Here is a 56,713-nt window from a genome sequence, read left to right as displayed (position 1 = left end):
GGACGCCACGTACAGCGGGAGCGCCCTGCCGCCCGCCGCCTCGATCGCGTCGCACAGCGCCGCGGCGAACGCCGTGTTCCCGCTCATGTGATGGGCGCGGTAGTAGAGCACCGCCACGGTCGGCGCGTCGGCGGGCAGCGCCGCCGCGTGCGGTCCCGGATCCCGCCGCAGCGCGCCCCACGAGGGCGCCGGGGCGGGGGGCTCGAAGCCGTGCCCGGTCAGCAGGACCGTGTCCGAGAGGAACCCGGCCAGCTGCGTGAGGTTCGCGGGACCGCCGTGTGCCAGGTAGGCGTGCGCCTCGGCGGCCACACCGATCGGCACCGTCGACGCGGCCATCAGCTGGGCGTCCGGTGCCTGTTCGCCCGTCAGGACGACGAGCGGACGGCCGCTCTCGCGCAGCAGGTCGACGCCCTGCTGCCAGGCACGGATCCCGCCCAGCAGGCGGACGACGACGAGGTCGGCACCGTCGAGAAGCGCGCCGAGCTCCTCCTGGAGCGCCCCTTCGGACAGCCGGGAGGGGTTGGCGTACCGGTACGAGAGGGGGGTCGCGGCCGGGGAGGAGGCCGCCGCCCCGTTCGCGGCGCGCGCGCTCTCGTTCGCCGCGCGGGCGCTGAGGAGGTCCGTGTCGGAGGTCGAGAGGAGAAGGATCACCCGCGGGGTGACGTCCCCCTGAGCGGCGTCGCGTGACGAGAGCAGCATGCTGCGGTCGGCCCTTCCTCGGGGTGTCCACGCCCCGGGTGTCGGTATGGGTCTCCCTGCCCCTGGACACCCCGCCGGCCGGAGACCGGGCAGGAGCCGAGAGCTCGGGGAAGGGAGTTCCTGACTCACCCGGCCGTGGCCGGGCTCACAGTGGCGGGACCGCGCCGGATTTCCACCGGCTTCCTCCCCAGTCGCCGTCGCCGGCGATGAGCGCGGACCGGGTGGTACGCGCTCAGCAGGCATCGTACGGGGGTTCGGCTCCGTGCGGGAGGGCGCCCTTGCCGGTGGGTATGCTCGCGGCCATGGCCGTGACCCCCTCGCCCTCGTCCGCTCAGGACGCCGCGACAGTTGCTGATGCAACACGTTGCGCGGCGCCCCGTGCGCGCGGGGACGCGTGCCCGGGAGCGCTGCGGCTGCACCACGCGGACGACGGGGCGCTGGCACGTGTCCGGGTGCCGGGCGGGGTACTGGACGCCGCACAGGCGGAGGCGCTGGCCGCTGCCGCGCTGCACCTCGGCGACGGCGCACTGCACCTGACCTCCCGCGGAAACCTGCAACTCCGCGGCCTGGAGGCGCGGTCAGCCGAAGAGTTGGGGCGCCTGCTGGAGGCCGCGCGGCTGCTGCCCTCCGCCTCGCACGAGCGGGTACGCAACATCGTGGCCTCGCCACTGTCGGGACTGGACGGCGGCGGACATCGCGACGTGCGCTCCTGGCTCGTCGAGTTGGACCGGCTTCTGTGCGCGAGCGAAGAGGCGAGCGAACTGTCGGGGCGGTTCTTGTTCGCCCTGGACGACGGGCGCGGGGACGTCTTGGCGCTGGGTGCGGACGTGACGTTGCTCGCGCTGGGCGACGGGGGCGCGCTGCTGCGCCTGGGCAGTGGTGAGGGCGAACGCGCGGACGGCGAGACGGGCGTGCTGCACGTTCCCGACGCTCTCGCCCCTCGCGCCGCACTCGCCGCCGCCGAGGCGTTCGTCGAGGTCGTGCGCGCGTACGGAGATGGGGCTTGGCGGATCGACGATCTGCCGCCGGAGGCCCACGGCAGCGTCCTGCGCCGCACGGCGGAGCGGGCCGGACCGGACGCTCTCACCTGCCCCCTTCCGCCGTCCCCCGCGCGTGCGGCGGCCGCGCCGCCGGAGGGCCCCGTGCCGGGCCTCGTCAGGGCCCTCGGCGGCTCCGGTGCCCCCGGCGGCCACGGCGTCGCGCTGTCCGTCCTTGCACCGCTGGGACGCCTGAGCGCTGGCCAGTGGCGGCTGTTGGCGCGTACGGCCCGCCACGCGGGCACCGGAGAACTGCGGGTGACGCCGTGGCGCGGCGTCGTCGTCCCCGGGGTCGGGGACGAGGCGGCGGAGGGCGCGCTGGCGGCACTCGGCGACGCCGGGCTGGTGACGCGGCCCGCCTCCCCGTGGCGCGGGGTGGGGGCGTGCACCGGGCGGCCGGGATGCGGCAAGGCGCTGGCGGATGTCCGCATGGACGCGGCCGCCTGTGTGACGGCGGCGGCAGCCCCGGCGCCGCGGGCGGCCGCGCGCCCCGCGGACGCTTCCCCGGCAGGCCGGCACGAGCTGCCCGTCCACTGGTCGGGCTGCGCGCGACGGTGCGGCCGTCCGCGAGGTGACCACGTGGACGTGGTCGCGGAGGCCGAGGGGTACCGCGTGACGGCCGTCCGCGCGAGCCGCACACCGGAACCGGCGTCCGCCTCGTCCGCGCCTGTGGTCCCCTGCGACGACGCGCACACGGAACTCGCCGCCGCCGTGGCAGCGGCCCGTGGCCACACCTGTGGACGACCCGCCCCGACGAACCGATGAGCGAGAGCAGACCAACAGTGTTCGAGTACGAGAAGGACGGCGCTGCCATCTACCGGCAGTCCTTTGCCACCATCCGCGCCGAGGCGGATCTGGCGGGGCTGCCCCCCGATGTCGCTCAGGTCGCGGTGCGGATGATCCACGCCTGCGGCATGGTCGACCTCGTACGCGACCTCGCCCACACGCCCGAAGCCGTCGCGCGGGCCCGCGCCGCGCTGCGCGCGGGAGCGCCCATCCTGTGCGACGTCGCCATGATCGCCAGTGGTGTCACCCGCAGGCGGCTGCCGGCCGACAACGAGGTGGTCTGCACCCTCGCCGACCCGCGCGTCCCCGCTCTCGCGGCCGAGTCGGGCACGACACGCACCGCCGCGGCCCTCGAACTGTGGCGGGACCGGCTGAAGGGCGCCGTCGTCGCCGTCGGCAACGCGCCCACCGCGCTCTTCAGGCTCCTGGAGATGGTCGCGGAGGGCGCACCGCGGCCCGCCGCGGTGATCGGGGTGCCCGTCGGCTTCGTCGGCGCGGTCGAGTCGAAGCAGGCACTGGCCGAGCACCCCTCGGGGCTCGACCACTTGATCGTGCACGGACGGCGGGGCGGCAGCGCGCTGGCCGTGGCCGCGCTCAACGCCATCGCCAGCGAGGAGGAGTGAGCCCGGTGACGAGCCCGGACGACCCCCGCCAGGAGCCCACCCCGCCACGGCAGGCCCCGCCGCCAGGCCCGCCGCAAGCCCCGCCGGCAGGCGAGAGCGGCGGAACCAGCGGCGCACGCGCCGGTGGCACCGGGCGGTTGCTCGGCGTCGGACTCGGCCCCGGCGACCCGTCGTTGATGACCGTACGGGCCGTGGAGGCGATCACCGAGGCGGACGTCGTCGCCTACCACAGTGCCCGGCACGGGCGTTCGATCGCCCGGTCCATCGCCTCCCGTCACCTGCGCGCCGACCACGTCGAGGAGGCGCTGGTCTACCCGGTCACGACCGAGTCCACCGACCACCCGGGCGGATACCGGGGCGCGCTGGAGGAGTTCTACGCGGAAGCCTCGGCACGGCTGGCCGCGCACCTGGAGGCGGGCCGGACCGTCGCCGTGCTGGCCGAGGGCGATCCCCTCTTCTACGGCTCCTACATGCACATGCACAAGCGCCTGGCCCACCGCTTCCCGACGGAGGTCGTTCCCGGCGTGACCTCCGTCAGCGCGGCGGCGGCCCGCCTCGGTACGCCCCTGTCGGAGGCCGAGGAGGCGCTGACCGTCCTGCCGGGCACACTGCCCGAGGAGGAACTGGCCGCACGGCTCGCCTCCAGCGACGCGGTGGCCGTGATGAAACTGGGCCGTACCTTCCCCAAGGTGCGGCGGGCGCTGGAGCGTTCGGGTCGGCTGGCAGAGGCCCGCTACGTCGAGCGCGCCACCATGGAGGGGGAGCGCACCGGGCTGGTCGCTGACGTGGACGCCGACTCGGTGCCGTACTTCTCGGTGGCGGTCCTGCCCAGCAAGGTGGGCGCCCACGACCCCCGTGCCGCCGCAGCCGAACCCGGAACCGGAGCCCCAACCGCGTCCGAGGCCGAAACCGGAGGCGCCGGCGCGGCCGGTGAGGTCGTGGTCGTCGGGACCGGGCCCGCCGGGCCGCTGTGGCTGACGCCCGAGACGCGGGGCGCGCTGGCCGCCGCCACCGACCTCGTCGGCTACACCACCTACCTCGACCGGATCCCCCGCCACGACGGCCAGCGCCGCCACGGCTCCGACAACCGGGTGGAGGCCGAGCGCGCCGAGTTCGCGCTGGAGATGGCACGGCGCGGGCGCCGGGTGGCGGTCGTCTCGGGCGGTGACCCGGGCGTGTTCGCCATGGCGACGGCGGTGGTGGAGGCGGCCTCCGAGGCGCCGTACACCGACGTTCCCGTACGCGTACTGCCGGGGGTGACGGCCGCCAACGCGGCGGCGGCCCGCGTGGGGGCCCCGCTGGGCCACGACTACGCCGTCCTCTCCCTCTCGGACCGCCTCAAGCCGTGGGAGGTCATCGCGGAGCGCCTGCGGGCCGCCGCCGCGGCCGACCTGGCGGTCGCCCTCTACAACCCGGGCTCCCAGAGCCGTACCTGGCAGGTCGGCAAGGCGCGCGAGGTCCTGCTGGAGCACCGCGCCCCGGACACGCCGGTCGTCGTCGCCCGCGACGTGGGCGGCGAGGGGGAGCGGGTGCACATCGTGCGCCTGGCGGAACTCGACCCCGCGCAGGTCGACATGCGCACCCTGCTGATCGTCGGGTCCTCGCAGACGAGGGCGCGGACGGACGGGGAGCGGACGAGCGTGTGGACTCCGCGCCGCTACCCGGAGCCCGGGCAGCACGCGGAGCCCGGGCAGCACGCGGAAACCTGAGCGCCTCGCGCCCCGGGGTGCGGTGTCGGCAATGGTGAGGCCCCGTACGTTGCCGCACACCGCACAAGCGCTCGGGCCCCGGTGGCGGGATGATGCCGGGTATGAGTGAGACGCGGGAGGTGTTCTGCCGCCCTCCCCACGAGCGCGCCCTGTGGTTCTTCGCCGGCCTGGGCGCGGCGGGAGCGGCGTTGTTCGTCGTGTGCCTGGGGTTCCACGGCACGCTCCTGGACGGGGACGTGGACGTGTGGCTCGGCGCCGCCGGCCTGCTGCCGGCGCTGCTGGGCATCCCGGCGCTCCACGGGGCCACCGCCCGGCTGCGCGCCGACGCGTACGGCCTGCACTCCCGCACGCTGCTGCGGCGCCGCAGCGTGCCGTGGAGCGACATCGCCGACCTGCACGTACGGCTGAAGTACCAGGGCAACCACCGGTACCGGGACATCCGCCGGGTCGGCCTGGTCCTGCACAACGGGCACAAGCGGCTCCTTCCGCTGCCATACGACGGCGGCCCCGGCAGCACCAGCGGCTCCGTCAGCACCAGCGGCTCCGCCAGCCCCGGTGCCGGCGGCTCCGTCAGCACCGGCGACACCGCGGACTTCGACGCGACGCTGGAAGCACTGCGCGCGCTGCACCGCCGTTTCGGCGCCCCCGCGACGAGCCACCTCCCCGTCGTCTCGCAGCGCACCGCGGGGCACGGGGTGGCCGGATCGGTGGCGCTGTGCGCGGTACTGCTCGCGTGCGCGGGCGTGGCCGCGTGGTGGGTGCCGGCGACCGCCTCGCACGAACAGGACTGGACGTCGGCCGTCCCGTGCACCTCCACGACGCCCGCAGCCGAGCGCGCCGCGTGCCTGACCACCCTGACGGGCGTCATCGACAAGACCGAGGCACACCGGCCCCGGCAGAGCAGTTGGCTCTACTTCGCCGACGACCGCCCCGTGGAGCGGCTGGCCGTCTCCCGGGAGGCCGCCGCGGGCTTCGAACCGGGCGACGAGGTCGAACTCACCCTCTGGCACCGCGAGATACGGGAGGTCGCGGGAGAGCACCAGGTGTGGCGCGAGCACGTCACGCCCGCCGGGGACGTGGCCGTCGTCGCCGCCGCGTTCGCCCTGGCCGCGGGCTGGCCCGCCGCCCGGGTGCTGCTGCGCCTGCGCTCGCGCCGGCTGCCCGACGACGACGTCCTGCCCTCGGTCGCACCGTTCGTGGGCGTGCTGTTCGGCACGGCCCTGTGGCTGCTGCCGCTCTGCTACTTCCACCCCACGCCACCGTTCGCTCCCGTGGCGCCGGCGTGGGCGGCGGCGGGCTGCCTGGTCACGCTGGCCCTGTTCGCCTGGGCCTGGCGCGTGACCCGCGCCCGTACACCAAAGGAGACAGGTGCAGCGGACCAAGGCAACAGGCGCAGCGGGGCGGGCGACGTGTTCCTGGCCGCGCGGTTTCTGGAGCACACCGACTACAACCCGCACCGCTTCGGCACCCACATCGCCCTCGGGGACGGCGGCCCGCCCGCGGTGGTCCCGGGCCCCGGCCGGTTCGCGGCGAAGGACATCCCCGTCGAGCGGCTCACCGTCACGAGGGTGCGGCGGGCGCGGGGCGACGACGGCGACACGGTGCCCCGCGGCTGGCACGTCGCCGAGCTGGACGACGCGGGCACACCCGTGCGCCTCGCCGCCGCCCCGTCCGACCTCGCGCGCCTCGTCCGCGAACTGACGGCGGCCCGGGGCCGGGTGGCCGGAACGGGGGCGCCCGGGGCCGACTAGGTCCACGCACACGCGACCCCCGCCCCTCCACGCCTCGTACGCGCCGTTCGCGCGCTCTCACGTCCGTCCCACCGGATCGACTGATTTCGGCCCGTCGGCCTTTTCGCGACACCCCCTTCGGAGAACAAAGCGGACAAGAGAGAAGGAGGGGTGACGTGCGATGCGGAAGGTCTCCGTGAACGCCGAGGCGCTGACCAGGGCCGACCGCGCCCGGGACGCCCAGCGCCCCTTCATCTGGTGGTGGTCTCACGCCAGGTGAGCCGGTGCCACAGGGCCGGGCAGCCTCCAGGGCCCGGCCCTGTTCCACGCCGGTCCCCCAGGTCACACCCCCGGCGCGTCACGCCCCGAGGGCACCACCGGCCACCGCCTCCACCGCCTCCTCGGGGCCGGCCACCACGCGCACGCCGTCCGGCACCGGCGGGCGGCGGACCACCACGACGGGGATGCCCCTCTCCCGCGCCGCCGCCAGTTTCGGCGCCGTCGCGGCGCCGCCGCTGTCCTTCGTCACCAGGACGTCGATGCGGTGGCTTCGGAGCACCTCGCGTTCGCCTTCCAGCGTGAAGGGGCCGCGCTCCAGCAGCAGGTGTGTCCGCGCCGGAAGGGGCGTCCCCTGCGCGGGCGGGTCCACGGAACGGGCCAGGAACCACAGCTCCTCGGTGCCGGGCCCGGCGAAGCTGCTCAGGCCCAGCCGTCCGGTCGTCAGGAAGACGCGCCGCCCCAGGCGGGGGAGCGCGGCGGCGGCGGCCTCCAGCGAGGCGACCTCGTGCCAGTCGTCGCCCTCGGTGGGGACCCAGCCGGGGCGGCGGAGGGCGAGCAGGGGAACATGGGCCGCGGCCGCGGCCTCGGCCGCGTGGAAACTGATCGTCTCGGCGAAGGGATGCGTGGCGTCGATGAGGAGGTCCACACCGTGGTCCCGCAGCCACGCCGTCAGCCCCTCGACGCCGCCGAAGCCGCCGATCCGCACCGCGCCGCCGCCCGGCAGCCGGGGCCCCGCCACCCGGCCCGCCAGCGAGCTGGTGACACGGGCCCGCGGCCGCGCGGTGTGCATCAGCTCGGCCAGCCGCCGGCCCTCGGTCGTACCGCCCAGAATCAGTACGTGCACGGGGAAGGGCTCCTCGAGTGGGTGACACGTGGCGCGGGTGGGGGTGGCGTCAGTGCGAGTGGCGCGGGTGCGGGTGACGCCTCGCGTGGCCGGCACCCGCCGCGGCGGTGACCTGAGTGAACGACGACTTCGGTGAGTAGCGAGGCGACATGGGCGAGGCGAAGGGCGGGCGCGGCGCCCAGCTGGAGAGGACCGGGCTGCGGCCCGGCTGGACGACCGGCGCCTGTGCGACGGCGGCGACGACGGCCGCCTGCACCGCGCTGCTCACCGGCGACTTCCCCGACCCGGTGACGATCGTCCTCCCCAAGGGCGAGCGCCCGGCGTTCGCCCTGGCGTACGAACAGCTGGGGCCCGGTGGGGAGTGGGCGACGGCCGCCGTCGTCAAGGACGCGGGCGACGATCCGGACGTCACCCACGGCGCCGTCGTCCGCGCCACCGTCCGCGCGCTGCCCGCCGGGGCCGGCGTCGTCTTCCGGGCGGGCCCCGGGGTGGGCACCGTCACCCGCCCCGGGCTCCCCCTGGAGGTGGGCGAGCCCGCCGTCAACCCCGTGCCGCGCCAGCTGATGCGGGAGCACGCGGCCCGCGTGGCGGCGGAACACGGCGGCAGCGGCGATGTGGAGATCACCCTCGCGGTCGACAACGGCGAGGAGATCGCCCGCTCCACCTGGAACCCGCGGCTGGGCATCCTCGGCGGGCTGTCCATCCTGGGGACCACGGGCATCGTGGTGCCGTACTCGTGCTCGGCGTGGATCGACTCGATCCGGCGCGGGGTGGACGTGGCGCGGGCCGCGGGCCGCACCCATGTGGCCGGATGCACGGGGTCGACGTCGGAGCGCACGGTGGTCGCCGAGTACGGGCTGCCCGACGACGCGCTGCTGGACATGGGCGACTTCGCCGGCGCCGTCCTGAAGTACGTGCGCCGCCACCCGGTGGACCGGCTCACGATCTGCGGCGGCTTCGCCAAACTGTCCAAGCTGGCCGCCGGGCACCTGGATCTGCACTCCCGACGCTCCCAGGTGGACAAGGGCTTCCTCGCCGAGCTGGCCCGGCGGGGCGGTGCGGGCGAGGAACTCGCGCGCGACGTCGCCGAGGCCAACACGGGGCTGGCCGCGCTGCGTTCGTGCGAGGCGGCCGGGGTACCCCTCGGCGACCTGGTGGCGCGGGCCGCACGCGAGGAGGCACTCGCGGTGCTGCGCGGGGCCCCGGTGCGGGTGGACGTCGTCTGCATCGACCGCGCGGGGGCCGTGGTGGGACGCAGCACCGTCCGCTGATCCCCGCGGCGACGCGCACCCCGGCACCCGCACGCGCACCCGTGCCGGCCCCCGTGCCGCCGTCGCCGCCCGGTCGGTCAGCACACGTGCCGGTCCCGCTCGGCCGAGTACAGGTGGCTGTCGCGGAAGTGCGCGGCGGCGAGCGTACGGCCCACGAGGATGACGGCCGTCCTGCTGACGCCCGCCGCCCTCACCTGGCCGGCAATGTCCGCCAGCGTGCCCCGCAGCACCAGCTCGTCGGGGCGGCTGGCGAACGCGACCACGGCCGCCGGGCAGTCGGAGCCGTAGTGCGGCACGAGTTCGGCGACGACCTCGTCGGCGTACCGCACCGCCAGGTGCAGCACGAGCAGCGCCCCACTGCGGCCGAGCGTGGCCAGGTCCTCGCCGTCCGGCATGGGCGTGGCCTGCCGCGCGACGCGGGTGAGCACCACCGTCTGCCCGACGGTCGGCACGGTCAGCTCGCGGCCCAGCGCGGCGGCCGCCGCCGCGAACGCGGGCACCCCGGGCACGACCTGGTAGTCCACTCCGGCCGCGTCCAGCCGGCGCATCTGCTCGGCGACGGCGCTGAAGACGGACGGGTCGCCCGAGTGCAGCCGCGCCACGTCGTGCCCGGCGGCGTGTGCCGCGACCAGTTCGCCGGTGATGGCGTCCAGGTCGAGTTCGGCGGTGTCGACCAGGCGCGCGTCCGGCGGGCACTCGGCGAGCAGTTCGCGGGGCACCAGGCTGCCCGCGTACAGGCACACCCGGCAGGCGGCGAGCGTACGGGCGCCGCGCACCGTGATCAGGTCGGCGGCGCCGGGTCCCGCGCCGATGAAGTACACGGTCATCTCTCGTCTCCCACCACATCGGACACGCGGTCCACCCCATCGGAGGTGTCCTTCGCCGCGGCGGCGGACACGTCGGCACTCGCGGCAGCGGGCGCCGCGCCCGGCCCCTCGCCCCCGGTGGGCTTGCACACCGCCCACTGCGTCACCGGCATCGCCTGCCGCCACCCGGTGAAGCCGCCCACCGGCACCCCGTGCGAGACGCCGAGGCGCACCAGCTCGCCACCGAGCCTGCGGTACCAGTCCACCAGCAGCGCCTCGGATTCGAGGGTGACGGTGTTGGCGACGAGCCGTCCGCCCGGCGGCAACGCGCGCCAGCAGGCGTCCAGCAGCCCCGGCGCGGTCAGACCGCCGCCGATGAACACCGCGTCGGGGGCGGGCAGCGCGGCGAGCGCGGCGGGTGCGGCTCCGGTGACGACCCGCAGCCCGGGCACGCCGAGCCGCTCGGCGTTGCGGACGATGCGGTCCGCGCGCGCGGCGTTCCGCTCGACGGTGACCGCGCGGCACGCCGGATGGGCCCGCATCCACTCCACCGCGATCGAGCCGGCGCCGCCGCCCACGTCCCAGAGCAGTTCACCGGGCGCGGGCGCCAGCGCGGCGAGTGTCGCCGCGCGCACATGGCGCTTGGTGAGCTGCCCGTCGTGCTCGTACGCCTCGTCCGGCAGCCCGGGTACGGCGCCGAGCCTGGGCACGCCCGCGGTGCCGTCGCCGGGGTCGCGGGCGCACTCGACCGCCACGACGTTGAGGGGGTCGCCGGGCGGAGCCGACCAGTGCAGCGCCGTTCCCTCGACCACGCGTTCGCCGTCGCCGCCGAGCTGTTCGAGCACCCGCATGGGGCTGGCGCCGAACCCGCGCTCCCGCAGCAGCGCAGCGACCTCGCCGGGCGTGTGCGCCCCCGCGCTGAGCACCAGCAGGCGCCGCCCGTGGTGCAGTACGGCCGCCAGGCGGGCCGTCGGGCGGCCCACCGCGCTCACGATCTCGCACTCCTCCTGCGCCCAGCCCAGCCGTGCGCACGCGTACGCCACGGAGGAGGGGTGCGGCAGCACCCGGGGAGGCGTGCCGAGAACCTCGCGCAGGGTGCGGGCGATGCCGTAGAAGGTCGGGTCGCCGCTCGCCAGCACCGCGACGCGGCGCCCCGCGTGCGCGGCCAGCAGCCCGGGCACGCCGGTGCGCAGCGGTGACGGCCACGACACGCGCTCCCCCGCGCACGCGGCGGGCAGCAGCGCCAGCTGCCGGGCACCGCCGAGAAGCACCTCGGCCCGGCGCAGCACCTCGCGGGACGGCTCGGGGAGCCCGGCCCACCCGTCGGCACCGATCCCGACGACCGTCAACGCGGAGGGCGCGGCGGCCTCGCGGGGGGCGGTGGGGGACGTCACGACGGCACCTCGGGCTTTCGAACAGGGGACGGCTGGCACCCTACTGTCCGCTCCCCGCACAGCGGCCACAGGGCCCGGTCCACAATGGTGCGCATGGATCGAAACGCATCGCCCGACCAGTCCGCCCAGGACACGCCTGACCAGGCCATGCCCGACTGGGAGAAGCGGTTCCGGGCGCCGCGCGTCTCGCTGCCCGAGTGGGCCGAGGACGCACCGGAACGGTCGCTGTTCATCTCGAACGCGACAGGCACGTTCGAGCTGTACGCCTGGGACCGGGCCACCGGCGAACAGCGGCAGGTCACCGACCGCCCCAACGGGACGACCGACGGCACCCTGACGCCGGACGGCGAGTGGATCTGGTGGTTCTCCGACACCGACGGCGACGAGTTCGGCGTCTGGATGCGCCAGCCCTTCGCCGGTGGCCCCGACACCCGCGCCGTCGAGGGACTCGACCCCTCCTACCCGGCGGGCCTCGCCCTCGGCAGGGACGGCACCGTCGTCGTCGGCCGCTCCACCGACGAGGACGGCTCCACGATCCACCTCCAGCGCCCCGGCTCCCCCGCCCCCGTCGAGATCTACCGGCACAGCGAGTCCGCCGGTGTCGGCGACCTCTCGCACGACGGCACCCTGCTGGTGATCGAGCACACCGAACACGGGGACGCCATGCACTCGGCGCTGCGCGTCGTGCGCCCCGACGGCTCGACCGTCGCCGAACTCGACGACAGCGAGGGCGGTACGAAGGAACTCGGGCTCACCGTGCTCGGGTTCGCCCCCGTGGACGGCGACTCCAGGCTCCTGATCGGCCACCAGCGGCACGGCAGGTGGGAGCCGATGATCTGGGACCCGCAAGCCGGCACCACCCGCGAGCTCGCCATCGACCTGCCCGGAGACCTCTCCGCCGAGTGGTACCCGGACGCCTCGGCGCTGCTGGTCGTGCACAGCCACCAGGCCCGCGACGAGCTGTTCAGGTACGACCTGGCCAGCGGCGAGCGGACCCGCATCGACACCCCGGCGGGCTCCGTGATGGGCGCCACCGCGCGGCCCGACGGCACCGTCGAGTTCCTGTGGTCGTCGGCCGCCCAGCCGCCGCAGGTCCGCTCCACCACCGGCGCGAGGGTGCTCGACCCGCCCGGGATGAAGGCACCGGGGTCCGTCCCCGTCGAGGACGCCTGGGTGGACGGGCCGGGCGGGACCGTCCACGCCCTCATCCAGAAGCCGGCGGGGCAGGGCCCCTTCCCCACCGTCTTCGAGGTGCACGGCGGGCCCACCCACCACGACACCGACTCCTTCGCCGGCCAGCCCGCCGCCTGGGTCGACCACGGCTTCGCCGTCGTACGGGTCAACTACCGCGGCTCCACGGGCTACGGCCGGGCCTGGACCGACGCGCTCAAGCACCGGGTCGGCCTGATCGAGCTGGAGGACGTCGACGCGGTACGGGCCTGGGCCGTCGACTCCGGTCTCGCCGACCCCGACAGGCTCGTGCTGGCCGGCGGCTCCTGGGGCGGCTACCTCACCCTGCTCGGGCTCGGCACCCAGCCCGAGGTGTGGGCGCTGGGCCTGGCCGCCGTCCCCGTGGCCGACTACGTCACCGCCTACCACGACGAGATGGAGGCGCTGAAGTCGATGGACCGCACGCTGCTCGGCGGCACCCCCGAGGAGGTACCCGAGCGGTTCGAGGCGTCCTCGCCCCTGACGTACGTCGAGAAGGTCCGCGCGCCCGTCTACATCTCCGCCGGGGTCAACGATCCCCGCTGCCCCATCCGGCAGGTCGAGAACTACGTGGGAAGGCTGGAGGAGCGCGGCCACCCGTACGAGGTGTACCGCTACGACGCGGGGCACGGCTCGCTCGTCGTCGAGGAGCGGATCAAACAGGTCAGGCTGGAGATCGACTTCGCGACCCGGCACCTTCCGGAGCCGGCGCCGGGTCCGCAGCCCGCGTGACCCCGTCGGCGGGGTCGTCCCGGTCCTCGCCCCCGGCCTGACCGGTCTCCTCGGCCCCGCTTCCCGGGTCGGTCTCCTCCTGGGGGAACTCCCCCTCCGGGAGGAGGCCGAGGGCCGCGTCCTTGGCCATCTCCGCCTCGCGCCGGAAGAAGCGGAACCACATGAAGACCACGAACCCGGCGAAGACGAACCACTGCGCCGTGTACCCCAGGTTCTGGAACGCCTTCATGTCGAGCCCCGTGCCCTCGGGCGCGGCCGGCGGCACCGGCTTCAGCGGCTCCCGCGTCCGCTGCTCGGTGAGCCAGGCCCCCTCCACGCCGTACGGCACGATGTTGACGAGCGCGGAGGCGTTGATGAAACCGAGCTGGTCGCGCGGGAGCGCCCCCGAGGCGTGGTCACCCGCGTCGTTCTGGGACTCGGACGCCTGGAGCGCGCCGCGGACCGTCACCTCGCCCTTCGGCGGCGCCGGCACCCGCGCGGGGTCGGGGTCCCCCGGAAGCCAGCCCCGCACCACCGGAAGCGCCTTGCCGTCCCCGGTGTCGTCGGTACGCAGCAGGGAGAGCACGTAGAAGCCCCGCTCGCCCTTGACGGTGCGGTCCGGGACGAGCAGCGGATGCTCCGCGTCGAACCGCCCGGTCACCTTCGCGGTGCGCCCGACGGTCTCCTCCGTCACCGGCAGCAGGGAGGCGAGCGGGCGCGCCTTGGCGTGCGCGGCGCTGCGCGACTGCTCCTGCTGCTCGTGGTGGCGGTCCACCCGGTCGTCGAACCGGCTCAGCTGCCAGCTGCCCATGAACAGACACACCGGAATCGCCAGAACGGCGAAGATGTTGATCCCCCACCAGCGCGGGGTCAGCAGGAACCGGTACACCCCTTCACGGTACGCCTCGGCAGCGCACCACCCTTCGGGGCACCCCCTCTTCACACCCGACTCGAGCCGGCCGCGCAGACTTCTGCGAAGAGCGGCGACTTCCCTCGAAGAGGGGTGCCGACTCGACGAGGGGTGCCGGACAGGGGAGTGCCCGAAGCAGGGGCGCCCGGAGAAGGGCGCCTCAGCTCTGGGGGATGACGCCCGTGCGGTAGAGCGTGCCGCCCGCACACGTGTCGGCGAGGCGGGTGTTGGCTATGGGGGCGCCGCCCTCGGGCGTGTGGGAGACGACGACGTCGCTGCCGCTCCCGCCGGGGTCACCGCCACCGCCGTCGCCCTCGCCGGGCGTCCCGGTGCCGCCACCGCTGCCGTCACCGCCGCCGTTGGCCTGGCCTCCGTCGCCCGGGCTCGCGTCGGGGCCGCCCGAGGGATCGCCCTCGTACCGCCCGCCCTGCGGTGTGGGGGTGCCGCCCCCGCAGCCGCCGCCGGGCACGAACGCGAACTTCACCACGTACGCCTGCCCTGGCTGGAGCACCACCTCGTCGCGCGCGACAGCGGGATCGCCCAGGCCGGGGGCCGCGTCGCCGCTTGTGTGATCGACGACCGTCACCCGGCCCCGAGCACCGCCCTGCACGGAGGCACCGACGAAGCCCTCGCCCTCCACCGTGCAGGCGCCGCTGGAGACGTTGGACACGCGGAAACTGCCGTAGATGGTGCCCGCGCCGTCGGGCGCCCCCGACCGCGCGGAGCCGCGCCCGAGCTGATCGCTGCCGCACACCGGCGCGCTGGCGCTCAGCGTCTCGTCGGGTCCTGGGCCGCTGCTGCCGGTCCCCGAAGGCGAGGGGTGAGCGCTGCCGCCGCCCTTCTCACCCTCGTCCTCGTCCCGCTCCCTGCCGCCGCCGTGCTCCTCGCCGCCCTTGCCGCCACCCGAGCCCGTGCCGGCCTCGGGGCCGCGCGTCTGGCCGTGGGTACTGGCCGCGGTCACCGGATGGTCGTCGTCACCGCCGCCGGGGACGACGCCGCCGTAGAAGAGCGCGGGCACGCCGACCGCGGCGACCAGCGCCGCCGCCACCCCGCCGACCATCGCCTGACGGCGGTGCGCACGCCGCGCCGGTACGGCGTGACGCAGGTGGTCGAGGGTGCGGTCGAGGCTCTCGGGGGAGGGGTCGAGGCCGCGGACGCTGGCCTGGAGGAGGTGGCGCAGCGCGTCCTCGTCACCCGGCAGCCCGCCCTGACCGGAGCCGCCGGCCCCGGCGGCTCCGTCCTCGGACACCGCCCCCTCGCCGGGGGAGGTCTGCTCCTCGGACACCGCCCCCTCGCCGGGGGGGATCTGCTCCTCGGACTCTCCCGGGAAGGTCTCCGCCTCCCGGGAGGTCTGCTCCCCGGTGGACCTCTCCTCCCGGGGAGACGTCTCCTCCCCGGGCGTTCTCTCCTCGCGGGGCTCCCTGCCCTCACTCATGACGCCGCCTCCATGGCGGTGCGCAGCGCGGCGATACCGCGCGAACCGTACGCCTTCACCGAGCCGAGCGAGAGTCCGAGCACCTCGGCCACCTGAGCCTCGGTCATGTCGGCGAAGTACCGCAGCACCAGCACCTCACGCTGGCGCCGTTGCAAGCCGCGCATCGCCTGTATCAACTGATCCCGTTCGAGCTGTTCGTAAGCCCCCTCCTCGGCGCTCGCCATGTCGGGCATCGGCTTGGAGAGCAGCTTCAGCCCGAGGATGCGGCGGCGCAGCGCGGAGCGGGAGAGGTTCACGACCGTCTGCCTGAGGTAGGCGAGGGTCTTCTCGGGGTCGCGGACGCGCTTGCGCGCGGAGTGGACGCGGATGAACGCCTCCTGGACGACGTCCTCGCAGGAGGCGGTGTCGTCGAGCAGGAGCGCCGCGAGCCCGAGCAGGGACTTGTAGTGGGCGCGGTAGGTCTCGGTCAGATGGTCGACTGTGGTGCCCGGTGCCATCGCCTCGTCAGCGTCCCCACGCTGGGCGAGCGGGCGCGCAGGCCGCGCGGCAGGCCAGGGCGCGATCACCGGCATGCCTCCGGCCACCGGCAGCCCAGCGGTGCGCGGTGCGGGTCCGGGTCGGCCAGGGGCCGTTGCGATTCCGAGTACCTCTGCCACGCCTGTTTGACACGCTTCCCCCCGTCAGGGTTGTACGCGACAGGCACTGTGCCGGAAAACACACCACATGCCGTCATACACACATCTCTCGGTCGTCACATTCGCCCCGTTCGCCTCCGCTTCTCCCGACCGCCCGCCGCACGCCCCCAGTGCGGCCATGAACGCGGCCCGGAGGGGACAAAGACGCTCCCCGCCGCCTGCCGGTTGCAGGGGCGGGGAGCGTCATTCTCCGTCAGCGGGTGCCGCCGTGGCCAGGGGGGCGCCCCGAAGGGGCGCGGGGAACTGCGCGCCAAGCCACGGAACACCCGTAGCCCGCGACGCACAGTCAGGGGCGGCCCCTGCCCGGCAAGCCCCCCGGACAGGCCGCAGCCGTCAGCGTCCCGTGCCGCCGTAGACCACGGCCTCGTCCGTGTCGCTGTCCAGCCCGAAGGCCGAGTGGACGGCGCGGACGGCGTCGCCCACCGACTCCTCGCGCGTCACCACCGAGATCCGGATCTCCGAGGTGGAGATCAGCTCGATGTTCACCCCGGCGTCGGACAGCGCCTCGAAGAACGTGGCCGTCACACCCGGGTTGGTCTTCATGCCCGCGCCGACGAGCGAGATCTTCGCGATCTGGTCGTCGTAGCGCAGCGAGTCGTAGCCGACCTTGCCCTGCGCCTTCTCCAGCGCCGAGATCGCCTTCTTGCCCTCGGCCTTCGGCAGCGTGAAGGAGATGTCCGTCAGCCCGGTGGAGGCCGCGGAGACGTTCTGGACGACCATGTCGAGGTTGATCTCGGCCTCCGCGACGGCGCGGAAGAGCGCCGCGGCCTCGCCCGGCTTGTCCGGCACCCCGACGACCGTGACCTTCGCCTCGGACGTGTCGTGTGCCACACCCGAGATGATCGCCTGCTCCATCGACTCTTCCCCTTGCCCGTCCGGCTGCTCGGTCGTGACCCACGTGCCCTTCAGGCCGGAGAAGGACGACCGCACGTGGATCGGAATGTTGTAGCGGCGCGCGTACTCCACGCAGCGGTGCAGCAGCACCTTGGAGCCGGACGAGGCCAGCTCCAGCATGTCCTCGAAGGAGATCTGGTCGATCTTCTTCGCCTTCTTCACGACCCGCGGGTCGGCGGTGAAGACACCGTCGACGTCCGTGTAGATCTCGCACACCTCGGCGTTCAGCGCCGCCGCCAGCGCCACAGCGGTGGTGTCCGAACCGCCGCGGCCCAGCGTGGTGATGTCCTTGCTGTCCTGGGAGACGCCCTGGAAGCCGGCGACGATGGCGATGTTGCCCTCGTCCACCGAGTCCTTGATGCGGCCCGGGGTGACGTCGATGATCCGCGCCTTGTTGTGCGCGGAGTCGGTGATCAGACCCGCCTGGCTCCCGGTGAACGACTGCGCCTCGTGGCCGGCGGATTTGATCGCCATCGCCAGCAGGGCCATGGAGATCCGCTCTCCTGCGGTCAGCAGCATGTCGAACTCGCGTCCGGAGGCGACCGGAGACACCTCTGAGGCGAGGTCGATCAGCTCGTCCGTCGTGTCACCCATCGCCGATACCACGACGACAACTTGGTTGCCGTTCTTCTTGGCTTCGACGACCCGCTTGGCAACGCGCTTGATGCCTTCGGCATCGGCAACGGAGGAGCCGCCGTACTTCTGCACGACAAGGCCCACGTGTGCTCGCTCCTCGAATCAATTCCCGGGACCCCGGCGCTCCGCGCGACGCTGCCCGGAATGAAGGGATCCACTGATCGGCTCAGTGTAACGACCGGACGGAATCCGCACCCGTCCGCCGAATCCCCTGCCCGCCGCGCCACGGATGACACGGAAACGTGACTCTGTTCACGATCCGCGGCCCGCGTCGTACGAGGACGTTCCCTGTCGTCTCAGGAATGTCCCATCGCCTCAGGCGCGCTCTGCTGTCTCAGGAACGCCCCGTCACCTCAGGCGTTCTTGAGGCCCAGGGGGACGCCGATCTCGGCGGCCATCACCTCGCCCGCCTCCGCCTCGAGGGAGCCGTCTCCGTCCTCGTCGGCGGCGGTGCTGTCGGTGTCGAGGCCGTCGAGCTCGTCCAGCGGCTTGTCCAGCCGTACGTGAGCCACCAGGGACTGGAGCGCACGCAGCGCGGCGGAGGCGGTCGGCCCCCAGTTCGACAGGTAGGAGAACTGCCACCACCACAGGGCCTCGCTCACCCGGCCCGCGCGGTAGTGCGCCATCCCGTGCCGCAGATCGGTGATGATGTCGGCGAGGTCGTCGGAGATCCGGCACGCGACGGGCGCCGAGCGCGGCACGTACGGGTCGAAGACCTCGGAGTAGACGTCCACCGGGTCCAGCAGCGTGGCGAGCCGCTCCCGCAGCTCGTCCACGTCCGCCTCGGGACCCACGTCCGGCTCGTACCGCTCGTCCGGGACGATGTCCTCGTGCGCGCCCAGTCGGCCGCCCGCGAGGAGAAGCTGCGAGACCTCCAGCAGGAGATAGGGCACGGCGCTGTCCGGCTCGTCGCCCTTGGCGACCTCCGCGACCGAGACGATGAAGCTGTGGACCTGGTCGCTGATCTGGACCGCGAAGTCGTCGGGGTCCTGGGTGATGGCGTTCAGCGTCGCATCCGACATCGGGCAACCTCTCCCTGCGCTCGCACTTCGAAAGCTCACACGTCGGAGCTCACACGTCGAGGAGCCGCCTTCCCTCGAAGGCCCTCCCCAGGGTGACCTCGTCCGCGTACTCCAGGTCGCCCCCGACGGGCAGCCCGCTCGCCAGCCGCGTCACCTTCAGTCCCATCGCGGAGACCATCCGCGCCAGGTAGGTGGCCGTCGCCTCGCCCTCCAGGTTCGGGTCCGTCGCCAGGATCAGCTCGGTGACCGTCCCGTCCGCGAGACGGGACAGCAGCTCCCGTATCCGCAGATCGTCGGGCCCGACGCCCTCGATCGGGCTGATCGCCCCGCCCAGCACGTGGTACCGGCCGCGGAACTCGCGGGTCCGCTCGATCGCGACGACGTCCTTGGGCTCCTCGACCACGCAGATGACCGACGGGTCACGGCGCGGATCGAGACAGACCCGGCACTGCTCCTCCTGCGCGACGTTGCCGCACACCGCGCAGAACCTGACCTTCTCCTTGACCTCGGTCAGCGCGCCGGCGAGCCGTCGCACGTCGGCGGGCTCGGCCTGCAGGATGTGGAAAGCGATCCGCTGCGCGCTCTTGGGACCGACGCCGGGCAGCCTGCCCAACTCGTCGATCAGGTCCTGGACCACGCCTTCGTACACGGATGGCTCCCGCCTGCACTCGCCGCCCGGGCTTCTTCTTCCGTCCCGAGCAGGTCTCGTTCTCTGAGTACGTTAGTGGCCCGTACGGGCCACCACTAGCCACTGCCGGCGGGCACCTGGGCCCGGCGGGCCGTTGGCCGGGCCGGCGGGCCGTCGCCCGGGCCGACAGACCGCGGGGCCGGAACCCACAGCGCGCCGTGGGCCCGGCACCGGCCGCGCGCGTCCGGCGTCGAGCCCGGGTCCGGATCCGGGCTCGGGCCCGGGTTCGGGCCCGGGTTCGGATCCGGCTTCGGGCCCGGGGCCGGGACGGGGTCCGTCAGAACGGAAGACCCGGCATCCCGCCCATGCCCTGAGCGAGGGGACCGAGCTTCTGCTGCTGCAACTCGGCAGCCGCGCCGTTCGCGTCGCGGACGGCCGCGAGAACCAGATCGGCGAGGGTCTCCGTGTCCTCGGGGTCCACGGCCTTCGGGTCGATGACCAGGCCCTGGAGCTCACCTGAACCACTGACCGTCGCCTTGACCAGGCCACCGCCCGCCGAACCCTCCACGGCCGTCTCGGCCAGCTCCTGCTGCGCCGAGGCCAGATCCTGCTGCATCTTCTGCGCCTGCTGCAGCAACTGCTGCATGTCGGGCTGCCCACCACCGGGAATCACGATCGGATCGCTCCTGGCTCACTAGACGCCGTACTGAACGTCCCCGAGCCTACGTGCTCCACTCCACCCGGACGCCCCGCCCCGGACAACCGCCGAAGGGGCCGAAGCCCCGTGTCCCGCCGGTCACTCGTGCTGGAACTCCTCTATCACCGTCGCACCGAGCTCGCGGACGATCAGATCGTGACCGGAGAGAGCCGAGTCGTCGAGATCGGGGTCGTCCTCGGCGGGCATGTCCTCCTCCAGCCCGGCACCCGACGAGGGCACGGGAGCGGACGGCGGTGGAGAGGAAGGGCCCGATGCCTCGGGCTCGGGAGCCGGGGCAGGCACCGGAGCCGCCTGCGGCGCGGGAGCCGACGCGGGCCCGGCGGACCTGCCCGCCCCGCCCGGAGCCGACTGCTGCGGCGGGGAAGCCGACCACTGCTGGGGCGGCCCCGCCTGCGCGGGGGCCTCCATCGCGCCGCGGGTGCCCCCTTGGCCGTTCGAGCCGGACCCCGCGCCGTACCCGGAGCCCGGCCCGTTAGGGCCCCCGGGACCACCGCCACTGCCGCCGCCCGCACCGCCGGAGGGGTCGACCAGCGCTTCGACCTGCCACTGCACGCCGAGCGCATCGGCGAGCGCCTGCCGCAACACCTCGTCACTGCCGCCGCCCGCGAAGCTGTCCCGCGCACCGGCGTTCGGGAAGCCGATCTGGAGCGTCTTGCCGTCGAAGCCGACGACCTGCGCGTTCTGGCTGAGCAGGATCCAGGTGAACCTGCGCCGGTTCTTGACCGCCTCCAGGATCTGCGGCCACATCTGACGAATCTGCGCCGGGTCGCCGCCCCCGGTGGCGGCGCCTCCGCCGGCGGGGGCACCTCCGTGTGCGGGGCCGCCACCGCCTGCGGGGCCGCCTCCCGGCCGGGCGCCGGGGTCGGGGGCCGACGCCTGCGCGTGCCCGTGTCCCTGCGCCTGTTCCCGTCCTTGCGCCGGAGCCGTTCCCGTCGGGCCTCCGCTCGTCGTCGCCGGTGCCGACGGCGCACCGCCGCCCGGCACGGCCGCCCCGGGCCATGCTCCCGGACGCCGCGCGGGCTCGCCGGTACCCGCACCTGCGCCGCCGCCGTCCCCGGATCCCGGCCCGCCAGGCCCCGTCCCGCCGGGCCAGGCGCCGGGACGGCGCGGGGGCTCGGCCGCCGGGGTGGAAGCCGGTGCGGCGGCTGCGGCAGCCGCACCGGCGCCGGGGCCCGACGCGGAGCCGTGCCCCGCGTCGGCGGGAGACGAGGTCTCCGCGCCGCCCCCCGGAAAACCGGACTCGTCGTAACCGGAGCCGGGACCGGACGCGGAGCCGGAGCCGGGACCGGACGCGGAACCGGGCCCGGGATGGGGCACCGCGGAGGCGGGGGCCGACGCGGGGGCCGGCGCAGGGTCGGGTGTCGGCGCGGGAGCAGGGGGCGACGCGGGGGCAGGGGGCGACGCGGGGGCAGGGGCCGTCGCGGGGGCGGCGGCCCCCAGCGCGATGCCGCGCTCCAGACGGTCCAGCCGGGCCTGTACGGAGCGCTCGTCCCCGTAGGTCGCGGGCAGCAGCACCCGCGCGCAGATCAGCTCCAACTGGAGGCGGGGCGAGGTGGCGCCCCGCATCTCCGTCAGCCCCGTGTTGACGAGATCCGCGGCACGGCTGAGCTCTGCGGCGCCGAAGACCGAGGCCTGGGCCCGCATCCGCTCGACGACGTCGCCGGGCGCGTCGATCAGCGCCTTCTCGACCGCGTCCGGGACGGCGGCGAGAATCACCAGGTCACGCAGGCGCTCCAGCAGGTCGGTGACGAAGCGGCGCGGATCGTGTCCGCCCTCGATGACCCGGTCGACGATCTCGAAGGCCCGCGCGCCGTCGCCCGCGGCGAAAGCGTCCACGATCTCGTCCAGCAGCGCGCTGTCGGTGTAGCCGAGCAGGGCGGTGGCCATGGCGTACGTCACACCGTCGTCGCCCGCGCCGGCGAGTAGCTGGTCCATCACCGACATCGAGTCCCGAACGGACCCCGCCCCGGCCCGTACGGCCAGGGGCAGAACCGTCTCCTGGACGGGGATCCGCTCGCGCTCGCACACCTCGGCCAGGTAGTCGCGCAGCGTTCCCGGCGGGACGAGGCGGAACGGGTAGTGGTGCGTACGCGAGCGGATGGTCCCGATCACCTTCTCGGGCTCCGTCGTCGCGAAGATGAACTTCAGGTGCTCGGGCGGCTCTTCGACGACCTTGAGCAGCGCGTTGAACCCCGCGGGGGTCACCATGTGCGCCTCGTCGACGATGTAGATCTTGTACCGGCTCGAGGCCGGCCCGAAGAACGCCTTCTCCCTCAGCTCGCGGGCGTCGTCCACACCACCGTGCGAGGCGGCGTCGATCTCGATGACGTCGATCGATCCCGGCCCGTTCCGCGCCAGGTCCACGCAGGACTGGCACTCCCCGCACGGCGTCGGCGTCGGGCCCTGCTCGCAGTTGAGACAGCGGGCCAGGATGCGCGCGCTCGTCGTCTTCCCGCAGCCGCGCGGGCCGCTGAAGAGATACGCGTGGTTGACACGGTTGTTGCGCAGCGCCTGCTGCAGCGGGTCGGTCACATGCTGTTGCCCGATGACCTCCGCGAAGGTCTCGGGGCGGTAGCGGCGGTACAGGGCGAGGGACGACACACCCCCGACGATATAGGCGACCACCGACAAGCGGCGCCAAGTGGCCCACCTCACACGAACACCCCGGCCCCGCCGGGCCTCAGGGTGCGTGCCCCGTGCCCCGCTCCGGTCCCGAACCGACGCCCGGCCCGGGCCCGGGCCCGGCACGCAAACGCCCCTCACGCACCCGCCAGAGCCGACCTACCCTTGCTGCCTTCCGGCCCTGGGGGAGTTCAGTCAGATAGCGCCACGTGAGGGGCTGACGCCAGCCTACCTGATCCCCCGCCCCACCGACGACCTCCCCACCCACCCACCCGACCTCCGGGGACGGGTTCGCGAGCACCCCTCGACGTCTTGTATTGTTTGCGGCGGAGGATTCGCCTAGTGGCCTAGGGCGCACGCTTGGAAAGCGTGTTGGGGGCAACCCCTCACGAGTTCGAATCTCGTATCCTCCGCCCAGCCTTCACCGGGCTGAACGTAGGGCCCCACCGCTGAGGCGGTGGGGCCCTACGTCGTTCGTGGATGCAGTTGGGCTGACCGGCAAGAAGACCACGGCCGGGCCGTAACGGGGCCCGGCGGGGTACGAGGCGGAGGTGGCGGCCCGGCATGTTCTGCGCCGCCTCTTGGATGACGGCCGCCGGGGGCTGCTCACCTCAGAAGCGGCGTTCACCTGTGCCTCGGCTCTGCACATCAGGTGACGCGTCCGACTCGGGCCGACAGTCCATACCCGGAACGCCGTCCGGGCCGCTGGCCGCCTCCTCCGGAGGAGGCGGCCAGCGGCCCGGGTCAGCTGATCTCAGCGGCACTCATCCGGCGAACGTCGCGTACCGGCAGGCGGCGCGGAGGCAACGGGTCACCTCCGCGGGGCGCTCGCTACCCCCTACCACCGCCCTTGCCGCCGCCACGCCTGCGCGTGGTGTTGTTTTCCTGGTTGGTGAAGGCCGACATACCGCTCGTGTTGGAGCGGCGCAGGGTCGGGCGGGTGTCGCTGGTCCGCGGCGGCCCGTCGCCGCCGGGTTGCCGCGAGCGGACGGGCATGCGCGTGGTCGGGTTCGCGACCGGCTCGGGGCGGGACAGCCGGGCCTCGGGACCCCGGCTGGGCTCACGCCGGGAACGCCGCTCCTCCGGTGCACGGCTGGGCTCACGCCGGGAACGCCGCTCCTCCGGCGCACGGCTGGGCTCACGCCGGGAACGCCGCTCCTCCGGCGCACGGCTGGCCTCACGCCGGGAACGCCGCTCCTCGGACGAACTGCTGGAACCGCTCATCGACCGGGGAGCCGCAGACTGCGGAAGAGTACCGTTCCAACTCGGCGGCGGGCGGCGGTCCCGCTCCTCGCGGGGAGGCCGCACCGCACGGGGCAGCCGCTCCTGCGGAGCCGCACTCGAATCCCGCCTGCGCCGCTCGCCCTCGGGAGCCCGGCTTGGCTCCCGCCGGGAACGCGGGTCCGGCGCACGGCTGGAAGTCCGCCTGCGCAACTCGATGTCCTCAGAGCCCCGGCCCCGGTCGGATCCGCTGGCGCGTTCCCGCACAGGCATCTCGAACGGATCACCGAAGCTCGGACGTCCGATCTGCGGCGCCGGCTCCGCCGCACGCTCCTCCGCGCGACGCGCGCGCTCGACCTCCGCCCTACGGGCCTGATCGGCGTTGTAACGGTTCCTGGCGTACTCGCCGAGCGATGCCACGGTCTGCAGCCCGGCACCGGACGACCTGACCCTGGAGTCGTCGGCGAAGCCGTACATCGCAGCGCCGGCGGCCCTTCCGGCACCGAGTGTGGCGGCGAAGATGTTCGGCGGATCGCTGGGGTGAGGTTGCAGCGCCCTGCGGCCCTCCAAGAAGACCGTCCGCGCTCCGGCGGCGCCAGTGAGAGCGACGCCCCAGTTGTAGGTCGAAGCCCAGCCCTGGTCCGCATCGTTTCGGGCGGTGCCGACGGCCTGCAAGGCCAGCCCGGCGTATTCCAGGGAGTCGACGGCCGTGTCCACGACGGCGGGCGTCCTTTCGACCATCCACCGCCCCGCCCGTCCCGCACTGTCGAACGTGGAGGTCAGAAGCTGGGATCCGCGGATTTGGTGCACCGCGTTGGACGCGGCGTTGTACCACGTTTCCGACTGGTATTCCTCGGGTGGGGGTGAGGGCGATCGGGATTCGCCACGTTCGGGGTCGGGCTCACGACGGCGCCGGCCGCGTCGGTCCGGAGGGGTTGTCATGGTGTGCTCTCCGTCCTCTGTATGAGGTTCACCTCCTTACTACGGGGGTTGGACCCCGGTGGTTCACGGTGCTGCCGGTGCCGGCACGCTGTCACTTCATCCCTCTGGACTGGGCCTGCTTCTGCGAGGCCGCCGCCTCCCAGTGCTGCTTAGGGGGCCGGCCGCGTGGGGGGTTGCCGTTGGGCTTCGGTCCTGCCGCGCGGGACTTCCGTGCGGCGGCCGAGACGGCGTTCTGGTCGAAACCCGGCGTGCCGGGTCGGTCGGCCACGAGCGCGCCCGTGCTCGCCAACGAGGTGCGGCGCGCGTTCGGCTCGCTCTCCACGCCGCGCTTCAACGTCGCCTCGTCGGTACGGACGGCCAGGGCGGGTCGCCGCAAGCGCTCCGACGACGCTTCGGCGCTCCGGGCCTCCTGGCCCTGGACAGGCGCTGCGCCAGGGGTCTGAGCAGGTGCGGCGTTACGGGCCTGTACGGGTGCGGCATCCCGGAACAGGGTGGGGTCGGTCTCCCGTCCCAGGCCCGACTGCGCGCCCTGCGCCGGGGCGGCGCGCCGCGCCGCCTCCTCGACCGCCTTCAGATGCCGGGCCTGGGCCTCGCCCGCGATCGCCCCCATCACGGGCAGCTCCCCGCGGTCGTACGCCGCGGCGTACTGCGGGTTCTGGGTGATCATCTGAAGCGCGGCCACCTCGACCAGTTGCCTCTCGAACGCGCCGAGTTGCTGGTACCGCTCGAAGGCGGATGGCTGGTCTGGCTGGTGCGCGGCCTGTTGCGCGTGCCCCTGCTCGGGCGGCCCGGGACGGTGCTCCTCGCCGTCGGCGCCGCGCAGCATGACGCGCAGCTCACGCACGGCGCGGACCATCCGGCTCGCGGCGCCGCTGCGCCGGCGTTCGGTACTGGCCCGCGGCGGGGCGGGGCGGCCCTGCCGTCTGGCCGCCGCCTGGTCCCGTGCGGCCATAGCGCGCGCCCCGTCGCGGTCGGCGCTGATCTGCTGGGCCGCGAGCTGGTCGGCCACGGCGAGCTCATGGGCCAGCTCGTAGGGGTCGAGCCGGTCGGTGGGTTCGGACATGGTCGCGTCCTTCGGTCGGGTGCGGCGTGGACAGCGGTACGGCGGAGGCCGCGGCCGGCTGGGCGATGACCGGCGGAGGGCCCGAACAGGGCTGCGTGGCGGCCCTGTGTCCCGGTGCCCCTGCCCGGGGGCGGGGCGGGGCCGACAGTGAACCGAGCCCCCCGCGCGCACGTGGTGGTGGCGTGGAGACTTCCATGACGACAGCGGCGGGAGAACAGACGATGCTCGAGTCCGAGTCCGAGCCCGAAGAGAACTCCGGTACGGAAGAAGGCGCACCGCCCGCCCCCGAGCCCGAGTTCATCCTGTATCTGGGCGGGCAAGACTACGAGGACGCGCTCTTCCAGCTGGTGGAGTGGACGCACCACGTGCTGCTGCCCGTCTACGGCAGGGAGGTCACCTCCACAGCGGTGTGGTGCTCGCGCTGGTGGGAGCACCCGGAGGCGGTCGCGCAGCTCCACGGCCTGTGGCTGGCGTGGGCGGAACTTTCCAACCCGGCGCGAGACATGACGGGCCCGGCCGCGTGGCACCGCGACTTCCTGGGCCCCGTGATGGCCACCCTGCGCGACCCCATGGGGCCCTTCGCCGGATGCAAGCCAGGCAACCACCGGCCGAAGGAGGTCCCGCAGGTGGAGTCGCCCTTCGTGGCCGTCGGCGCCTGAGCGGCCGTCCGGTTCGTCAGGGCGGGCGCCGGCTGCTCCGCGCGGCCGACGCCGGTGATGACCACCTCGTAGGGGGGAGGACCATCGGGCGATTGACCTGACGACCGTGCTTCTCCGACCTCGCTCATGTGCACCACTTCCTGACGTTCCACTGGTCACAAGAGGCCGGGCACGGCCTCCCCCGATGCGGACGGGTCCGGCGACCTGGGGGTATAGCGGTCCACCCCTGCTACGGAGCGGGCCGCGGGGCGGTTCATCTCACCTGGCACCGCTCACCCGGATCGATAGGACGGAGCGGGCGGCAGGGGCACCTGTTCCAGCGCTTGTTGGCGTTGTTGACGGCCAACTCGCCGGGCGGTCGGTTCCACACGGACCGGGATACCGGGTCTACTGCCGACCTTGATGAGCAAGTTGCCCATGCCAGGCGGATCGGCCTGACGGCTGCGGGCGCTGTCCCACGCCAGGGGCGTCGACCGGTCCACGAGCAGCCGCTTCTCCACCTCCGTCAGCTCCACCACCTGGCCGAGTTGCGGCATCTCCCGGGCGGAAGGCCCGCGCAGACGCCATGCCGGAGCGTTCCACGAAGCCCTTGGCCTTGATCCGGTCCTCCTCGGTGGGCAGCGCGAACAGGTCCCCGATCGTGTGGGTGACCATCGCCAGGCCCACGCCGCGCTGCCGGTCCAGCCGGGTGAGTGCGTTGAGCCGGTCGACCAGTCCTCGCCCGGCCTGGAGCACCCGCCACAGCTCGTCCATCACAAGGAAGTAATTGCACTGCGGCTCCAGTCCGGCGTCCGCGAGCGCCTGCGCGGCCGAGACCGCGCCGAATCCGTACGACCGGCAGGAGAGCAGCGCGGCGGCCTGGAGCAGGGTCTCGCTGTCGTCGACGTTGCTGATGTCGAAGCAGACCGGCCGGTCGGGCTTCACCGGCTCGGTGGTGGACTTGGCGAAGGAGTCGCCCAGCAGCGCGATCAGCGAGGCTTCCAGGTCTCGGTGGAGTCGTGGTGGCGGGTGATGTCGCCGCGGTCGAGGGCGACCGCGCGCGGCGGCTCGGGCGCTTCCTTGATGACCCGTACGGGGTCCGCGAGGACGGGGGCCGCCGTGTTTGCGTCGAGCAGGTCGGGTCGAGGGCCGCGGCGAGCAGCGTCTCCTCACGGTCGGCCGGCGGCTGCCCGCGCAGGATGGTCACCAGCGCCGAGACCATACGGAGGCGTCGGCTGTGGCAAGAGCAGAAGTCGGTGGCGGCCCCCGCCTCCGCTCCGGCTCCGGCGGCGACGACCGAACCCGCCCGCCCCCGAACCCCCCGCACGAACAGTTGGAAAGCGTGTTGGGGGCAACCCCTCACGAGTTCGAATCTCGTATCCTCCGCCCAGCCTTCACCGGGCTGAACGTAGGGCCCCACCGCTGAGGCGGTGGGGCCCTACGTCGTTGGGGGTGTCTCACGTCGTGGGGAGGCTTGGCACCTTCACGTTCACCTCGCCGCAGCCCGCGCGCTTCGCCTCGGTCTTGACGTAGGAGGGGAGCACGGTGAGGCCCAGTGACCGGCGGCCCCCCGCTGTGTCGTCCGCGTCGTCCGCATCGTCCGCGGGGTTCTTCTCCCACGCCACGAACGCGGCGCGGCCTCGCTGGCAGTCCGCCGTGTAGATGGTCAGGCCGCCGGCGTGGGCGCCCTTGCCGTCGCCGCCGAGACGGTCGGCCCGCTCGCCGAGCACCCGGGAGACGACGCCCGCCAGCTTCGGGTCGGCGACGGTCGTCAGCCGGATCCTGTCCAGGGCGAAGGGCCGCCCCACGTCGCACGAGCGGACGCCGCCGGTGACGGGCCCGTCCGCTTCGGTGCCCGGTGTGGTGCGCGCCGCGGACACGTCCTCCCCGCGCGCCCAGCCGGGCAGCTCCACGCCCCGCAGGCCGCACAGCCGGTCGTTGTCGAGTGCCTTGACGCTCTTGCCCTCCGGGGGTCCTGGCAGCTTCGGCGGGTCCGGGTACCGGCCCTCGCAGCCGTACTCGTCCATGACCCCGTTGGCCAGTCGTACGACCGCGCGGGACATCGCGTCGAGGCCCCGCCGCGCGTCGACCTCGTTCACGGAGTCGGGGTCGGACGCGCCCGAGGCGAGCGTGACCACCCGCAACGGCGGCTTCTCGCCCGGCTCGTACGACCGTTCGTGGCAGCTGGTGGGGAGCGCCACCCAGGCACGCTGGGAGGACGCCATGCCGGTGATCCCGTCGCCCAGCGGTGTCATGCGGGAGGAGAGGTACTGCCGCGTCCAGTCCCACGCCTGCGCGCCCCTCAGCTCGCCCAGTGTCCGCACCGAAGCGGTGACCTCCGACTCCAGTTCGTCGTCGCCGAAGCCCTGCATGCTGCACTCCGTGTGCATGCTGTCCTCCGTCGCGCGGCGCAGCGGCAACTCGTCGCTGCGGACGTCCGTGTCGGTGAACAGCGCCTCGGCGACGTCGGGCGAGAGCGATCCCCAGCACATGTCCCGTGCCGCGAAGGGCAGGTCTCCGGCGCGCCAGCTCATGACGCCGGTGCCGAGCAACGCTCCGACGAGCGCGCCGACGACGGCGATGCCGCCCCGGCTGCGGGCCATCCGGCGCAGGCGCCCGGGGGCGCCGGGTGCGGAAGGCGGTGCGGGGGTCCCGGGGTCTTCCGGGTTGTCGTTCATGTCGCTCTTTTCCTTGGGGTCGTCCTCCCCGGTCACTCGCGCGGCCCCACGGCCGGGCAACCGAGGCGTTCGGTTACGGAGTTGGCGGATCGCGCGAACACCTCTCGTGCGCCCGGGGCGGCGGCCCGGGCCAGCGGGTCGTCGAGGTGCAGGAAGAAGACGGTGGGGCGGCCCCGGCACTCGGCGGTGACCAGCCCGACCAGCCCGTCCCGGCCCTCGATCCGGCCCTTGCCCCGCCACCCGGCGCCCGGAGAGCGCGACGAGCCCGCGTCGGGAGACCGCGACGAGTCCTCGCCCGCGGCCCCCGCGAAGAGCGTCACCAGTCTGGGCAGTGACGTCGCCACGAACTGCCCGCGTGCGTCGACTTCCCCGTCCTTGCCGGTCAGTTCGAGGGAGCAGGAGTGGAGGCGGTCGCCGGCGGTGCTCGCGTATCCGCCGAGTCCGCCGCGCCGCGGTGCGAACCGCATTCCGGGGACGCGGCAGGCCGGCCGCTCTTCGGGGTAGGTCTCCTCGCCCGGTGCCGTCCGTACGGGGGCCGTGATCCGCTCGGGCTTCCCGGTGGCGCAGCCCGCCTCGCGCCGGGCCGTCTCGGCCAGGGAGAGGAGCAGTTCGGCGGCCTCCCGTTCCGAGTCGAGGTACGACACGTCCCCCTCCGACCGCACGGTGACCACCGTGGGCACGTCCCCGCTGTCGCACTCCTCGGGCAGCACGAGCGTGCCGCGGCCTGGGCCCACGACTCCGGGGAGCCCGTCGGGCAGCGGCGCGGCGCTTGAGTGCAGCGCCTCGGCCAGCCACGCCTGGCGCGCCCGGTCCGTCGAGCGGGGCGGCGGCCCGACACGGGCCACCAGTCGGTGCCCACCGGCCCCCTCCCCCGCGCGTGGCGTGCGGCCGTGCGCGCTGGTGTCGGGGGACTTCATCTCCTCGGTCCCCGGCACGCCGAACGCCACGACGCAGGTGGCCTGCTCGCCACGCTCCGGTGAGCCGGACTCCTCGGCGGCCCGCGCGAAGTCGTCACCGAGCACCCGCGGGCCGCTGCCCTCGGTCCAGGCGCCCCAGCAGTAGCTCTCGTCGGCGAACGGTCCGGACCGCGTCGCCCACGTAGCCAGCGTCGCGCCGCCGCCCAGTACGGCGAGCGCCAGTACCAGGACCAGCAGCACTCGGCGCCGAGGTGTCCGCGCGCTCCGCGCCACGCCGCTCCCCTTCCCCGTCGTCCCGTCCCCGTCCGGCGTTCTTCGTCCCCGCCCTCGTCCCTTGAGGCCCGCACCGTCCCTGTGAGGAAGGGGCGGCGACGGCGGCCACAGGTGACGGCGACGGTCCGAGGAGACTACCTACCTTGAACGCGTGTTCGGGCAAGTGGGCGGTGTGAAGCCCCGCTGGACGTCGGCGGTTTCCTCCCCCGTGGCCACCTCGCGGTGGTCCCGCAGCATGATTCGGCCCGCGCGCCGTACGACTTGCGGGCCAGGTCCGGCTGAGAGGAGAGAGCGATGTGCCGGGTGTGCCGGCCGGGACATGATCGACGGTGTCGTGCCCGGCCGGGCACGAGCAACGACCACGCACAGGAGGAGAGATGAACAGGCGCGGCAAGGCGGCACTGTGTGCGGCGGCGGTGGCGGGGGCGCTCGGGCTCAGCCTGACTGTCGCGCCGTCGGCGTCGGCGATCATCGGGGGACACGACTCCACCTCGGACTACCCGTTCATGGTGAGCGTGCAGAAGGACGGCCACCACTACTGCGGAGCCTCGCTGATCAAGCGCGACTGGATCGTCACCGCGGGGCACTGCTCGGTGAACGTCAAGCCCGAGCAGCTGTCCGTGCGGGTCGGCGACCAGGACCGTACCAAGGGCGCCCAGGCCAAGGTCACCAAGGTCGTCGCGCACCCGGACTTCTCCTACGAGCCGTTCCGCAACGACGTGGCCGTCATGAAGCTGGACCACCCGGTGGACGCGAAGCCCGTCAAGCTGGCCGCCGAATCCGCGCCGGCGGGGACCGAGGGGCGGATCCTCGGCTGGGGCATGACCTGCGAGGACGGCAGCGAGTGCCCGGACCCGCCGATCCGGTTGCAGGAGCTGGAGACCAAGGTCGTCGCCGACAGCCGGTGCAGCGAGAACTACCACCGGGGCAACGAGCTGTGCACGGACAGCCCCACCGAGAACGCGCAGGCGTGCATGCTCGACTCCGGCGGGCCGCTGGTCAAGGGCCGCCCCGGGCACTGGGAACTGCTCGGGGCGACCAGCCGGGACGGCGACGCCGACCCGAAGTGCGCGACGGGACCCGGCATCTACACCGACCTGACCGCCCACCGCGACTGGATCGAGCAGGCCACCGCGGAGTGAACGACGAGGGCGCCGCCCGCCCGCCAGCCCCCCGGGCGTCTCGGCTGCCGCGTCCGGCGGCCCGGGCCACGCGACGGCGGGCGGTCAGCCGCCGATGTAGTCGGCGAGGTGCGCGCCGGTGAGGGTGGAGCGGTCGGCGACGAGGTCGGCGGGGGTGCCTTCGAAGACGATCCGGCCGCCGTCGTGTCCCGCGCCGGGGCCGAGGTCGATGATCCAGTCGGCGTGGGCCATGACCGCCTGGTGGTGCTCGGTGACGATGACCGACTTGCCGGAGTCGACGAGCCGGTCGAGGAGGCCGAGCAGCTGCTCGACGTCGGCGAGGTGGAGGCCGGTGGTCGGCTCGTCGAGAAGGTAGACGCCGCCCTTCTCCGCCATGTGGGTGGCCAGCTTGAGCCGCTGCCGCTCGCCGCCTGACAGGGTGGTGAGCGGCTGGCCGAGGCCGAGGTAGCCGAGGCCGACGTCGGCGAGCCGGTCGAGGATGCGGTGCGCGGCAGGGGTGCGCGCCTCACCGGTCGAAAAGAACTCGGCGGCCTCGGTCACCGGCATCGCGAGCACTTCGCTGATGTCGCGGCCGCCGAGGCGGTGTTCCAGCACGGAGGCGTGGAAGCGTCTGCCCTCGCACTCCTCGCAGGTGGTGGCGACGCCGGCCATCATCGCCAGGTCGGTGTAGAGGACGCCGGTGCCGTTGCAGTGGGGGCAGGCGCCCTCGGAGTTGGAGCTGAACAGCCCCGGCTTCACGCCGTTGGCCTTGGCGAACGCCTTGCGGACCGGGTCGAGCAGCCCCGTGTAGGTGGCGGGGTTGCTGCGCCGGGAGCCGCGGATGGCGCCCTGGTCGATCGCGACGACACCGGCGTCGGCGGCCTGGTCCGTCTTGACCAGCGAGCCGTGCAGCAGCGAGCTCTTTCCGGAGCCCGCGACGCCGGTGACGACGACGAGCACGCCGAGCGGGATGTCGACGTCGACGTCGCGCAGGTTGTGCGTCGCCGCGCCGCGGACCGGCAGCCGCCCGGTGGGCGTCCGTACCTTCTCCTTGAGGGTGGCACGGTCGTCGAGGTGGCGGCCTGTGAGGGTGTCACCGGCTCGAAGCCCCTCGACGGTTCCCTCGAAGCAGACGGTTCCGCCCGCCGCTCCGGCGCCGGGGCCGAGGTCGACGACGTGGTCGGCGATCGCGATGGTCTCCGGCTTGTGCTCGACGACCAGCACCGTGTTGCCCTTGTCGCGCAGCCGCAGCAGCAGGTTGTTCATCCGCTGGATGTCGTGGGGGTGCAGCCCGATGGTGGGTTCGTCGAAGACGTAGGTGACGTCGGTGAGCGAGGAGCCGAGGTGGCGGATCATCTTGACGCGCTGGGCCTCACCGCCCGACAGCGTCCCCGCGGGGCGGTCGAGCGAGAGGTAGCCGAGCCCGATCTCGACGAACGAGTCGAGCGTCCGGCGCAGCGTGGTGAGCAGCGGCGCGACGGAGGGCTCGGCGCGGTCGCGCACCCAGGCCGCCAGGTCGCTGATCTGCATCGCGCAGGCGTCGGCGATGTTTATTCCGTCGATGCGCGACGACCTGGCCGCCTCGCTGAGCCGGGTGCCCTCGCACGCGGGGCAGTCGGTGAAGGTGACCGCGCGGTCCACGAACTCCCGGATGTGCGGCTGCATCGCTTCCCGGTCCTTGGACAGGAACGACTTGCGGACCCGGGGGAGGAGCCCCTCGTAGGTGAGGTTGACCCCCTCGACCTTCACCTTGACCGGCTCCCGGTGGAGGAAGTCGTGCATCTCCTTGTCGGTGAACTCGCGGATCGGCTTGTCGGGGTCGAGGAAGCCCGACTCGGCGTACGTGCGCACCGTCCACCAGCTGTCCGACTTCCATCCCGGGATGGTGAACGCGCCCTCGGAGATCGACTTGGAGTCGTCGAAGAGCTGGGTGAGGTCGATGTCGGAGACGGTCCCGCGGCCTTCGCAGCGGGTGCACATGCCGCCGGTGCGCGAGAAGGTCTGCTTCACCGTCTTCTTGGCGCCGCGCTCGACGGTGATCGCGCCGCTCGCCCGGACCGAGGGGACGTTGAAGGCGAACGCGTTGGGCGATCCGATGTGCGGCTGTCCGAGCCGGCTGAAGAGGATGCGGAGCATCGCGTTGGCGTCGGTGGCGGTGCCGACGGTGGAGCGGGGGTCGGCGCCCATGCGCTGCTGGTCGACGACGATCGCGGTCGTCAGCCCGTCGAGGACGTCGACCTCGGGCCGGGCCGACGTCGGCATGAAGCCCTGGACGAAGGAGCTGTAGGTCTCGTTGATCAGCCGCTGCGACTCGGCGGCGATCGTGTGGAACACCAGTGAGCTCTTGCCGGACCCTGAGACGCCGGTGAACACCGTCAGCCGGCGTTTCGGGATCTCGATGGTGACGTCCCGGAGGTTGTTCTCACGCGCGCCGTGCACCCGGATCATCTCGTGGCTGTCGGCGGCGGCCGGGTGCTGCGCGGAGCCACCCGCACTCGTCCTCGTGCCTGTTGTCGTTCCACGGGTCTCGCTCATGGTGTCTCCATCGGTGGGCCCGGCCGGGAAGCGGCGGTACGGGGACGGGGGCGGCCTCAGCGGGTCTCCTGGATGCGGACCATGTTGCCCGCGGGGTCGCGGAAGGCGCAGTCCCGGATGCCGTACGGCTGCTCGGTCGGCTCCTGGACGACCTCCACGTCGCCCGCCTGCACCTTCTCGAACGTGCCGTCGAGGTCGGGGGTGGCCAGCAGGATCCAGCCGTAGGTGCCCTTGGCCATCATCTCGACGATGGTGCGGCGCTCGTCCTCGGTGATGCCGGGGTCGGCGGCCGGCGGGGCCAGGAGGATGGAGGTACCGGGCTGGCCGACGGGGCCGACGGTGATCCAGCGCATCTTTCCGTCGCCGACGTCGGTGCGGACCTCGAAGCCGAGGACGTCGCGGTAGAAGGCCACGGACGCTTCCGGGTCGTCGTGCGGGAGAACGGTCGTGTGAATGGTGATGTCCATGGCCGCAACGCTAGGCGGGGCCCGTCGGCGGCGCTTCTCGATTCCTGACCGGTCTGGTCACCTGTTTCGCCACGCATGACGGCATCCCGGCCACCGCTTGCGCCGCCTGCTGCCGGTAGACGCTGGGCGGTACGCCGACCAGTTCGGTGAAGCGGGTGCTGAAGGTGCCCAGCGACGAGCAGCCGACCGTGAAGCAGACCTCCGTGACGCTGAGGCCGCCCCGGCGCAGCAGGGCCATGGCGCGCTCGATGCGCCGCGTCATCAGGTAGGCGTACGGGGACTCCCCGTAGGCGGCCTTGAACTGGCGGCTGAGGTGACCTGCGGACATGTTCGCGTCGCGCGCGAGCGCCTCGACGTCCAGGGGCTGCGCGTACTCCCGGTCCATCCGGTCGCGGACGCGGCGCAACCGCGCGAGGTCGCCGAGGCGCTGCGCCGCCGGGGGCGCAGCCCGCGGCCGTGGCGCCGCCGGGGTGGGTCTGCTGCTCACGTACGTGATCGTGCCACGGCGCGCCGCGGTGCGCAGCGCCTCGGAATACGCCCCGAGAGGGAAAGGAAAGATCCGCGTGACCGCCACCAGCGCCCTCACCCCTGAGCAGGCCCACGCCCGCCTGGACGAGCTGACCGTGATCGACGTCCGCACACCGGGCGAGTACGCGGCCGGGCACCTGCCCGGCGCCCACAACGTCCCCCTCGACGACCTGGACGCCGCCCTCGACGCGCTCGCGGCAGCCGCCGCCCGCCGCGACCTGCTCGTGGTCTGCGCCTCGGGGAGCCGTTCGGCGCAGGCCGCCCGGCGCCTGGCCGGGCACGGCGTCGACGCCGCCGGCCTCACCGGGGGTACGGCAGCCTGGAGCCGGCAGGGACACGACCTCCACCGGCCCGCCGACGCCCGCGCCACGTGGGCTATGGAACGGCAGGTCCGCCTCGCCGCCGGGTCCCTCGTGCTGACGGGCCTGCTCGCCGCGCGTCGCCTGCCCCGGGCGCGGTGGATATCGGCGGGCGTCGCCGGCGGGCTGGTCTTCTCCGCCCTGACCGACACCTGCGGCATGGCCCGCATCCTGGCCCGCCTCCCCCACAACCGGCCGCACACCGGCGACCTGCGCGCCACCCTCGCCGCCCTGGCCGGCTGACACCTCGCCCCGCCACCCGTGCCACCCGCCCGGCGGCGTCCCGGTCGCACGGAGGGCCGGGCGCCGCTCTACTGAGGTTCCGAGGTGTCGCCCCACGCTGGAGAAGGAGCCCACTGATGAGCGGCCGGCTGACTCCGGGACCTCCACACTCCACAGCAGACGGCGCGACCGGCAACGCACCCGATAACGCGTCCGACGACGCGGCCGACGACGCCTCCGAGGCGCTCGACCCACGCGGACTGCTCCGGCAGCTGGCGCCGGTGGCGGTGCCCGTCCCGGCGGGGAGCCAGGTGCGGCGGCCAGGCGCAGGCCCCCGGCGGGCGCGCCCGCTATCGCTGGTGGCCGGGCTGCTCGCCAGCCTGGCGCTGTTCGCCGTGGTGACGTACCTGGCGCTGGGCGTGGGGACGGGCTTCGTGGACCGGCCGGTGCTCGGCGAGGTGGTGCGGCACCGCCTCGCGGCGCTGGACGGGCCGATCACGGTCGCGACGCACGCGTCGAAGGTGCCGCTGCTCGCCGCCTCCGTGCTGGTGGCGCTGTGGCTGTCCTGGCGTCGGGGGTCGTGGGTGCCGTTGGCGCTGGTCGGCGCCACGGGGGCGCTGGCCGTCGCGGCGGCGACCGTCGTCAAGGAGGTCACCGACCGGAGCAGGCCCCCCGCGAAGCTGTGGGCCGTCCAGGAGGACGGCTTCTGCTACCCGTCGCGGCACACGGTGATCGCCACGGCCGTCCTGCTGATCCTGGCGTACGTCCTCACGGCCCGGATCGCCTCTCGCCCGGCGCGGGTCGCGCTGTGGACGGGCGCGGGGGCGCTGAGCCTGCTGGCCGGGCTCAGCCGCCTCTACCTGGGCGTGCACTGGCCCACCGACGTGGTGGCGGGCCTGGTACTGGGGGCGGCCGTCCCGCTGGTCGTCGTCACGGTGTACGCGCTGCGCGCCGGGCGCCCCCTTACCCGTCGCCCGTGACGACCGGCGCGCGCACGGGCGCCGGCACGTGATGCGGTTCGCTCCGGGCGCCGGTGTGACCCCCGCGGCACCGGGCATGAGAGATCCTGCCGAGGCAGGATCCGCCGAGGCGGCATGCCCACGCCGTAGGGCGGACACCCGCGACGGCCCACACGACGGAGAAGAGGGGGCACCGATGGAGACGCACCGGCGGCCTTGGCCCGCCCGAGCCCTGATCGGCCGGGTCCTGGGCCCACGTACCGCACCGCAGCGGGGCGCGGGTTCCGGCGGCGGCCCGGTGGCCGCGGGCGCCGAAGGGGTACGGGCCGCCGTCCGCGACAAGCTCAGCACCTGGGACCGCTCCCTCTTCCGCCACGTGGCCGTCACCGACTGGCCGCGCGCGGAGGGCGTGCTGCCCCGGCTGAGCCGCACCGCCGACCACAGCAAACTGTGGACGGGCGCCGCCGCCGCCATCGCGCTGTCGGGTGTCGGCGGGCCCCGTGCCCGGCGCGGGGCGCTGCGCGGGCTGGCGTCGGTGGCGGTGACCTCCGCCGTGGTCAACACCCTCGGCAAGGGCGCCTTCGGGCGCAGCCGCCCCGTGCTGGACGACGTCCCGGTGATACGGCGGCTCAAGCGGCTGCCGACCAGCACCTCCTTCCCGTCGGGACACGCGGCCTCGGCCGCCGCGTTCGCGACCGGGGTGGCGCTGGAGTCGCGCGGGTGGGGCGCGGTGGTCGCCCCCGTGGCGGCCTCGGTGGCGTTCTCCCGCGTCTACACCGGCGTCCACTACCCGAGCGACGTGCTGGTGGGCGCCACGCTGGGCGTGGCCGCCGCCTTCGGGGTTCGCGCCGTCCTGGACGCGCGGCGGCGGGTTCCGCCGGCCCAGGCCCTGGTCGAGGCGCCGACGCTGCCCGAGGGGAGGGGGCTGTCGGTGGTGGCCAACCCGGGTTCGGGTTCCGCCGCCTTCGTCGACGAGGTCGCACAGGCGCTGCCCGCCGCGCGGGTGACCCGCTGGGATCCGGACGCGTGCGCGCTGCCCGAACTGCTGTCGAAGGAGGCGCAGCGCGCCGCCGAAGAGGGCGGCGCACTGGGCGTCTACGGCGGTGACGGCACCGTCAACGCCGCCGCACGCGCCGCGCTCCAGCACGGCGTCCCCCTCGCGGTGCTGCCCGGCGGCACCCACAACCACCTGGCCCTCGACCTGGGCATCGGCACCTGCGCCGACCTGGCGAGCGCCGTGTCCGAGGGGCACGCCATCGCCGTCGACATGGCCCGCTTCGCCCCGCCGCGCGGCGTGGGAGGCCACCGCGGGAACGCGGGGGAGCCCGGCGGCGACGCGGGAGACCCCGGCTACTTCGTGAACACCTTCAGCCTGGGCGCGTACGGCGATCTGGTGGAGGTCCGCGACCACTGGCGGCAGCGGATCGGCCCGTGGGCGGCCGGACTGGTCGCCGCGGTGCACGTGTTGCGGCACTCCCGCCCGTTCGAGGCGCGCGTGAACGGGCGTGCGCGCTCGCTGTGGCTGCTGTTCGTCGGCAACTGCTCGTACCACACCGTCGGCGGCGGCCCCGGCGGCGCGCGGCGCTTCAACCTCGCCGACGGCATGCTCGACATCCACCTGGTCAAGGCGGGGCGCTGGGCCCGCACCCGCCTGGTGGCCTCCGCGCTCACGGGCGTGCTCCACCGCTCCCCGGTGCACGCGGCCGCGCGCGGACGCCGACTGCACCTGGCCGGTGTCCCCGAGGGCACGCTGTGCTCGTACGACGGTGAGACGGCGCCCTCGCCTGCGGCGCTGCTCGTCGACAAGCCCGCCACCCCGCTGACCGTCTACCGGCCCCTGCCGGCCTGGCTGAGCGGCAGACCACTGTCCTGACCCGCACGCCGTCCGCTCCCGCGCGAACCGCTCATGTGTGGCCCGTCAGGCCCGTGCGGGAGGGCTCGTCATCTCGTAGACCGCCGCTGTGACCATCCCGTACGTCAGGTGCGGCACGAGGTCGGCGAGCCAGTCCGCGGCCTGCCAGGTCCGCGGGTCGGACACCTTCAGCGTGGCCATCGGCACGTCGGAGCCCGCCATCGCCGCCACCCCCGCCAGCAGGCCGGCCACCGGCACGGCGGGCCGCCAGGGGAGGGCGCGGGCCGCGCCGTAGAGCGCTCCGACCCCGACGCCCGTGACCATGCCGAGGACGGCCCCCAGGCCCGACTCCCGGTTCTGCCGGGTCTCCCCCTCCCCCGGTACCGGCACGTGGGCCCGGTCGCTGGCCTCTTCCACCAGCTGCTCGGGCGCCGAGCTGCCGCCCCGGCCGCGCAGCACCATGTCCAGGTAGGTGACGGTGTTGAGTGCCGTGGTACCGGCGGCACCCGCCGCGGCCCCGGCCAGAGTGTGACGCATCATGCCCGGCGCGGTTCCCAGCCCCACATCCCGGAAACCTCACCCCGCCACACGCGGAAACCCCCTGAGGCTCTGGAACACGGCCCCCGTCATCAGCGCCGTCCGCGTCGAGCCGAGCGTGCGGGAGGAGCGGTCGGAGACGGCGTCCTCGGTGTCGCCGCCCAGGAGCGCGGCCCTCCCGCACCATCCCCCGGGGACGCGCTTCGCCGTTCCGGTCCTCACAAGGGCTGACCACTTCGTCCCCGGTTCGAGGGAGATCGCACACACTTCGGCCCCGGTGCGCACGGTCGCTTCCCGTGCGCACCGGGGCCGAACCCCTGCTCCGTCGGCCTCAGGCGCCGGACCCCGGGGTGAGCGCACCGATCTTCGGAACGGACGCCTTGCCCGTGGCCGACACGGGGCCGCCGCTCCAGTCGACCTTGAGAGAGGAACGCTGGTCGGGCGGCGTGATCAGGGCCGCGTCCGGGGTGACCGTCGGCACCCCGGTCATCTCCGGATTGCTGAACGACAGCGGCGCCCACGCGCTGCTGCCCGGAGTCAGCTTGATCGTCTCGCCGCTGTCGCCGTTGCGCTCGGGGTCCAGCGACACCTGGTCGCCGTCGCTGTCGACGAAGGCGAAGCCGGGGAATCCGTACACCGTGCAGTTGCTGCCGGAGGTGTTGGTCAGGACGAGCGCGAAGTTCTCCTGCCCCGCCCCCGGATGGTTCGGGCCGATCTTCGCGGACAGGTCCGAGCTGGTGCACTGCCCCGCAGAGTCCGACACCCGGTGCGCGCCGCCCTCGCCGCTCTCGGTCGAGACCACTCCGGACCCCGAACCCCCGCTGATCCCGGACCCTGAGGACCCCCCGGTCCCGCCGCTGCCCCCGTTGCCTGTGCCGCCCTCGCTCTGGACGGCACCGGCCGGAGCCGCCGCACCGGCCTTGTGGGCAGCGCCCGCGTCCCCGCCCTGCCCGCCGCACGCCGTCAGCAGGGCGCCGGCCGCAACGAGCGCGGCCGTGGCCGTCGCGATCCTGGCCGGACGGGCGAGACCACGCCGCCTCCACCCCGGCGCCCCGCCCCCACCGGCGACCGCCCGCTCGTCCTGCCCGGTCACGATGTCCTGGTTCGCTGCCATGGCCGCCGTCAACTCCCTGCTCCGTGCTCCCCGTTCCGGGCTGTACACGAGGTTCGATGGCCGGTCGGGCGAAAAGGTTCACGCAACCCGCATTTCCCCACCCCTGTATTTCTCACGGACCGCTCTCTCCCGCCCGACGGCGGCCCGAGGCCGAAGCCGAAGCCGAAGCTCAACGTCGCCGTGGCTCAAGCCGAAGCTCAACGTCGCCGTGGCTCAACGTTCGAGCGGGGCCTCCCCGATGAGCCCCGCGACGAGTGCGCGGACGTACGCCTCATCCGTACCGGGGATCGAGAAGACGACCCGAAAGTAGAGCGGCGCGACGATGCGGTCCAAAACCCGCTCCAGGGACGGAGGCGGGGGTGCGTCGCCGCGCTCCCGCGCCGTGTCGAGTACGGGACGGAAGCGCTCGCTGACCCCATGCAGGCACTCCCGCAGCCCGTCGTGCCGCTCGTCGACGTCGGGCGCGACCTCAGCGCGGAAGAAGGCGATGCCACCGGGCCGGGAGAGTTCCGCCAGTGTCCAGACCGCCTGGTTCTCCAGGTCGGCGCGCAGGTCTCCGACGAGCGGGGGCGCGCTCGCGTCGCCGCGGTGTCGGGCGACGTCGGCCAGGAGCGCGGCGAGCGTGCCCCAGCGCCGGTAGAGCGTACTGGAGTTGACGCCCGCGCGCTCGGCAACGGCGGGCAGGGTCACCTGGTCGGCGCCGCGCTCGCCGACCAGCGCGACCGCGGCGCCGTGTACGGCGGCGCGGACGCGGGCACTGCGGCCGCCGGGCCGCTTCGTCGATGCGTCAGCGTTCACCCCTCCACCCTAAAGCAAAGAGTTGCGCTTTAACCGACGGCGCGCCTACAGTCGCACTAAAGCAGAGATCACCGCTTTAGCGCTCTCCGTTCTCCGTCCTGTGTGCCGTGAAGGGAATGCCATGTCCATCAACGAAGACCCCCTCGCCCTCGGGCGCACTTCTTCGTCCGACGGCTCCAGCGCTCCGAGACCGAGAGGCGCGACCGGCTCCAGCGCTCCGATGCCGAAAGGCGGAGGGCTTCGTGGCCGCCGTGCAGTCCGTCCTCGCCCGCCATGCCCGTGGCGGCCAACGCCACCAACACGCCACTTTCCCAAGAACACGCGGAATCCGCCCCCGTGAGCGCACATCCACGCACGCGTCGCTCACGCTGCGCGCCCCAAAAACGGCGAAGCGCCCGGACCGATCTCTCGGTCCGGGCGCTTCCTCGCAGGTCAGCGGGCGAAGCCCGCCCCGCTCGCGGTAGGCCGTGTGGGACTCGAACCCACAACCAATGGATTAAAAGTCCTGGTCAGGGCATGCCGACCGGTGCCGGGCACGTCCGCGAGATCCTTCCGTGCCAGGTCAGGAGTGGTGCGGAAGGTGACCGCTGACATGTGGTCCGGACGGCTCGCGGCACGTCCGCTCACGCATCGCTCACGCATCAGGGTGCTCTGAGTGGAGGTTCCGAATTGCCGCAAGGCGAGTCGAAACCCCCTTCTGACCTGCACATTGAGCAGAAAGCACCACCTTCACTCCGGTCGACTCCGCCCGACGTCGCTTCGATCAGCGCTTCTGCCAGAAGGCCCAGCAGGCAGCAGCCACCACCCCCTGAACAGATGCCACACCCATCGACGTCATCGATTCGATGGTGCTCCCCGTGACTCCGAGCGCGGCTGCGTAGCCGCTCGCGTAACCAGTGGCGAGAGCGACGAGCAGCCCTCGGGGTCGCCGGGGACCTTCGCTCCACTCGGGAGTCGGCTGCATACTGGTCATAACTGCCTGCACCTTTCTGAAGGTGAATGGGTGGTTGGCCGTCGCCCTCGGATGTTGCTGTGGAAGGTGCTTCCGAGGGCGGCGGAGCTTCCGCTGCCTACTGGCTCGTGTCCTGCACGTCGCGATCGGCCAGCAGGGCTGCGACTTGATGTTCCACGATGGCGAGGCGTGCCTCCAGCAACGCCTGGTCCGGATGGCGCTGGTCATCGGATGGGCCACCGAACAAGTGGGGGGCGGCGGCTATACCCCTCTGACCGAAATGATGGTATTTAGTCACCAGGGATGCGAGGGCAAAGCTCTTCCCTGTGCCGGTCCCGGTCACGATGAGCTGTTCCTCGTCGTCTCGATCTGGCGCCGAGACGTGACTGCCGGACCAGGGGGATCCGGCACCTGAAGCAGCAGTTGTGGCTTCCCGCAGGTCAGCGAGAAGTTCTTGATCGTCAACGATCTCCTCGGCCTCCTCCCACGTCCGCTCGACCAGTCGATAGGCGACGACAAACGATGAGTTACGGCCGAAGACCTCCTGACCCGAGACTTCGTCTTCGGTGGAGGTCCCGTCGTAATGCGAGGCCCAATCGTTCACGGCTGCCCCGTACCGCTTATGGGCGGCCGACTTGGACAGACCCCCCAGAGCCTCGCCGACCTGCTCCCAAGAGGTGTCGCGCTGGCGCTCGGCGATAACTGCTTGCTCTAGGAGTTCTTCGGCCTTCTCCATGAGGCGCCGGGCTTGCACAACGAGCTGACCAGGGCCGATGGCCTGTAGGGCTTCATGGGCTTGCGCTTCGTTGACGACGAGATGCGCCCGATCGCAGTCCGTGATCCTCATGACGAAGAGAGTGCCGCAACAGCCGACACGGTGTCAACTTTCGCTCCACGCCACGTACTCCACACCGAGACGATGCGTCTCCTCTTCGGGTACCAACAGTCGTGATGCACTCAAAGCGTTGCTGCGGAGGTTGGAATACTTGAGTTGGTGCCAGGGCATTGGCGCAGTGGGGTGCGGGCAGGGGCACATGGGACGGATGTGCCAGGATCTGCCGCACCTCAAGCTCGCTGGATGGGCGAAGAAGCAGCTGGCGGCCAACGCTACGGATCCCGCCGAAGATCGTTTACGAAGCAGTCGATAGCCCACTGCTCCATTGGATCGTGTCGATCGATCCCGCGTCGTTCACATGGTGGAGACTTCGATCGCTTCAAAGATGTCGGAGTCGGTTTCCTTCTGCCAGTCCGGGAGGTCGGGCCAGTCGGCGACGTAGGCGGGCTTGGGGTCGCCGAAGTGCTTGTACATCTGGGCGGTCCAGCAGGTGGCGACGAAGCGGCCCTTCTGTTCGCGGGGGAGGCGCTTGGCGTTGCCGTCGCTGAGGTCGAGGAAGTGGCGCACCTGCTGGTAGACGGCTCCGGCGGCTTCGCGTTCCCAGTCGGGGGTGTCTTCCCAGGGCGTGACGTAGCTGGCTTTGGGTTCGCCCGGGTAGTGCTTGTTGACTCCCGCGATCCAGGTCTCCCGGAACAGGCGGGCGCCCTCGGTGTCCGTCATGCCTACCCCTCTCGTCACGTCGCGTGCAGGCTGCCGATGTCGGCGGCCAGTTCGGCTACGCGGCGGTCGTGGCCGTAGGAGCGCAGATCGTCCCGTAGCGTCTGGAGTCTACGGGCGACGTAGCCCGAGCCCGATTGCCGCGCGAGCTGCAATGCCTCTCGGCCATGGATGACGGCTTGTTCCGCGTCGTGGCGTTTGGCGCCGATCAGCGCGAGGTCGACCAGGACGGAGCCTCGGCGGCGGTAGGAGGTTCCCTTGGCCAGCGCGGCGGAGTCGAGGGCGCTCTTGAGGGCCTTCTCGGCGAGGTCGAGCCGCCCGAGCTGGACGAAGCGTGCTCCTCGTTCTTCGGGGAGGCGGGCGCCGTCGAAGCGGAGCCATCCCCCTTTGTGGACGGGGCCGGGGAGGTCGGTGACCTTCTGGGCCTCGTCGAGGGCGCGCTGGCAGGCGTTCAGGTCGCCGAGGTTCGCGTGTGCCTCGGCCTGGACGGAGGCGACCCAGTAGCGGGTGGACAGGGCGGGGTCACCGCGCGTGGCGATGGTGCGGGCGACGTCCAGGGTCTCGGTGGCTTCCGCGAACTGCCGCTCGGACATGTCCACGTAGGCGTGCCGCACGAGCGCGCAGGCCCACAGGTCGAAGGCGTGCGCGCTGTCGCTGGCGGAGGCGGCCACGGAGTAGGCCGCGGCGGCGTCCGTGTAGCGGTTGCTGTCGAAGGCCAGCTCGCCGGAGAGCTGGAAGAGGTCTCCTGCGGCTTCGCACATCGCACCGGCCCGACGTGATGAGCCGGTTTTCAGGGCGTCGGCGAGCGCGTCGAGCTGGTCCTGGACGACGCCGTGGACGGAGCGCTTGGAGCGGGCCAGTTGGTAGACCTGCCAGAGGTGTTCGTTCATGCGGCGGTAGTCGTCGGCCGAGCCGCGCTCGGCGGCTTCCGCTATGTCGTCGGCTGCCTCGGGTCCCAGGGCGGTCAGGGCTCCGGTCACCGTGAGCAGGCGCAGAAACTTGCGTCGGATCATTTCGTCGGATTCACCTGGGCCGTGAACGGGACGGGGTAGGGGCTGTGCCGGCTGCGCGTAGTGGGCTGCTGGTGGTGGGTCCAGCATGCGGCCGAGTTCGGTGATGTCCAGGCGCAGGAGTTCGGCCATCTTTGGCCGGTGGACGCATTCGGGCGTGGTCTCACCGCGTTCCCAACGGCCGACCGTTGTGCGGTCGACGCCGAGCGCATGGGCGAATTTCTCCTGACAGTAGCCCATGGCTTTTCGCCGCTCGGACAACCGCATGGTGCTCTCCCTCCCCGCCTGACTGGGGCCATACCCGCTGCGGCGCCCCATGCATCAGAGGTGCATCAAGGCTGCCGCATGGATGCCGTGGTCCGCAGCGATCTCGGGCGGTTGGCTGGAGTCCTGAAAGTCGGACCGGCTCCCGCGACCGCCCCCTGCGTGAGGGGAGGCCGCTCTGGTCGAGCGACCGATCCCCGGAGGGAAAACCCGTGACCATGACCGCGGCAAGAGCGACGTCGATCGGCGAACCCGGATACAGCCAGGCGTTCTCGTGCGTGCCCGAGTCCTCACGTCACGCCCGCGACCTTGTGTCCACCGCGTTGCGCGTCTGGGGCCTTGAAGCGCTGCTGGACGACGCTTCGCTGGTCACGTCGGAACTGGTCGCGAACGCGGTGCAGCACAGTGCGGGGCGCTGTCTGGTCTTCAGCATCGAGCGGTCCGCGCAGTTCCGCGTACGCGTCCGCGTCACGGATCAATCCCGCGTCCGGCCTGTGCTGCGGTGCCCGAGTGAGGAGGAGACGAAGGGCAGAGGGCTGCTCCTGCTCTCCGCCCTCGCAGCCGACTGGGGCACCGACGTGCACACGAGCGGCAAGACCGTGTGGGCGGACATCGCGTACGGAGCGGCGACGTGACGGCCCGACACCGTCGGCCCCGCCGGTTCGTCCTCGTGACCCGGCAGGCACCTGCGGCACGTGCACCCGAAGCCCCGCTGGCTGAACGGCGGAACCCGGGAGAAGCATGCGACCGCGTACTTCCGGACTTCGGTGAGTCCGCGGTCGAGACCACCGACGACGCGACCCTTCGCCGCTTTCTGGAGGCGATGCGCCGGTGGCAGGCCCAAGAGCAGGACGAGGTCCTCGCCGTGACTCCCGAAGCTGTCCGCCGCACGGTCGAGTACGTGCTCAGCAGGCATTTCGACGGTGCGGACGAGGCTTGCCTGGGCCCGACCACCGACGCCCTGCGTGCCTACCTGAACGCCCTAGCGGAGGCCGCCGCAGTCGAACTGGACACCGGTCGGGCCGTGGTGACGCAGATGGTGGCCCGTGCCAGAGCTGCCGCGCGCGACGACGGCGAGTCGTCCCTTACGACAGCGCGCCAGACGGCCCGAACGGCACGGGACCTGCTCTCACTCCTGGAGCGAGAAGGCTGGCGAGGCTCAGAGGTGAAGACCTCATGACTCCCTCCGCAGCCTTCTTCTCTCTGGGCCAGGGACGGGTGCCCCGGTATGCGAAGCATCCGGTCACTGGTCGGTCTGTCCGCGTGCCATACGTCGCAATGTGGGACAGCGAGAAGGCGGTCGTCGAGGCGATGCTCGCCGTCGAGATCACGCCCGTTCTCAGGTTGACCTACCGGGGGCGAGAACTCCCGTCGGATCGGGATGGGTTCGGGGTGTTGTGGGCCCGGTGCTCGTACTCGCCGGGCGTCGGGCGGCCGGAGTTCGCGTGCATGCATCCGGGGCGGCAGTACGAGTGCATGTACGCGATGAGGTGCCAGGTCTGCGGCGGGCCGGCGGACCGCAACAAGGACGGGTGGCTCTTCTTCGACTGGCGCAACGAACTGGACCCACCCTCATGGCCGGAGGGCGCGCTGAGCGCGATGCCGCCCCTGTGCGCCAAGGACGCGCGGCTTTCGCTGGCCGTATGCCCCAAGAGCGGCGCCTTCACGGCCCTGCGGGCGAGGGCGCCCCGGCTATGGGGAGTAGGCGGGGTCAGCTACCGCCTCACCACCGACGGCTGGCGCCTCAACCACGGCGACACCGACATCTGGCTGCCCAAAGGTGACCCGGGCCTGCACTCGATGCTCGCCTCCAAACTGATCCGCGAACTGCGCAAGGTCACCCCCGTCGACCCGCACGATCTGCGCATCGCGCTGTGAGGCACGAGATCTTGGCTGCCTTCCGGAAGCTTCGGCGCACTCTCGCCCGCTGCCGAAGACCGAGACCGCGGCCGAGCATGCCGCGCCCGTTCGCCGTCCCGGTGGAGGACCGGTTGAACGCGCGGCTGCTCGACCCCGACCGGCTGCGAGACTCCGCTGTCCGATCCCGCACGAGAGGAAGTTGGCACCCCATGCACGTCGTCGAGTACGAGGCCAAGGCCCTGGAGATCGACCCGGAGGCGATGGCCGCACGCATCAAGTCCGCGGGCGGCACCTTCCACGGTGAGCGGCTGATGCGCCGCTACGTCTACGACCCCATTCCCCCGATGCAAGGGCGTTGGGTGCGGATGCGGGACGCGGGCGGCGCGGTGACGCTGTGCGTCAAGACGATCAGCTCGGACGCGATCGACGGCACCCAGGAGACCGAGACCACTGTCGGCTCCTTCGAGGACACCCACACTCTCCTGGGCCTCATGGGGCTCACGCACCGCTCCTACCAGGAGAACCGGCGCAGCTCCTGGCTCCTGGACGGCGTACGGCTGGAGATCGACACCTGGCCCCGCATCCCCCCGTACCTGGAGATCGAGGGCGACGACGAGGAACAGGTCTGGCAGACCGCCGAACGCCTCGGCATCCCCAAGGACGAGCTGACCAGCGAGAACACCCAGAAGATCTACGCCCGCCACGGCATCGACCTCGACACCATCACCGACCTGCGCTTCTGACCCCACCCCCACACCCCGCCGACCGGGACACCCCTCTGCCCCGGTCGGGCACGGAAGGCGGAACGATGCACGACCCACACGCCGACGACGTCCCCGTCACGGTCGTTCCCGACCGCACCCTCCGCGTAAAGATCATCGACGCGTGCGGGCTGGCCTGCACCTTCTGCCACAACGAAGGCACCCCGTCGCCACCGACAACACCGACCGCCCACCCGACGCCTACACCGGCACCCCCGGCCGCTCCGGCCGCGTCTCGATCTACCTGGCCACCAACGGCGCCGACTTCCTGCCCCAGCGCATCCCAGCAGACTCGGACTTCGCGCTCGCTCTGGCCGCTGTCCGCGGCAGCCTCCCGATCAACGAGGTCCACTTCACCGGCGGCGAACCCACCCTCCACCCCGACCTGCCCGGCCTCATCCGCATCGCCCGCCGCCTCGACCTGACCGTCGGCCTCACCTCCAACGGCGAGAACGGCCAGGCCGTACTCCCCGCGTGCGCGGAGGCCGGGCTGGACCGCATCAACCTGTCCGTCTTCGGCACCACCCCCGACGAACTCGCCGCCGTCCAAGCCCCCCGCCTCGCCTCACCCCGCCTGGCCGCCCGGAAACTCGACGCCCTCGCGCACACCATCGAGACCGCCACCCGGTACGGGGTGAAGGTCTCGGCCAACATCGTCATCCCCGACCACCACCACGTCGAACGCGTCCTGCGCATCATCGAGCAACACGGCCGCGACGTGATCGTGCGGATGCTGGTGAACCTGGAGGACGACGGCGCCTCCCTCGCCGCCATGCGCGAGGTCATCGACCACCTGGGCGCCGCCCCCGACCTCCGCGTCCTCACTGCCGGGGCCTCCGACCAGCGCACCCGTTACCGCCTCCCGGACGGCCGCACCCTCTACGCCAAGAGCATCCGCCCCGTCCGCCTCCCCGACACCTGCACCGGCTGCCGCTTCAACAACGACCGCGACTGCCAAGAGGGCTACTACGGCGTCCGCATGTACCGCGCCAAAAACGGCCCCTTCATGATCGGCGTCTGCATCCAACGCATGGACCTCTGCCTCCCCCTCGGCGAATTCGTCATGAGCCAGCGCTGCACCGAAGTCCGCAACTTCCGCGACGACGAAGCCGCCCGCCTCATCGCCCTCCACCAAACCCCCGAGTGGGAGCCAATCCGAACCTGAACGCCCCGCTCCCGGCCCCAGCGGCGGGCCAGCCGTGCTTCGGCCACGGATCTGGCACGCGATGAGTGAGCATCTGAACAGCAGAGGCCCCCAGGTCATCCGACCGGGGGGCGACATGGAGCGGGCGACGGGAATCGAACCGCGCTCTGAGCTTGGGAATCACTGATCGTTTGACGGCGACTGCGGGGCCGAGCTGGGCGGATGAGCGGTTCGCTGGCCAGAGATGGACGGCCGTGCTGACCGGTATTAACCGCTGATCACCGGCCGTTCTGGTGTGCATCTGGTGCGGTGTGGTGCGGCGCTGGCTACGTATCATGCGGGGCATGGAGTCGCCTGGTGACGAGTACATGCCTTGGGACCACTCAGAGACTGATGCGGTCAATTTGCTTGATCACTCGACCGTGCATGGCCCTGCGGTGCAGGCGAGGGACATCGAGCAACTGACGATCGCAGCCAACTCTCTCCACTCGGATCGGTACCAGGCATATGCAGCGTTCTGCACCGTGTGGGAAGACCTTCAAGTGCAAATCCTGCAGGTGGCAACATCACTTTGGATAGTGAGCAGTCTCGATCAATACAAGACCATGGTGTATCGCTCCGAGACGCTGTATAGCGATCTTGAACGGCGTCATCGACGCATCTCACTTCTGGATGGTGAGGATGCCCCTTCACGCCCGGTGCTGGAGGCTGCTAAGCGTGCTGTGCGGGCCGTCGGCCCCTATATGTACGCGTGGAGCAGGGGGAACGACGAGGCAATTTCAGACGCAGAGGCCAGTAATTACGAGTCGTTGATGAACCTTAACGAAGCGGAGGCTGCGTTCGAGCGTTTTGTGTCGAGTGCGAGCAAAAGGCTTCGCGGTGGAGGGGAAATAGTCTAGATCTCCGCGACGATTTTGGGCCGGAGCTGCTTTGGCACTGGAGATCAGGATAGGTGATCACTATTGACCAGGGATCACCGGGCGATCTGGTGCAGGGCTGGCCGGAGGGTGCACGTCCTGTCTGCAAACTGGAGATGGGTGGGGCGGTGAGGGCCATACCGGCAGCTGCGGGGCGTGGGAGGGGCAGCGCCAGGTGCCAACGGTCGCCGGGGTTGCTGTACTTCCCTGCTGTACCGCAACGGCCCCGCATGGACCTCAGCCACAGAAAGTCCGACGACGGCGGGAGCGCCGAACGACCAGGCGCGCGTGTGGCTCGTGGTACCGGCTTCCGGGCTCAGCCGCGCCACCGTGCCGACAGGCTGAACCGCTTGCCCGGAGCGTGCGAGCGAGGACGGCACCGGCAGATTGGGTGGAACCAGGCAGAAGTCCGATTTTTAACCTATACTCACCTAAACAGCCTAATCACGACTGACAGGAGGATGCTATGCCGGTCCCCGCATTGCCCGACTTCCTCTACCTGAATGAGAATTCATTGCACAACTATCTCTCCAGGATAGAGGGTGGAATTTCAGATGAGTCCACAGTGCGCAGAACAAGCACTGGCGGAAAAAAGGGCGGAGTTAACCTCGGAGCATCTGCTGCGGGCGCCAATTTTTCCGGAGAAAAGGGAACCAGTGAAGAGCACGAGAAAGTAGTACGCGAGACATCTGCCCAGCGCTTCACTCGCCTTATTGAACATCTCGAAAGTGACCCGGAGAGATGGGATTACGAAGACGTTCTGGACCTCAGCGAATCCTTTCCCAGACTCACCATTCGTCAGCTCATCAGCGTATCGGCAGAAATCGAAATCCCCCCAACGGTGCAAATGTTGAGCCAGCCCGAACAGCTAGGGCAAATGTTTGACATGATGGGTGCACTGAGATCGATGGCACCCGCCCTAGGAGAGTCAGCGGATGACCTTCCGAGCGATGAGGAGATTGAGGCCACCCGAACAATGACCCGAGCTTTTCAGTCTGATGTAGTGATCATTGGGGATCAGGGTGAAGATTCTCCGCAAATTGCTGGAAAACTCAAGAAGGATTTCATTCACGACGCATTGGAAGACGAGGTATGCGTCGTAGGTAAGATCGTTAAGAGGTGGGAGGAAGGGCAAAGCCATTCCCTGCTTGCACTTCCTGGCGCGTCGCTGATGAATAGGCGGCAGCGCAGAGAGGCAGTCTCCAGCGACCTGGAGAGTGACGACGCGACGCTGCACGGACCAGCTCTTACGCTGGACATCCTGGCGATCTACAGGTAAATAGAAGCGGAGAATTCTAGCGCAAGGTGTTACCTGACCACTTTGGTGCGACAGGGGAGTCTCCATACAATGGATCTGGCTGACTTTTCCATAGTTCCCGGAATGGGTTCCCTCATCGAAGCTCGTGCCGAAGTGGCTACTTAACGACCACCCTTGCCACGACGCTTTTCTTCTCTGACCTCAAATCGCCGTCGTCTGCAGTCGCGCGGGGCGGCGGGGCGGGGCGGAGACTGGAGCGGCGGCGCGGTCCCGCCGGGCCACGCGCGGGCCGCGTCAGCGGGCCGCCTTGAAGTCATAGAGAGAGTTTTACGCTCGCGCCTCGTGTACTGATCGTCAGGTGATGGGGTTGGTCGTCCAAGTCGATTCCGTGATGCGCTGCTTGAGGGCGAGCGTGTGGTGCCTGCCCTCTTCCAAGTCACGCGCCGCTGTCCGCTGGCCGTCATCGAGCGAGGAGCGGGTTTGCGTGTAGGGCTCCTCGTCCAGCGTGATCGCGATCATCATGAAGACGGCCCCCGACCTGGATGTTCGGTCGGAGGGCCGTCGTCACGTCCGACTATCGCGACTGCTCGGTGGGCCCGATGGCTTACCGCACGATCGGATACATCTGTCGCACGGTCAACTTCTGATGCGCTGTTCCGGGGGTCAGGCGCGGCGCCATGCTTCGAAGAATTGCTTCCGGTCTTGTGACGTTTCGAATTGCCGTCGACTGGCCAGCGCCACGCGCCATGCGCTCATCTCTGCGTCCCTTAGCCACAGCTCACCCCCGTATCGGCCGCTGACGCCAATGGTGCCGCTATCGAGAGCAGAGCCAATGACCTCTGCCACGGCGGTGCGCTGAGATGGTGTCAGCTCGGCCAGGAAGCTCAGGACCCGGGAGGCAACGCCGCTCTCATTGCCGCGACGAACGTAGTCGAAGAACGGGCCGCCCATGTTGGCGGGGTCGATGTTCAGGGCCCCGCTCGCCCCAGCGTCACGCATGCGCTTCCAGAAGCTTTGCCCTTCTGCGGTCCCTGGCAACGGAAGCGCCGCGAAGAGATCGATCAAATGACCGTTGGCTGCCTGGCTATATGCCGTGTCGCAGGTTGCAGCAGCCGCGATGCTGGCGCCATGGCTGACCGTTAGAGCGCCGTCTTCAGGCCAGTTGAGCGTCACATTGAGTTCCTGGGGGAGGTGCTGTTCCAGTTCGTCGGGCTCATCGGGCTGTTCGCTGCTGACGTGCCGGTTCACGATCACGCTGTCCCCCTGGGGCTGCGGTCCGATACTCGGATCTGCCAGCATGCCAGCGACGCTGACCTGCTGCCATGGTGCCCCGAACAGGCTCGTCTACGTGAGGTCGGAGGAGCAGCTTCGGGCTGGGGCTGCTTTGGCGTTCGCGATCGGGGCCCCTTGCGTTCGCCCGCGGATCGAGTCACTCCTCGCCTGACCGCAAGTGCCCGACTTGGCCCGATGGCCTTCGAGGCCCACATCCAGCGGTTGCGTCAAGCCGAGAAGCCGACCGCTTCAGCCACGACCTACCGTCAGCAGCGTCGCTCCCCGGCTGCGCTACGGCCCATCGCCCGCGGCGTCGCGAGGCAGAGTGGCCGGTGGAGGAGTTGAAGGCACGGGGCTCTTGCGATCGTGCTGGCTGGCGGGTGGGCACGGTAGTGCGGGCCTTGGCTGCTTGGGCGAGAGGGCTGGGGACGTGGCGTTCGCCGAGGCGTCGGATACGCCAGGTGAGGGCGCGTGCTGGGCTGTGGGCGTCGTCCAGGGTGCGCTGGCCGAGGGCCTGGTCGAGGACGGTGGCCGCGTTGTGCCCGGCCTTTTCCGCCTGCGCGAGGACGGTGGTGAGGGCGTCCCAGGCGGGATCGTCGAGGATGCGCTCGACGTGCTCGGGCACGGCCTGCTGGACGTGCTGGGCGTAGCGGCGCTTGACCTGCTGGGTGGGCGTGCGGTGGGCCAGGCTGTCGAGGACGGGACCGGCGATCCTCGTGGAGGCGGTCTGCAGGTGTACGAGGGCCTGCTTGGCTGCTGCTTCCTGTTGAGCGTGCTGGCGGGTGCGGTGCCAGTGCATCGCGAAGACTGCGGCGGTGAGCGCGGCATCGACCAGCATGGCCAGACCGGAACCGTCATCTCCTGGAGAAGGGCTGCGCCAGATCAACTGGAGGCTGCGGCGCAGGGTGCGGGCACTGTGGTGGTCCGCCGTGATGCGGGAGCGGGTGGTGCGCTCGAAGGCCGCGGCGGCGCGATTCAGCTCCATCCTCACGGGTGTTGTCGCGATCAGGGGGAGCAGGTCGAGGGTGGCGCCGAGGGCTGCGAGCTGGCCCTGGGCTGCGTGCTCGTCGTCCTGGACGAGGTGGTGGGGGATGCGCTCAGTGGCGGCGATTGCCTGGTGCCACGGGTTTGCCGTGGGGGTGGTGACGGGTTCGGGGCGGGTAGTGGTGAGGCATTCACGGACCTTGGGCAGGGAGAGGTCTCCGGCCAGGGTGGATCCGGAGAACCACACGGGGTCGCCGTGCAGGTTGACGTCGCCGTGCAGGGCGACGCTGTAGCCGGTGATGTCACCGGACGGGGCCCTCTTCGGGCGCACGTTCACGCCGGTCGCCTCCAGGAACGCGAAGAACTCCGCCTCGTCGGAGGCTGCGGCCACGGCGCGGCGTGCGCGCTGGCGGAGGATCTCGCGGGATGTGGCGTCCTGGCCTTGGCGCTTGGCCTTGAAGTGCTCCTTGCTGGTGTGGCGTTTGGCGGCGGTGCCGTCGCCGCGCTTGAGCCGCCGGAGCCCGTAGTCGGCTTCGATCCGGCGGGCCTCGTTCTGGACGGCCCGCTGGTCGTAGTCACGGCTGGGTCGCCGGCCGTCTTGGCGTACAAGGGTGGCGGCGATGTGGATGTGGTCCTCGGCGTGACGGACGGCCACCCAACGGCAGGCTTCCTCGTCGCCTTCGGGGGCGATGCCAGCGGCAGCCACGATGCGGTGGGCAATGGCGGCCCACTGGGCGTCGGTCAGGATCGGGTCCTCGGGGGCGGCCCGGACGGGGCAGTGCCACACGGTGTGCTTCGGGGCCTTGTCGCCCAGCATCTTCACTGGCTGGTCGAGCTGTGTGGCGAGTTGCTTCTCCACATCCTGTGGAGTGCGGTGCGGGCTGCGGCCGGGGTCGGGGGCGAAGCCGTTCCAGGAGGCGACCAGGTGCGGGTCGGTGTGCTCGTTGGCGCGGCCCTGTCCGAAGAGGTAGTGGATGGTGCGGCGAGTGGCTCCCGGGCCCGCACCCAAGATGATCTTGGGCAGCACCGGGTCACCGCCCCTCAGTGACCCGGTGGACGGCGGCGTCCACCTCGGCGACGGACGCCTCCACGTGCTCCAGGAGGTGCTGGACGTGGCTGCGGTGGGGCCAAGCGCTGTGCTGGTTGAGGTGCCGGGTCAGCTGGTTGAGGTTGCTGCCGATCATGCCGAGCTGGCGGTTGGCGGCCATCAGCGCCTTGACCATGGCGCGGTAGTCCGCGACCGCGGCGGTGGGGTCGTCGGCGCGGGCGGCGGCCAGCGAGCACTCGGCCACATAGCCGCCTGGGGCCATGCCGCTTCGGGCGGCGGCGTTCTCGACGAAGGCGAACTCGGCATCGTTGTAGCGGGGGTGGACGCGGTGCTCGCGTAGCTGCTTGTCACGCAGACGACGGCGCGGCGCAGACTGTTGCGGCACGGTCGACGACGACTCGTCGCCCCCTCCCTCGGTCGGCGCCCCCGGGCCGACCGTATCCGGTGCCGCCCCGGCGCCGGACGCCTCCGCCTCCCCTGGGGCGGAGGCCAGGTAAGGACTCCTTACCCGACAACTTGCTGCGCCGTCGGTGGTGACGGTGGTGGGCCTCATTGCGGGTTCATGCTCGGGCACGCGCGGCTCCTCGGTTCGGTGGCGTTGCACTCGTCCCACTGGTTGCACGCCTGGTCAGGACAGGGACGGGTCAGCGGGGTGTGACGGGTCGACTCGTTGCGGGGCCAAGACCCGTCCCCTCACTGACCTGCGCGGGGACGGGTGGGACCGGTCGATACGGGTCAGCCGCCGCTCGCGGCAGGGGTGTTGGTCGCGACCCGGGTCGTTGGGCAGTAGCGGGCCCAGGCATCCAGGAACCTGTTGCGGGAGAAGCCCTTGGCCTGGCCGCCGTCGGGGAAGCGGATGTTGGCCGACTGGATGCCGTAGTCCTTCAGGAGCAACTGCAGTCCGCGGGGAGTCAGGCCGTTGGTGCCGTACTCGGCCCACGGGGCTTCCGGGTCCTCCCTGAGGACGGACAGGAGCCGGTTGGTGGACAGGGCCTCGGGATCGCCGCAGGAGGCGAAGGCGGACCGGATATCGGCCAGGATGCGGATCTTCAAACCGCCGTCCTCGTCCTGACCGGCCTCGTAGTCGGACATGATCTTGCACGCTGATCGCGCCGTGGCGGGCCACTGACCGCCCGCCAGCTCGGCGACCACCACCAGCGGCTCCCAGGTGTCCGCCGCCCGGTCTTCGACCGGCATCGACGGCTCCATCTCGACCGCCTGACCGGCGATCTGACCGGCCCATGCCTTCAGCCGGTCACGCAGCCGGTGCAGGGCGGGGGTGTCGCGGCGGGCACGGAAGGAGGCGACCTTCTCCCCCGGTGCCCGGCGGCGCATCCGGATCACGATCGACCGGCCCATGATCGTGTCGGGCAGCTCCCCGATTCCGGCCAGGGCCGCCATGGCGAACGTGGGGAACTCCGTGGGTTTGTGCTCGGGCCCGGATATCCGCAGGGCAGGGCGGTTGCGCTGGTGACCGGCGTTCAGCAGGCCACGGAGCTCCTCGTTCTTCTCCGCCATCTTCGGGTTGCCGAAGAGCGTGTCCGCCTCGTCCACCAGGAGGGTGGGTGGCTCCTCGGTCACCGACCGGAAGATCGCGGCCGTGCTGGCGTTGACCGTGATGACCGGCTTGTGCACGGTCTCGGTGACCACGTCCAGCAGGCGCGACTTCCCGCACCGCTTGGCCGGGCCGACCACCGCGAGCCTCGGTGCGTGCTGGAACACAGGCTGCAGGTGCGTGGCCGCCACCCACAGCGTGACCGCGTCCAGCGCTTCCCGCCCCGGCAGGATCATGTACCGCGCGATGGCCGACCGCAGCTCGTCCAACAGCTCCGCCGCGTCGCCCTCGGTCCCCTCACCGGTCCCGGGGACCGGTCCCGTCGGGCCATCCATCTGCGGCGGTCCCGGTGAAGTGTGGGGACCGGTCCCCACTGACTCAGCCTCGCCACCACGGTCCCCGACGGTCCCGGTCCCGCTCGTCGGCACGTCGGTCCCCGCTCCTTCGACCGGTTCGGTCCCGGTCCCCAAGCCGCTGTCCTGTGGAGAGGCGGGGACGGTCCCCACGCGGTCGGCAGGGGACGGGGACCGGGGACCGGTCCCCTCCCGCTCCGCGCTGGGACCGTCCCCTCCGTGGGGACCACGGCCCCGTCCGGGGACCGCGACGGGAGGCCAAGGCATCCTCTCGGGACCGGAATTGGGCGCGGATGTCGTACGTTGCATGAGGCAACTCCTCACCTGGCGCCTGCGGGCATGCGTGGCCCTCCGGCGACCGGATCGTGTGAAGGCGTAAGGGAGTTCGCTGAGCCTCCGGCGTTGGCCCGCCGGGGGCTCTCTCGCGGGCGGCGCTGCGACCGCTGCGAGGGAACACGGACCGTACGTCCACTCCCGGCAACAGTCCAGCGATTCTGTGTCAGCTCAACGCAGAACCGTCTGCTATCTTGCCGCCCCTTCACGCAGCCAGCCCGAGCAGATTCAGCAGATCCGCGGTCACGACCCGGTAGGCGTTGCCGATCCGCAGCACCTTGCACGGGTACTCGCCCCGCTTCGCCAGCTCGTACCCCTTGCTCCGTCCAAGTCCCAACGCGCGGTTGCTCGTATCCAGGTCAACCGCTACAGGAAGAGCGAGAATCTCCTCCCGGCTCATCCCCTTCGAGTGTCCGTTCGTCGCGTCTTCGCGCATGCAGCGCGCCCCTTTCGGCACAGCCCTCGGCGAACGCGCGCATCACGTCCGGCTCCAGGCGTCACCAATCAGGATGACCAAGCTAGTGTGTCTACATGACACAACACGATCTGGATGCTGATGAAGATGACG

General features: G+C 72.0%; 50 protein-coding genes, 1 tRNA gene, 1 other RNA gene, 1 pseudogene and 1 riboswitch (2 of these 54 only partly in view). Of the genes and pseudogenes, 20 read left to right on the top strand and 33 right to left on the bottom strand.

All coding sequences use genetic code 11. The features are described 5' to 3' along the window. Positions 1-699, bottom strand: partial view of a cobaltochelatase subunit CobN gene (gene cobN, locus DQ392_RS03570; protein WP_114013976.1) — the 5' end (the start) only. Its footprint begins 3,204 nt before the window's first position; the window shows 699 of its 3,903 coding nt (coding positions 1-699); it begins with the start codon at positions 697-699; its stop codon lies off the left edge, out of view. A gap of 114 nt (positions 700-813) precedes the next feature. Next, a riboswitch (cobalamin riboswitch) is annotated at positions 814-906 on the bottom strand. Between the two features lie 95 nt (positions 907-1,001). Here cobN and cobG point away from each other — a divergent pair. The 4 genes from cobG (at position 1,002) to DQ392_RS03550 (ending at position 6,605) form a co-directional block, all read left to right on the top strand. Beyond that, complete coding sequence (gene cobG / locus DQ392_RS03565) at positions 1,002-2,501, top strand: precorrin-3B synthase (protein ID WP_425470473.1); 1,500 nt, start codon at positions 1,002-1,004, stop codon at positions 2,499-2,501. Between the two features lie 17 nt (positions 2,502-2,518). Continuing rightward, complete coding sequence (locus tag DQ392_RS03560) at positions 2,519-3,145, top strand: precorrin-8X methylmutase (RefSeq protein ID WP_114013974.1); 627 nt, start codon at positions 2,519-2,521, stop codon at positions 3,143-3,145. A 176-nt stretch (positions 3,146-3,321) separates the two neighbouring features. Continuing rightward, entirely contained in the window at positions 3,322-4,854 is a 1,533-nt protein-coding gene (cobJ, locus tag DQ392_RS03555) for a precorrin-3B C(17)-methyltransferase (RefSeq protein ID WP_245981160.1), read from the top strand. 101 nt (positions 4,855-4,955) lie between these two features. After that, a complete protein-coding gene (locus DQ392_RS03550) occupies positions 4,956-6,605 on the top strand; it encodes a PH domain-containing protein (protein WP_114013972.1) in 1,650 nt (549 codons plus the stop codon). A 337-nt stretch (positions 6,606-6,942) separates the two neighbouring features. Here the strand turns inward: DQ392_RS03550 and DQ392_RS03545 are convergent, their stop codons facing one another. Continuing rightward, the gene (locus DQ392_RS03545) at positions 6,943-7,707 is read right to left on the bottom strand and encodes a cobalt-precorrin-6A reductase (RefSeq protein WP_114013971.1); all 765 of its coding nucleotides are present in this window, start codon (positions 7,705-7,707) and stop codon (positions 6,943-6,945) included. A 149-nt stretch (positions 7,708-7,856) separates the two neighbouring features. Here DQ392_RS03545 and DQ392_RS03540 point away from each other — a divergent pair, with 149 nt between their 5' ends. Then, a complete protein-coding gene (locus tag DQ392_RS03540) occupies positions 7,857-8,978 on the top strand; it encodes a cobalt-precorrin-5B (C(1))-methyltransferase (protein WP_114013970.1) in 1,122 nt (373 codons plus the stop codon). Between the two features lie 77 nt (positions 8,979-9,055). On the opposite strand, the gene cobM is transcribed toward DQ392_RS03540, so the two are convergent. Both cobM and cbiE read right to left on the bottom strand, forming a co-directional pair. After that, positions 9,056-9,805, bottom strand: coding sequence for a precorrin-4 C(11)-methyltransferase (gene cobM / locus DQ392_RS03535; RefSeq protein WP_114013969.1), 750 nt, complete (start codon positions 9,803-9,805; stop codon positions 9,056-9,058). Beyond that, positions 9,802-11,178 (bottom strand): precorrin-6y C5,15-methyltransferase (decarboxylating) subunit CbiE, encoded by a 1,377-nt coding sequence (gene cbiE, locus DQ392_RS03530; RefSeq protein WP_114013968.1) that lies wholly within the window; start codon positions 11,176-11,178, stop codon positions 9,802-9,804. The genes cobM and cbiE overlap by 4 nt, the downstream gene beginning before the upstream one ends. A 93-nt stretch (positions 11,179-11,271) precedes the next feature. Between cbiE and DQ392_RS03525 the strand changes: the two genes are divergently transcribed. Then, the gene (locus tag DQ392_RS03525; protein ID WP_245981144.1) at positions 11,272-13,119 is read left to right on the top strand and encodes a S9 family peptidase; all 1,848 of its coding nucleotides are present in this window, start codon (positions 11,272-11,274) and stop codon (positions 13,117-13,119) included. Here DQ392_RS03525 and DQ392_RS03520 read toward each other — a convergent pair. From DQ392_RS03520 to ffs, 9 genes are all read right to left on the bottom strand, one after another. After that, positions 13,052-13,987: an SURF1 family protein gene (locus tag DQ392_RS03520; protein ID WP_114013966.1), complete on the bottom strand. Its 936-nt coding sequence runs from the start codon at positions 13,985-13,987 to the stop codon at positions 13,052-13,054. The genes DQ392_RS03525 and DQ392_RS03520 overlap by 68 nt on opposite strands. Positions 13,988-14,168: 181 nt before the next feature. Beyond that, a complete protein-coding gene (locus DQ392_RS03515) occupies positions 14,169-15,443 on the bottom strand; it encodes a DUF4232 domain-containing protein (protein ID WP_245981142.1) in 1,275 nt (424 codons plus the stop codon). Beyond that, positions 15,440-16,015, bottom strand: coding sequence for a SigE family RNA polymerase sigma factor (locus DQ392_RS03510; protein ID WP_181856251.1), 576 nt, complete (start codon positions 16,013-16,015; stop codon positions 15,440-15,442). The genes DQ392_RS03515 and DQ392_RS03510 overlap by 4 nt, the downstream gene beginning before the upstream one ends. A 456-nt stretch (positions 16,016-16,471) precedes the next feature. Continuing rightward, positions 16,472-17,752: an aspartate kinase gene (locus tag DQ392_RS03505; protein ID WP_114013965.1), complete on the bottom strand. Its 1,281-nt coding sequence runs from the start codon at positions 17,750-17,752 to the stop codon at positions 16,472-16,474. Positions 17,753-18,021: 269 nt separating this feature from the next. Beyond that, positions 18,022-18,690, bottom strand: a complete 669-nt coding sequence (locus DQ392_RS03500) for a DUF5063 domain-containing protein (protein ID WP_114013964.1) — start codon at positions 18,688-18,690, stop codon at positions 18,022-18,024. Between the two features lie 49 nt (positions 18,691-18,739). Then, complete coding sequence (gene recR, locus DQ392_RS03495) at positions 18,740-19,339, bottom strand: recombination mediator RecR (RefSeq protein ID WP_114013963.1); 600 nt, start codon at positions 19,337-19,339, stop codon at positions 18,740-18,742. Between the two features lie 316 nt (positions 19,340-19,655). After that, positions 19,656-19,991: a YbaB/EbfC family nucleoid-associated protein gene (locus DQ392_RS03485; RefSeq protein ID WP_114013962.1), complete on the bottom strand. Its 336-nt coding sequence runs from the start codon at positions 19,989-19,991 to the stop codon at positions 19,656-19,658. Positions 19,992-20,114: 123 nt separating this feature from the next. Beyond that, positions 20,115-22,637: a DNA polymerase III subunit gamma and tau gene (locus DQ392_RS03480; protein ID WP_114014001.1), complete on the bottom strand. Its 2,523-nt coding sequence runs from the start codon at positions 22,635-22,637 to the stop codon at positions 20,115-20,117. A gap of 147 nt (positions 22,638-22,784) precedes the next feature. Continuing rightward, an RNA gene (gene ffs / locus DQ392_RS03475) (signal recognition particle sRNA small type) lies at positions 22,785-22,879 on the bottom strand. Between the two features lie 107 nt (positions 22,880-22,986). Here ffs and DQ392_RS03470 point away from each other — a divergent pair. After that, positions 22,987-23,071 (top strand) — tRNA-Ser (locus DQ392_RS03470). Between the two features lie 418 nt (positions 23,072-23,489). Here the strand turns inward: DQ392_RS03470 and DQ392_RS03465 are convergent. Together DQ392_RS03465 and DQ392_RS03460 are read right to left on the bottom strand one after the other, a co-directional pair. Beyond that, positions 23,490-24,620 carry a hypothetical protein gene (locus DQ392_RS03465; RefSeq protein WP_147266484.1) on the bottom strand — a complete coding sequence of 377 codons (1,131 nt, stop codon included), beginning with the start codon at positions 24,618-24,620 and terminating at the stop codon, positions 23,490-23,492. Positions 24,621-24,912: 292 nt separating this feature from the next. After that, positions 24,913-25,884, bottom strand: coding sequence for a hypothetical protein (locus DQ392_RS03460; RefSeq protein ID WP_114013960.1), 972 nt, complete (start codon positions 25,882-25,884; stop codon positions 24,913-24,915). Positions 25,885-26,078: 194 nt separating this feature from the next. On the opposite strand from DQ392_RS03460, the gene DQ392_RS03455 reads away from it, so the two are divergent. Then, positions 26,079-26,543, top strand: coding sequence for a DUF4913 domain-containing protein (locus tag DQ392_RS03455; RefSeq protein WP_245981140.1), 465 nt, complete (start codon positions 26,079-26,081; stop codon positions 26,541-26,543). A gap of 387 nt (positions 26,544-26,930) precedes the next feature. Here the strand turns inward: DQ392_RS03455 and DQ392_RS34280 are convergent, their stop codons facing one another. The 3 genes from DQ392_RS34280 to DQ392_RS03440 all read right to left on the bottom strand — a co-directional run bounded on the left by DQ392_RS34280 (position 26,931) and on the right by DQ392_RS03440 (position 30,390). Further along, positions 26,931-27,467, bottom strand: a complete 537-nt coding sequence (locus DQ392_RS34280; protein WP_181856250.1) for a hypothetical protein — start codon at positions 27,465-27,467, stop codon at positions 26,931-26,933. A gap of 512 nt (positions 27,468-27,979) precedes the next feature. After that, on the bottom strand, positions 27,980-29,200 hold the full coding sequence (locus tag DQ392_RS03445) for a hypothetical protein (protein WP_147266483.1): 1,221 nt from the start codon (positions 29,198-29,200) through the stop codon (positions 27,980-27,982). 32 nt (positions 29,201-29,232) lie between these two features. Beyond that, complete coding sequence (locus DQ392_RS03440) at positions 29,233-30,390, bottom strand: hypothetical protein (RefSeq protein ID WP_147266482.1); 1,158 nt, start codon at positions 30,388-30,390, stop codon at positions 29,233-29,235. A gap of 377 nt (positions 30,391-30,767) precedes the next feature. Here DQ392_RS03440 and DQ392_RS03435 point away from each other — a divergent pair, with 377 nt between their 5' ends. After that, complete coding sequence (locus DQ392_RS03435) at positions 30,768-31,532, top strand: S1 family peptidase (protein WP_114013957.1); 765 nt, start codon at positions 30,768-30,770, stop codon at positions 31,530-31,532. 84 nt (positions 31,533-31,616) lie between these two features. Here DQ392_RS03435 and DQ392_RS03430 read toward each other — a convergent pair whose 3' ends face one another. From DQ392_RS03430 to DQ392_RS03420, 3 genes are read right to left on the bottom strand one after another with little or no spacing between them, the layout of a single operon-like run. Further along, entirely contained in the window at positions 31,617-34,046 is a 2,430-nt protein-coding gene (locus tag DQ392_RS03430; RefSeq protein WP_114013956.1) for an ATP-binding cassette domain-containing protein, read from the bottom strand. Positions 34,047-34,102: 56 nt separating this feature from the next. Beyond that, on the bottom strand, positions 34,103-34,513 hold the full coding sequence (locus tag DQ392_RS03425; RefSeq protein ID WP_114013955.1) for a VOC family protein: 411 nt from the start codon (positions 34,511-34,513) through the stop codon (positions 34,103-34,105). A 10-nt stretch (positions 34,514-34,523) separates the two neighbouring features. Continuing rightward, the gene (locus DQ392_RS03420) at positions 34,524-34,898 is read right to left on the bottom strand and encodes a helix-turn-helix transcriptional regulator (protein ID WP_220182588.1); all 375 of its coding nucleotides are present in this window, start codon (positions 34,896-34,898) and stop codon (positions 34,524-34,526) included. A gap of 178 nt (positions 34,899-35,076) precedes the next feature. On the opposite strand from DQ392_RS03420, the gene DQ392_RS03415 reads away from it, so the two are divergent. The 3 genes from DQ392_RS03415 (at position 35,077) to DQ392_RS03405 (ending at position 38,454) form a co-directional block, all read left to right on the top strand. After that, positions 35,077-35,643 carry a rhodanese-like domain-containing protein gene (locus DQ392_RS03415; protein ID WP_114013954.1) on the top strand — a complete coding sequence of 189 codons (567 nt, stop codon included), beginning with the start codon at positions 35,077-35,079 and terminating at the stop codon, positions 35,641-35,643. Between the two features lie 116 nt (positions 35,644-35,759). Continuing rightward, the gene (locus DQ392_RS03410) at positions 35,760-36,602 is read left to right on the top strand and encodes a phosphatase PAP2 family protein (protein ID WP_114013953.1); all 843 of its coding nucleotides are present in this window, start codon (positions 35,760-35,762) and stop codon (positions 36,600-36,602) included. A 175-nt stretch (positions 36,603-36,777) separates the two neighbouring features. Beyond that, entirely contained in the window at positions 36,778-38,454 is a 1,677-nt protein-coding gene (locus DQ392_RS03405; RefSeq protein WP_114013952.1) for a bifunctional phosphatase PAP2/diacylglycerol kinase family protein, read from the top strand. 45 nt (positions 38,455-38,499) lie between these two features. Here DQ392_RS03405 and DQ392_RS03400 read toward each other — a convergent pair whose 3' ends face one another. The 6 genes from DQ392_RS03400 to DQ392_RS03370 all read right to left on the bottom strand — a co-directional run bounded on the left by DQ392_RS03400 (position 38,500) and on the right by DQ392_RS03370 (position 44,663). Continuing rightward, a complete protein-coding gene (locus tag DQ392_RS03400; protein WP_114013998.1) occupies positions 38,500-38,973 on the bottom strand; it encodes a hypothetical protein in 474 nt (157 codons plus the stop codon). Positions 38,974-39,301: 328 nt separating this feature from the next. After that, positions 39,302-40,084: a DUF4232 domain-containing protein gene (locus DQ392_RS03390; protein ID WP_114013950.1), complete on the bottom strand. Its 783-nt coding sequence runs from the start codon at positions 40,082-40,084 to the stop codon at positions 39,302-39,304. A 213-nt stretch (positions 40,085-40,297) separates the two neighbouring features. Then, positions 40,298-40,882, bottom strand: a complete 585-nt coding sequence (locus tag DQ392_RS03385) for a TetR/AcrR family transcriptional regulator (protein WP_114013949.1) — start codon at positions 40,880-40,882, stop codon at positions 40,298-40,300. 1,070 nt (positions 40,883-41,952) lie between these two features. After that, positions 41,953-42,681, bottom strand: coding sequence for a hypothetical protein (locus DQ392_RS03380; protein WP_114013948.1), 729 nt, complete (start codon positions 42,679-42,681; stop codon positions 41,953-41,955). 342 nt (positions 42,682-43,023) lie between these two features. Continuing rightward, positions 43,024-43,389: a hypothetical protein gene (locus tag DQ392_RS03375; protein WP_114013947.1), complete on the bottom strand. Its 366-nt coding sequence runs from the start codon at positions 43,387-43,389 to the stop codon at positions 43,024-43,026. A gap of 14 nt (positions 43,390-43,403) precedes the next feature. Further along, on the bottom strand, positions 43,404-44,663 hold the full coding sequence (locus tag DQ392_RS03370; RefSeq protein WP_114013946.1) for an NsdA family TPR-like regulatory protein: 1,260 nt from the start codon (positions 44,661-44,663) through the stop codon (positions 43,404-43,406). A 215-nt stretch (positions 44,664-44,878) separates the two neighbouring features. Here DQ392_RS03370 and DQ392_RS03365 point away from each other — a divergent pair, with 215 nt between their 5' ends. From DQ392_RS03365 to DQ392_RS33965, 7 genes and pseudogenes are all read left to right on the top strand, one after another. Then, entirely contained in the window at positions 44,879-45,295 is a 417-nt protein-coding gene (locus tag DQ392_RS03365) for an ATP-binding protein (RefSeq protein ID WP_245981138.1), read from the top strand. Next, positions 45,292-45,840, top strand: a complete 549-nt coding sequence (locus tag DQ392_RS03360; RefSeq protein WP_147266481.1) for a hypothetical protein — start codon at positions 45,292-45,294, stop codon at positions 45,838-45,840. Before DQ392_RS03365 ends, DQ392_RS03360 begins: the two co-directional genes overlap by 4 nt. Positions 45,841-45,923: 83 nt before the next feature. After that, entirely contained in the window at positions 45,924-46,538 is a 615-nt protein-coding gene (locus DQ392_RS03355) for a hypothetical protein (RefSeq protein ID WP_147266480.1), read from the top strand. A gap of 191 nt (positions 46,539-46,729) precedes the next feature. After that, on the top strand, positions 46,730-47,263 hold the full coding sequence (locus DQ392_RS03350; RefSeq protein WP_114013942.1) for a class IV adenylate cyclase: 534 nt from the start codon (positions 46,730-46,732) through the stop codon (positions 47,261-47,263). A 65-nt stretch (positions 47,264-47,328) separates the two neighbouring features. After that, positions 47,329-48,446: pseudogene (locus DQ392_RS03345) on the top strand (radical SAM protein). Between the two features lie 323 nt (positions 48,447-48,769). Beyond that, entirely contained in the window at positions 48,770-49,324 is a 555-nt protein-coding gene (locus tag DQ392_RS33970) for a hypothetical protein (RefSeq protein WP_147266479.1), read from the top strand. Between the two features lie 484 nt (positions 49,325-49,808). Further along, the gene (locus tag DQ392_RS33965) at positions 49,809-50,621 is read left to right on the top strand and encodes a DUF6414 family protein (protein WP_147266478.1); all 813 of its coding nucleotides are present in this window, start codon (positions 49,809-49,811) and stop codon (positions 50,619-50,621) included. A gap of 333 nt (positions 50,622-50,954) precedes the next feature. On the opposite strand, the gene DQ392_RS34275 is transcribed toward DQ392_RS33965, so the two are convergent. From DQ392_RS34275 to DQ392_RS03320, 6 genes are all read right to left on the bottom strand, one after another. Continuing rightward, positions 50,955-51,122, bottom strand: a complete 168-nt coding sequence (locus tag DQ392_RS34275; RefSeq protein ID WP_181856249.1) for a hypothetical protein — start codon at positions 51,120-51,122, stop codon at positions 50,955-50,957. Positions 51,123-51,263: 141 nt separating this feature from the next. Beyond that, positions 51,264-51,899, bottom strand: a complete 636-nt coding sequence (locus DQ392_RS03340; RefSeq protein WP_114013941.1) for a hypothetical protein — start codon at positions 51,897-51,899, stop codon at positions 51,264-51,266. Between the two features lie 130 nt (positions 51,900-52,029). Then, entirely contained in the window at positions 52,030-53,883 is a 1,854-nt protein-coding gene (locus DQ392_RS03335) for a relaxase/mobilization nuclease domain-containing protein (RefSeq protein ID WP_114013940.1), read from the bottom strand. 4 nt (positions 53,884-53,887) lie between these two features. Beyond that, complete coding sequence (locus DQ392_RS03330; RefSeq protein WP_342774903.1) at positions 53,888-54,478, bottom strand: plasmid mobilization protein; 591 nt, start codon at positions 54,476-54,478, stop codon at positions 53,888-53,890. A 161-nt stretch (positions 54,479-54,639) separates the two neighbouring features. Next, positions 54,640-55,794 carry a DUF3631 domain-containing protein gene (locus DQ392_RS03325; RefSeq protein ID WP_114013938.1) on the bottom strand — a complete coding sequence of 385 codons (1,155 nt, stop codon included), beginning with the start codon at positions 55,792-55,794 and terminating at the stop codon, positions 54,640-54,642. A gap of 556 nt (positions 55,795-56,350) precedes the next feature. Next, positions 56,351-56,581: a hypothetical protein gene (locus tag DQ392_RS03320; protein ID WP_114013937.1), complete on the bottom strand. Its 231-nt coding sequence runs from the start codon at positions 56,579-56,581 to the stop codon at positions 56,351-56,353. A gap of 95 nt (positions 56,582-56,676) precedes the next feature. On the opposite strand from DQ392_RS03320, the gene DQ392_RS03315 reads away from it, so the two are divergent. Continuing rightward, positions 56,677-56,713 carry the 5' end (the start) of a helix-turn-helix domain-containing protein gene (locus tag DQ392_RS03315; protein ID WP_245981136.1) on the top strand. Its footprint extends 644 nt past the window's final position, so 37 of the gene's 681 nt are visible here — the first part of the coding sequence; the start codon lies at positions 56,677-56,679; its stop codon lies beyond the right edge, outside the window.

Origin of the sequence: Streptomyces reniochalinae, from assembly GCF_003323735.1 — a bacterium.
Taxonomy (GTDB): Bacteria; Actinomycetota; Actinomycetes; order Streptomycetales; family Streptomycetaceae; genus Streptomyces; species Streptomyces reniochalinae.
Note: the sequence above shows the minus strand (reverse complement) of the source record. Positions and strands in the feature narration are given on the sequence as shown.

Coding starts and splice junctions, on each gene's coding strand:
- cobG (WP_425470473.1), top strand. CDS start 1,002: ATGGCCGTGACCCCCTCGCCCTCGTCCGCTCAGGACGCCGCGACAGTT.
- cobJ (WP_245981160.1), top strand. CDS start 3,322: ATGACCGTACGGGCCGTGGAGGCGATCACCGAGGCGGACGTCGTCGCC.
- DQ392_RS03550 (WP_114013972.1), top strand. CDS start 4,956: ATGAGTGAGACGCGGGAGGTGTTCTGCCGCCCTCCCCACGAGCGCGCC.
- DQ392_RS03540 (WP_114013970.1), top strand. CDS start 7,857: ATGGGCGAGGCGAAGGGCGGGCGCGGCGCCCAGCTGGAGAGGACCGGG.
- cobM (WP_114013969.1), bottom strand. CDS start 9,805: ATGACCGTGTACTTCATCGGCGCGGGACCCGGCGCCGCCGACCTGATC.
- DQ392_RS03525 (WP_245981144.1), top strand. CDS start 11,272: ATGGATCGAAACGCATCGCCCGACCAGTCCGCCCAGGACACGCCTGAC.
- DQ392_RS03515 (WP_245981142.1), bottom strand. CDS start 15,443: ATGAGTGAGGGCAGGGAGCCCCGCGAGGAGAGAACGCCCGGGGAGGAG.
- DQ392_RS03510 (WP_181856251.1), bottom strand. CDS start 16,015: ATGCCGGTGATCGCGCCCTGGCCTGCCGCGCGGCCTGCGCGCCCGCTC.
- DQ392_RS03500 (WP_114013964.1), bottom strand. CDS start 18,690: ATGTCGGATGCGACGCTGAACGCCATCACCCAGGACCCCGACGACTTC.
- DQ392_RS03465 (WP_147266484.1), bottom strand. CDS start 24,620: ATGGTCGAAAGGACGCCCGCCGTCGTGGACACGGCCGTCGACTCCCTG.
- DQ392_RS03460 (WP_114013960.1), bottom strand. CDS start 25,884: ATGTCCGAACCCACCGACCGGCTCGACCCCTACGAGCTGGCCCATGAG.
- DQ392_RS03455 (WP_245981140.1), top strand. CDS start 26,079: ATGACGACAGCGGCGGGAGAACAGACGATGCTCGAGTCCGAGTCCGAG.
- DQ392_RS03445 (WP_147266483.1), bottom strand. CDS start 29,200: ATGAACGACAACCCGGAAGACCCCGGGACCCCCGCACCGCCTTCCGCA.
- DQ392_RS03435 (WP_114013957.1), top strand. CDS start 30,768: ATGAACAGGCGCGGCAAGGCGGCACTGTGTGCGGCGGCGGTGGCGGGG.
- DQ392_RS03430 (WP_114013956.1), bottom strand. CDS start 34,046: ATGAGCGAGACCCGTGGAACGACAACAGGCACGAGGACGAGTGCGGGT.
- DQ392_RS03425 (WP_114013955.1), bottom strand. CDS start 34,513: ATGGACATCACCATTCACACGACCGTTCTCCCGCACGACGACCCGGAA.
- DQ392_RS03420 (WP_220182588.1), bottom strand. CDS start 34,898: ATGGACCGGGAGTACGCGCAGCCCCTGGACGTCGAGGCGCTCGCGCGC.
- DQ392_RS03410 (WP_114013953.1), top strand. CDS start 35,760: ATGAGCGGCCGGCTGACTCCGGGACCTCCACACTCCACAGCAGACGGC.
- DQ392_RS03405 (WP_114013952.1), top strand. CDS start 36,778: ATGGAGACGCACCGGCGGCCTTGGCCCGCCCGAGCCCTGATCGGCCGG.
- DQ392_RS03400 (WP_114013998.1), bottom strand. CDS start 38,973: ATGATGCGTCACACTCTGGCCGGGGCCGCGGCGGGTGCCGCCGGTACC.
- DQ392_RS03390 (WP_114013950.1), bottom strand. CDS start 40,084: ATGGCAGCGAACCAGGACATCGTGACCGGGCAGGACGAGCGGGCGGTC.
- DQ392_RS03380 (WP_114013948.1), bottom strand. CDS start 42,681: ATGAGGATCACGGACTGCGATCGGGCGCATCTCGTCGTCAACGAAGCG.
- DQ392_RS03375 (WP_114013947.1), bottom strand. CDS start 43,389: ATGACGGACACCGAGGGCGCCCGCCTGTTCCGGGAGACCTGGATCGCG.
- DQ392_RS03370 (WP_114013946.1), bottom strand. CDS start 44,663: ATGCGGTTGTCCGAGCGGCGAAAAGCCATGGGCTACTGTCAGGAGAAA.
- DQ392_RS03365 (WP_245981138.1), top strand. CDS start 44,879: ATGACCGCGGCAAGAGCGACGTCGATCGGCGAACCCGGATACAGCCAG.
- DQ392_RS03350 (WP_114013942.1), top strand. CDS start 46,730: ATGCACGTCGTCGAGTACGAGGCCAAGGCCCTGGAGATCGACCCGGAG.
- DQ392_RS33970 (WP_147266479.1), top strand. CDS start 48,770: ATGGAGTCGCCTGGTGACGAGTACATGCCTTGGGACCACTCAGAGACT.
- DQ392_RS33965 (WP_147266478.1), top strand. CDS start 49,809: ATGCCGGTCCCCGCATTGCCCGACTTCCTCTACCTGAATGAGAATTCA.
- DQ392_RS34275 (WP_181856249.1), bottom strand. CDS start 51,122: ATGATGATCGCGATCACGCTGGACGAGGAGCCCTACACGCAAACCCGC.
- DQ392_RS03340 (WP_114013941.1), bottom strand. CDS start 51,899: ATGCTGGCAGATCCGAGTATCGGACCGCAGCCCCAGGGGGACAGCGTG.
- DQ392_RS03325 (WP_114013938.1), bottom strand. CDS start 55,794: ATGGATGGCCCGACGGGACCGGTCCCCGGGACCGGTGAGGGGACCGAG.
- DQ392_RS03320 (WP_114013937.1), bottom strand. CDS start 56,581: ATGCGCGAAGACGCGACGAACGGACACTCGAAGGGGATGAGCCGGGAG.